This window comes from Amycolatopsis sp. NPDC006125 (assembly GCF_040614195.1).
Lineage (GTDB): Bacteria > Actinomycetota > Actinomycetes > Mycobacteriales > Pseudonocardiaceae > Amycolatopsis_E > Amycolatopsis_E tucumanensis.
In genome coordinates this window covers 54,634-109,145 of sequence record NZ_JBEXTZ010000002.1, presented here as the reverse complement: position 1 = coordinate 109,145, position 54,512 = coordinate 54,634, and the positions used below count along the sequence as shown (strand labels likewise).

At 71.1% G+C, this 54,512-nt stretch carries 59 protein-coding genes and 1 pseudogene (2 of these 60 only partly in view); 34 read left to right on the top strand and 26 right to left on the bottom strand.

The genetic code is table 11. The features are described 5' to 3' along the window. On the bottom strand, nt 1–842 hold the 5' portion of the coding sequence (locus ABZ193_RS01840) for a M81 family metallopeptidase (protein WP_354708475.1). It extends 625 nt beyond the left edge of the window; 842 of the gene's 1,467 nt are visible here — the first part of the coding sequence; it begins with the start codon at nt 840–842; its stop codon lies beyond the left edge, outside the window. Further along, nucleotides 839–2,122: an MFS transporter gene (locus tag ABZ193_RS01835; RefSeq protein WP_020415782.1), complete on the bottom strand. Its 1,284-nt coding sequence runs from the start codon at nt 2,120–2,122 to the stop codon at nt 839–841. Before ABZ193_RS01835 ends, ABZ193_RS01840 begins: the two co-directional genes overlap by 4 nt. Before the next feature lie 97 nt (nt 2,123–2,219). Here ABZ193_RS01835 and ABZ193_RS01830 point away from each other — a divergent pair, with 97 nt between their 5' ends. Next, nucleotides 2,220–3,233 (top strand): Lrp/AsnC family transcriptional regulator, encoded by a 1,014-nt coding sequence (locus ABZ193_RS01830; protein WP_354708474.1) that lies wholly within the window; start codon nt 2,220–2,222, stop codon nt 3,231–3,233. Here the strand turns inward: ABZ193_RS01830 and ABZ193_RS01825 are convergent. Genes ABZ193_RS01825 through ABZ193_RS01815 form a run of 3 tightly spaced genes read right to left on the bottom strand, consistent with a single transcriptional unit; the run spans nt 3,220 to nt 7,617 of the window. Further along, a complete protein-coding gene (locus tag ABZ193_RS01825) occupies nt 3,220–4,527 on the bottom strand; it encodes an MFS transporter (protein WP_354708473.1) in 1,308 nt (435 codons plus the stop codon). The genes ABZ193_RS01830 and ABZ193_RS01825 overlap by 14 nt on opposite strands. Before the next feature lie 32 nt (nt 4,528–4,559). Beyond that, nucleotides 4,560–6,224 carry a dihydroxy-acid dehydratase gene (ilvD, locus tag ABZ193_RS01820; protein ID WP_020415785.1) on the bottom strand — a complete coding sequence of 555 codons (1,665 nt, stop codon included), beginning with the start codon at nt 6,222–6,224 and terminating at the stop codon, nt 4,560–4,562. A 13-nt stretch (nt 6,225–6,237) separates the two neighbouring features. Next, on the bottom strand, nt 6,238–7,617 hold the full coding sequence (locus ABZ193_RS01815) for an FAD-dependent oxidoreductase (RefSeq protein ID WP_084505976.1): 1,380 nt from the start codon (nt 7,615–7,617) through the stop codon (nt 6,238–6,240). 53 nt (nt 7,618–7,670) lie between these two features. On the opposite strand from ABZ193_RS01815, the gene ABZ193_RS01810 reads away from it, so the two are divergent. After that, on the top strand, nt 7,671–8,309 hold the full coding sequence (locus ABZ193_RS01810; protein ID WP_020415787.1) for a GntR family transcriptional regulator: 639 nt from the start codon (nt 7,671–7,673) through the stop codon (nt 8,307–8,309). A 189-nt stretch (nt 8,310–8,498) separates the two neighbouring features. On the opposite strand, the gene ABZ193_RS01805 is transcribed toward ABZ193_RS01810, so the two are convergent. Genes ABZ193_RS01805 through ABZ193_RS01785 form a run of 5 tightly spaced genes read right to left on the bottom strand, consistent with a single transcriptional unit; the run spans nt 8,499 to nt 12,410 of the window. Beyond that, complete coding sequence (locus tag ABZ193_RS01805; protein ID WP_354708472.1) at nt 8,499–8,741, bottom strand: transposase; 243 nt, start codon at nt 8,739–8,741, stop codon at nt 8,499–8,501. Between the two features lie 35 nt (nt 8,742–8,776). Next, nucleotides 8,777–9,763 carry an NAD(P)-dependent alcohol dehydrogenase gene (locus tag ABZ193_RS01800; RefSeq protein ID WP_020415789.1) on the bottom strand — a complete coding sequence of 329 codons (987 nt, stop codon included), beginning with the start codon at nt 9,761–9,763 and terminating at the stop codon, nt 8,777–8,779. Nucleotides 9,764–9,788: 25 nt separating this feature from the next. Then, the gene (locus ABZ193_RS01795) at nt 9,789–11,333 is read right to left on the bottom strand and encodes an amidase family protein (RefSeq protein WP_020415790.1); all 1,545 of its coding nucleotides are present in this window, start codon (nt 11,331–11,333) and stop codon (nt 9,789–9,791) included. A 37-nt stretch (nt 11,334–11,370) separates the two neighbouring features. Further along, nucleotides 11,371–11,856, bottom strand: a complete 486-nt coding sequence (locus ABZ193_RS01790; RefSeq protein ID WP_020415791.1) for a nuclear transport factor 2 family protein — start codon at nt 11,854–11,856, stop codon at nt 11,371–11,373. Continuing rightward, entirely contained in the window at nt 11,853–12,410 is a 558-nt protein-coding gene (locus ABZ193_RS01785) for a hypothetical protein (RefSeq protein ID WP_020415792.1), read from the bottom strand. The genes ABZ193_RS01790 and ABZ193_RS01785 overlap by 4 nt, the downstream gene beginning before the upstream one ends. A gap of 127 nt (nt 12,411–12,537) precedes the next feature. Between ABZ193_RS01785 and ABZ193_RS01780 the strand changes: the two genes are divergently transcribed. Beyond that, nucleotides 12,538–13,185: a TetR/AcrR family transcriptional regulator gene (locus ABZ193_RS01780; RefSeq protein WP_354708471.1), complete on the top strand. Its 648-nt coding sequence runs from the start codon at nt 12,538–12,540 to the stop codon at nt 13,183–13,185. A 50-nt stretch (nt 13,186–13,235) separates the two neighbouring features. Here ABZ193_RS01780 and ABZ193_RS01775 read toward each other — a convergent pair whose 3' ends face one another. The 4 genes from ABZ193_RS01775 to ABZ193_RS01760 are packed head-to-tail and all read right to left on the bottom strand — an operon-like array spanning nt 13,236 to nt 16,491. Next, nucleotides 13,236–14,375: an FAD-dependent oxidoreductase gene (locus ABZ193_RS01775; protein ID WP_354708470.1), complete on the bottom strand. Its 1,140-nt coding sequence runs from the start codon at nt 14,373–14,375 to the stop codon at nt 13,236–13,238. A gap of 17 nt (nt 14,376–14,392) precedes the next feature. Next, nucleotides 14,393–14,950 (bottom strand): pyridoxamine 5'-phosphate oxidase family protein, encoded by a 558-nt coding sequence (locus ABZ193_RS01770; RefSeq protein ID WP_354708469.1) that lies wholly within the window; start codon nt 14,948–14,950, stop codon nt 14,393–14,395. A gap of 18 nt (nt 14,951–14,968) precedes the next feature. Continuing rightward, entirely contained in the window at nt 14,969–15,163 is a 195-nt protein-coding gene (locus ABZ193_RS01765) for a ferredoxin (RefSeq protein WP_354708468.1), read from the bottom strand. After that, entirely contained in the window at nt 15,160–16,491 is a 1,332-nt protein-coding gene (locus ABZ193_RS01760; RefSeq protein ID WP_354708467.1) for a cytochrome P450, read from the bottom strand. Before ABZ193_RS01760 ends, ABZ193_RS01765 begins: the two co-directional genes overlap by 4 nt. Nucleotides 16,492–16,497: 6 nt before the next feature. On the opposite strand from ABZ193_RS01760, the gene ABZ193_RS01755 reads away from it, so the two are divergent. The 5 genes from ABZ193_RS01755 to ABZ193_RS01735 all read left to right on the top strand — a co-directional run bounded on the left by ABZ193_RS01755 (nt 16,498) and on the right by ABZ193_RS01735 (nt 21,958). Then, on the top strand, nt 16,498–17,451 hold the full coding sequence (locus ABZ193_RS01755; protein ID WP_354708466.1) for a MarR family winged helix-turn-helix transcriptional regulator: 954 nt from the start codon (nt 16,498–16,500) through the stop codon (nt 17,449–17,451). A gap of 94 nt (nt 17,452–17,545) precedes the next feature. Continuing rightward, entirely contained in the window at nt 17,546–18,850 is a 1,305-nt protein-coding gene (locus ABZ193_RS01750) for an MFS transporter (RefSeq protein WP_354708465.1), read from the top strand. After that, nucleotides 18,847–19,890 (top strand): cupin domain-containing protein, encoded by a 1,044-nt coding sequence (locus ABZ193_RS01745; protein WP_354708464.1) that lies wholly within the window; start codon nt 18,847–18,849, stop codon nt 19,888–19,890. Before ABZ193_RS01750 ends, ABZ193_RS01745 begins: the two co-directional genes overlap by 4 nt. Further along, entirely contained in the window at nt 19,887–21,065 is a 1,179-nt protein-coding gene (locus tag ABZ193_RS01740; protein ID WP_354708463.1) for an FAD-dependent monooxygenase, read from the top strand. The genes ABZ193_RS01745 and ABZ193_RS01740 overlap by 4 nt, the downstream gene beginning before the upstream one ends. A 110-nt stretch (nt 21,066–21,175) precedes the next feature. Next, the gene (locus ABZ193_RS01735; RefSeq protein ID WP_354708462.1) at nt 21,176–21,958 is read left to right on the top strand and encodes a fumarylacetoacetate hydrolase family protein; all 783 of its coding nucleotides are present in this window, start codon (nt 21,176–21,178) and stop codon (nt 21,956–21,958) included. Nucleotides 21,959–22,012: 54 nt separating this feature from the next. On the opposite strand, the gene ABZ193_RS01730 is transcribed toward ABZ193_RS01735, so the two are convergent. Continuing rightward, nucleotides 22,013–22,843 carry an IclR family transcriptional regulator gene (locus ABZ193_RS01730; RefSeq protein ID WP_354708461.1) on the bottom strand — a complete coding sequence of 277 codons (831 nt, stop codon included), beginning with the start codon at nt 22,841–22,843 and terminating at the stop codon, nt 22,013–22,015. 95 nt (nt 22,844–22,938) lie between these two features. On the opposite strand from ABZ193_RS01730, the gene ABZ193_RS01725 reads away from it, so the two are divergent. Beyond that, nucleotides 22,939–23,685: a class II aldolase/adducin family protein gene (locus ABZ193_RS01725; RefSeq protein WP_354708460.1), complete on the top strand. Its 747-nt coding sequence runs from the start codon at nt 22,939–22,941 to the stop codon at nt 23,683–23,685. Beyond that, entirely contained in the window at nt 23,682–24,047 is a 366-nt protein-coding gene (locus tag ABZ193_RS01720) for an antibiotic biosynthesis monooxygenase family protein (protein ID WP_020415805.1), read from the top strand. The genes ABZ193_RS01725 and ABZ193_RS01720 overlap by 4 nt, the downstream gene beginning before the upstream one ends. Before the next feature lie 153 nt (nt 24,048–24,200). On the opposite strand, the gene ABZ193_RS01715 is transcribed toward ABZ193_RS01720, so the two are convergent. Together ABZ193_RS01715 and ABZ193_RS01710 are read right to left on the bottom strand one after the other, a co-directional pair. After that, entirely contained in the window at nt 24,201–25,442 is a 1,242-nt protein-coding gene (locus tag ABZ193_RS01715) for an MFS transporter (protein ID WP_354708459.1), read from the bottom strand. Nucleotides 25,443–25,586: 144 nt separating this feature from the next. Then, on the bottom strand, nt 25,587–26,441 hold the full coding sequence (locus tag ABZ193_RS01710; RefSeq protein WP_354708458.1) for an FCD domain-containing protein: 855 nt from the start codon (nt 26,439–26,441) through the stop codon (nt 25,587–25,589). Nucleotides 26,442–26,479: 38 nt separating this feature from the next. Here ABZ193_RS01710 and ABZ193_RS01705 point away from each other — a divergent pair, with 38 nt between their 5' ends. Genes ABZ193_RS01705 through ABZ193_RS01680 form a run of 6 tightly spaced genes read left to right on the top strand, consistent with a single transcriptional unit; the run spans nt 26,480 to nt 30,509 of the window. After that, complete coding sequence (locus tag ABZ193_RS01705) at nt 26,480–26,998, top strand: flavin reductase family protein (protein ID WP_354708457.1); 519 nt, start codon at nt 26,480–26,482, stop codon at nt 26,996–26,998. 33 nt (nt 26,999–27,031) lie between these two features. Next, nucleotides 27,032–28,240: an acyl-CoA dehydrogenase family protein gene (locus ABZ193_RS01700; protein WP_354708456.1), complete on the top strand. Its 1,209-nt coding sequence runs from the start codon at nt 27,032–27,034 to the stop codon at nt 28,238–28,240. A gap of 7 nt (nt 28,241–28,247) precedes the next feature. Then, a complete protein-coding gene (locus ABZ193_RS01695) occupies nt 28,248–28,577 on the top strand; it encodes a Dabb family protein (protein WP_354708455.1) in 330 nt (109 codons plus the stop codon). Continuing rightward, nucleotides 28,574–29,431 (top strand): fumarylacetoacetate hydrolase family protein, encoded by an 858-nt coding sequence (locus ABZ193_RS01690; protein WP_354708454.1) that lies wholly within the window; start codon nt 28,574–28,576, stop codon nt 29,429–29,431. The genes ABZ193_RS01695 and ABZ193_RS01690 overlap by 4 nt, the downstream gene beginning before the upstream one ends. A 3-nt stretch (nt 29,432–29,434) precedes the next feature. Next, nucleotides 29,435–30,358 carry a VOC family protein gene (locus ABZ193_RS01685; RefSeq protein ID WP_020415812.1) on the top strand — a complete coding sequence of 308 codons (924 nt, stop codon included), beginning with the start codon at nt 29,435–29,437 and terminating at the stop codon, nt 30,356–30,358. After that, nucleotides 30,345–30,509 (top strand): hypothetical protein, encoded by a 165-nt coding sequence (locus ABZ193_RS01680; protein WP_020415813.1) that lies wholly within the window; start codon nt 30,345–30,347, stop codon nt 30,507–30,509. Before ABZ193_RS01685 ends, ABZ193_RS01680 begins: the two co-directional genes overlap by 14 nt. 26 nt (nt 30,510–30,535) lie before the next feature. Here the strand turns inward: ABZ193_RS01680 and ABZ193_RS01675 are convergent, their stop codons facing one another. Next, nucleotides 30,536–31,033 (bottom strand): helix-turn-helix domain-containing protein, encoded by a 498-nt coding sequence (locus ABZ193_RS01675; protein ID WP_020415814.1) that lies wholly within the window; start codon nt 31,031–31,033, stop codon nt 30,536–30,538. Between the two features lie 115 nt (nt 31,034–31,148). Here ABZ193_RS01675 and ABZ193_RS01670 point away from each other — a divergent pair, with 115 nt between their 5' ends. The 7 genes from ABZ193_RS01670 to ABZ193_RS01640 are packed head-to-tail and all read left to right on the top strand — an operon-like array spanning nt 31,149 to nt 35,945. Next, complete coding sequence (locus ABZ193_RS01670; protein WP_020415815.1) at nt 31,149–31,901, top strand: hypothetical protein; 753 nt, start codon at nt 31,149–31,151, stop codon at nt 31,899–31,901. Beyond that, entirely contained in the window at nt 31,901–32,464 is a 564-nt protein-coding gene (locus ABZ193_RS01665) for a hypothetical protein (protein ID WP_027935526.1), read from the top strand. Before ABZ193_RS01670 ends, ABZ193_RS01665 begins: the two co-directional genes overlap by 1 nt. Before the next feature lie 52 nt (nt 32,465–32,516). Further along, nucleotides 32,517–32,795 carry a hypothetical protein gene (locus ABZ193_RS01660; RefSeq protein WP_020415817.1) on the top strand — a complete coding sequence of 93 codons (279 nt, stop codon included), beginning with the start codon at nt 32,517–32,519 and terminating at the stop codon, nt 32,793–32,795. Next, nucleotides 32,792–33,802 carry a TAXI family TRAP transporter solute-binding subunit gene (locus tag ABZ193_RS01655; RefSeq protein ID WP_020415818.1) on the top strand — a complete coding sequence of 337 codons (1,011 nt, stop codon included), beginning with the start codon at nt 32,792–32,794 and terminating at the stop codon, nt 33,800–33,802. Before ABZ193_RS01660 ends, ABZ193_RS01655 begins: the two co-directional genes overlap by 4 nt. 25 nt (nt 33,803–33,827) lie before the next feature. Further along, nucleotides 33,828–34,571 (top strand): dienelactone hydrolase family protein, encoded by a 744-nt coding sequence (locus tag ABZ193_RS01650; protein WP_020415819.1) that lies wholly within the window; start codon nt 33,828–33,830, stop codon nt 34,569–34,571. Beyond that, on the top strand, nt 34,568–35,578 hold the full coding sequence (locus ABZ193_RS01645; RefSeq protein WP_020415820.1) for an NAD(P)/FAD-dependent oxidoreductase: 1,011 nt from the start codon (nt 34,568–34,570) through the stop codon (nt 35,576–35,578). The genes ABZ193_RS01650 and ABZ193_RS01645 overlap by 4 nt, the downstream gene beginning before the upstream one ends. Nucleotides 35,579–35,603: 25 nt before the next feature. Then, nucleotides 35,604–35,945 (top strand): 4Fe-4S binding protein, encoded by a 342-nt coding sequence (locus tag ABZ193_RS01640; protein WP_020415821.1) that lies wholly within the window; start codon nt 35,604–35,606, stop codon nt 35,943–35,945. A 27-nt stretch (nt 35,946–35,972) separates the two neighbouring features. Here ABZ193_RS01640 and ABZ193_RS01635 read toward each other — a convergent pair whose 3' ends face one another. Together ABZ193_RS01635 and ABZ193_RS01630 are read right to left on the bottom strand one after the other, a co-directional pair. Further along, entirely contained in the window at nt 35,973–36,518 is a 546-nt protein-coding gene (locus ABZ193_RS01635; RefSeq protein ID WP_157358341.1) for an SDR family oxidoreductase, read from the bottom strand. A gap of 124 nt (nt 36,519–36,642) precedes the next feature. Continuing rightward, the gene (locus tag ABZ193_RS01630; RefSeq protein ID WP_020415822.1) at nt 36,643–36,948 is read right to left on the bottom strand and encodes a cupin domain-containing protein; all 306 of its coding nucleotides are present in this window, start codon (nt 36,946–36,948) and stop codon (nt 36,643–36,645) included. A gap of 95 nt (nt 36,949–37,043) precedes the next feature. On the opposite strand from ABZ193_RS01630, the pseudogene ABZ193_RS01625 reads away from it, so the two are divergent. Beyond that, nucleotides 37,044–37,250: pseudogene (locus tag ABZ193_RS01625) on the top strand (NAD(P)H-binding protein); the annotation flags it as partial. Between the two features lie 49 nt (nt 37,251–37,299). Beyond that, on the top strand, nt 37,300–37,764 hold the full coding sequence (locus ABZ193_RS01620; protein ID WP_027935527.1) for a hypothetical protein: 465 nt from the start codon (nt 37,300–37,302) through the stop codon (nt 37,762–37,764). Here the strand turns inward: ABZ193_RS01620 and ABZ193_RS01615 are convergent. The 3 genes from ABZ193_RS01615 to ABZ193_RS01605 all read right to left on the bottom strand — a co-directional run bounded on the left by ABZ193_RS01615 (nt 37,740) and on the right by ABZ193_RS01605 (nt 41,761). Next, nucleotides 37,740–39,383 (bottom strand): AMP-dependent synthetase/ligase, encoded by a 1,644-nt coding sequence (locus tag ABZ193_RS01615; protein WP_020415825.1) that lies wholly within the window; start codon nt 39,381–39,383, stop codon nt 37,740–37,742. The genes ABZ193_RS01620 and ABZ193_RS01615 overlap by 25 nt on opposite strands. 40 nt (nt 39,384–39,423) lie before the next feature. After that, nucleotides 39,424–40,644, bottom strand: coding sequence for an alpha/beta hydrolase fold domain-containing protein (locus ABZ193_RS01610; protein WP_162146019.1), 1,221 nt, complete (start codon nt 40,642–40,644; stop codon nt 39,424–39,426). Nucleotides 40,645–41,101: 457 nt separating this feature from the next. Continuing rightward, nucleotides 41,102–41,761, bottom strand: coding sequence for a helix-turn-helix domain-containing protein (locus ABZ193_RS01605; RefSeq protein WP_354708453.1), 660 nt, complete (start codon nt 41,759–41,761; stop codon nt 41,102–41,104). 141 nt (nt 41,762–41,902) lie between these two features. Between ABZ193_RS01605 and ABZ193_RS01600 the strand changes: the two genes are divergently transcribed. From ABZ193_RS01600 to ABZ193_RS01580, 5 genes are read left to right on the top strand one after another with little or no spacing between them, the layout of a single operon-like run. After that, nucleotides 41,903–43,462 (top strand): ABC transporter substrate-binding protein, encoded by a 1,560-nt coding sequence (locus ABZ193_RS01600; RefSeq protein WP_354708452.1) that lies wholly within the window; start codon nt 41,903–41,905, stop codon nt 43,460–43,462. Next, entirely contained in the window at nt 43,459–44,637 is a 1,179-nt protein-coding gene (locus ABZ193_RS01595) for a hypothetical protein (protein ID WP_354708451.1), read from the top strand. The genes ABZ193_RS01600 and ABZ193_RS01595 overlap by 4 nt, the downstream gene beginning before the upstream one ends. 2 nt (nt 44,638–44,639) lie before the next feature. Then, nucleotides 44,640–45,560 (top strand): ABC transporter permease, encoded by a 921-nt coding sequence (locus tag ABZ193_RS01590; RefSeq protein WP_354708450.1) that lies wholly within the window; start codon nt 44,640–44,642, stop codon nt 45,558–45,560. Continuing rightward, complete coding sequence (locus ABZ193_RS01585; protein ID WP_354708449.1) at nt 45,560–46,357, top strand: ABC transporter permease; 798 nt, start codon at nt 45,560–45,562, stop codon at nt 46,355–46,357. Before ABZ193_RS01590 ends, ABZ193_RS01585 begins: the two co-directional genes overlap by 1 nt. Next, a complete protein-coding gene (locus ABZ193_RS01580) occupies nt 46,351–47,850 on the top strand; it encodes an ABC transporter ATP-binding protein (protein WP_354708448.1) in 1,500 nt (499 codons plus the stop codon). Before ABZ193_RS01585 ends, ABZ193_RS01580 begins: the two co-directional genes overlap by 7 nt. Nucleotides 47,851–48,004: 154 nt before the next feature. On the opposite strand, the gene ABZ193_RS01575 is transcribed toward ABZ193_RS01580, so the two are convergent. Together ABZ193_RS01575 and ABZ193_RS01570 are read right to left on the bottom strand one after the other, a co-directional pair. Beyond that, nucleotides 48,005–48,805 (bottom strand): alpha/beta fold hydrolase, encoded by an 801-nt coding sequence (locus tag ABZ193_RS01575; protein ID WP_354708447.1) that lies wholly within the window; start codon nt 48,803–48,805, stop codon nt 48,005–48,007. After that, complete coding sequence (locus tag ABZ193_RS01570) at nt 48,802–49,644, bottom strand: alpha/beta hydrolase (RefSeq protein ID WP_354708446.1); 843 nt, start codon at nt 49,642–49,644, stop codon at nt 48,802–48,804. Before ABZ193_RS01570 ends, ABZ193_RS01575 begins: the two co-directional genes overlap by 4 nt. Nucleotides 49,645–49,768: 124 nt before the next feature. Here ABZ193_RS01570 and ABZ193_RS01565 point away from each other — a divergent pair, with 124 nt between their 5' ends. From ABZ193_RS01565 to ABZ193_RS01550, 4 genes are read left to right on the top strand one after another with little or no spacing between them, the layout of a single operon-like run. Beyond that, nucleotides 49,769–50,938, top strand: coding sequence for a CoA transferase (locus ABZ193_RS01565; RefSeq protein WP_354708445.1), 1,170 nt, complete (start codon nt 49,769–49,771; stop codon nt 50,936–50,938). Continuing rightward, the gene (locus ABZ193_RS01560; RefSeq protein WP_354708444.1) at nt 50,938–51,906 is read left to right on the top strand and encodes an NADPH:quinone oxidoreductase family protein; all 969 of its coding nucleotides are present in this window, start codon (nt 50,938–50,940) and stop codon (nt 51,904–51,906) included. The genes ABZ193_RS01565 and ABZ193_RS01560 overlap by 1 nt, the downstream gene beginning before the upstream one ends. Continuing rightward, nucleotides 51,903–53,234, top strand: coding sequence for an MFS transporter (locus ABZ193_RS01555; protein ID WP_354708443.1), 1,332 nt, complete (start codon nt 51,903–51,905; stop codon nt 53,232–53,234). Before ABZ193_RS01560 ends, ABZ193_RS01555 begins: the two co-directional genes overlap by 4 nt. A 17-nt stretch (nt 53,235–53,251) precedes the next feature. Further along, nucleotides 53,252–54,070, top strand: a complete 819-nt coding sequence (locus tag ABZ193_RS01550; RefSeq protein ID WP_039791106.1) for an IclR family transcriptional regulator — start codon at nt 53,252–53,254, stop codon at nt 54,068–54,070. Here the strand turns inward: ABZ193_RS01550 and ABZ193_RS01545 are convergent. Then, nucleotides 54,042–54,512 carry the 3' portion of an amidohydrolase family protein gene (locus ABZ193_RS01545; RefSeq protein ID WP_020415840.1) on the bottom strand. The gene runs 522 nt beyond the window's last position, so only the last 471 of its 993 coding nucleotides appear in the window; the start codon falls outside the window, past its right edge — the gene reads right to left on this strand; its stop codon occupies nt 54,042–54,044. The genes ABZ193_RS01550 and ABZ193_RS01545 overlap by 29 nt on opposite strands.

The window sequence follows — 54,512 nt, the reverse complement described above, 5'->3', positions numbered from 1 at the left end:
AGCCGGATCGCCTCGGCGACCGCCTGCCGGGCGTCGGGCAGCGCGATCGCCCAGTCCGCTTCGCGGCTGGTGACGTGCTCGTGGACCCGGTCGACCTCCTCGGCCACCCCGTCGCCGCCGTAGCCGAACACCACCGGACCGCAATCGGGGATGTCCGCGGCGGGAAACCCCGCGGCGAAGGACATTCCCTCCGCCAGTCCACGGTAGACGGTGGAGGCCGGCTCCAGATCGGTGCAGCCGGCGTTGATCGGGATGAGGAACGGCACCCGCCGCCACACCGGCCGGAGTTCCTCACCGGCGATCCGCCGCGCGAGCAGCCCCGCCGCGCGAGCACCGGTCTCCGCCATGTCGACGTGCGGGTAGGTGCGGTAGGCGACCAGCGCGTCTGCCGAGGCGAACATCTCCCCGGACAGGTTCGCGTGCAGGTCCAGGCTCGCCACGACGGGCACGTCGTCGCCGACGACCGCGCGCAGCCGGCGCAACAGCTCACCCTCACCGTCGTCGTGGTGCTCGGTGACCATCGCGCCGTGCAGATCCAGGTACACCGCGTCCGGCCGGGCGGCGCGGGCCGCGCCGAGGATCTCCCCGGTGATGCGCTCGTAGGCGTCGGCGGTCACCGGCCCGGACGGCGACGCGGCCGCCCAGATCACCGGCAGCACGGTCACGTCCCGCATCGCGCGCAGGAAACCGCCGATCGGCAGGTTCACGTTCGCCAGCCGCAGCACGTCCTCGCCACGGCACAGAGCCGGGAACCCCTCCCCGTTTTGAAAGTTGGCGTAACCGGCGGGAGTGTCGGCGAACGTGTTGGTCTCGTGCTGGAAACCAGCGGCCAGAATCTTCATCGTGCCTCGTTCCGCAGTGTGGTGAACAGGATGAGCAGCCCCCCGGCCAGCAACAGGGCGACCATTGACAGCAGACCCGCCTCAGTGCTCCCGGTGGCCTGTTTGACGTAACCGATCAACGTGGGGCTGAAGAAGCCGCCGAGAAGCCCGATGCTGTTGATCAGGGCGATGCCGCCCGCCGCGGCGGTGCCGGTCAGGTACGCCGACGGGATCGCCCAGAAAACCGTGTACGAGCCCCACATCGCGGCCGTGGCGATGATCATCGCGAGCATCGAGACCGCGAACGACTGGGCGGTGAGCGCGGCCACCGCCAGCCCGGCGGCGGAGACCAGCGCCGGGACCGCGCTGTGCAGGCGGCGTTCCCCGCGGCGGTCCGAGCGGCGGGACAGCCAGAACATCGCGACCAGCGAGCACGCATACGGCACCGCAGTCCAGAGTCCGATCTCGACGGTACTGGCGAGGCCGTTCTCCCGCAGGATGGTCGGCAGCCAGAAGCTCACCGCGTACAGGCCGCTGATCAGGCAGAAGTAGCCGACGGCCAGAGCGTAGACCTTCGGATCGGTGAGCACCCGCCGGAAACTGTGGTGGCGCGTGGTTTCGGGCCCTGTCACGTCCGCGGCGATCCGGGCCTTCTCGGCCGGGGTGAGCCAGCGGGCTTCGGCGGGCCCGTCGGGCAGCACCTTCCACACCACGAACGCCAGGACCACGCACGGCAGGCCCTCGACGAGGAACATCCACTGCCACCCGGCGAGCCCGAACCCGCCGTCGAACGCGGTGATCACGAGCGACGACAGCGGCCCGCCGATCATCGAACCGAGCGGCCCCGGGATCATCAGCACCGACATCGCCGCCGCCATCCGCGCCGGCGGGTACCAGTAGGTCAGGTAGAAGATGATCCCGGGCGCGAACCCGGCCTCGAACACGCCGAGCAGGAACCGCAGCACGTAGAAGCTGGTGCTGTCGTGCACGAACAGCATCGAGGCCGAGGTCAGGCCCCACAGCAGCATGATGCGGAACACCGTCTTGCGGGTGCCGATCCGCTGCAGCAGCAGGTTGCTCGGCACCTCGAAGAGCACGTAGCCGAGGAAGAAGATTCCGGCCGCCAGTCCGTAGACCGACTCGCTGATCCCGACGTCGGTGGTCATCTGCAGCTTGGCGAAGCCGATGTTCACGCGGTCGAGGTAGGCGAAGACGTAGCACACCACGAGCAACGGCAGGATCCGGCGGCCGACCTTGCGGTACAGCGCGTCCGGGACGACTTTGCCGGAGATGTCGACCATGGTCACTCCCTGGTCCGGTGATTTCCGATTACACTCCAGAAGAACCCGGAGTTCCTCGGAAAATCGACGGATAATGACGGTGGAGGCGCGCCGGACGATGGATAGTGACACCCAGCTGCTGAACGAGACGGATCTGGCGCTGGTGGACGCGCTCCAGGTCAACCCGCGGGCCAGCTGGACGAGCCTCGCCGAAGCGCTGGACCTCGCGCCGGTCACGCTGGCGCGGCGCTGGCAGCACCTGGTGGAGTCCGGCTCGGCCTGGGTCACGGTGGCGCTGAGCAACAGCGCGATGCGCGGCGCGCTGCTGGAACTGACGTGCCGTCCGGGGACGGCGGAGCGCGTCGCACTGGCTCTCGCCGAGCTGCCGAACGTGTCGACGGTCGGAGTCACCACCGGCGAGTTCGGGGTGTTCGCGCTGGTGCTGGCACCGACCCTGCCCGCCATCGCCGAGGTTCTGGTGCGCACGTTGCCCATGCCGCCGGACGTCGTGAACGCCCGCTCGTACGTCTACAGCGGACTTTTTGGCGGGGTGGTGTGGCGGCTCGGCGTGATGAACCGCGCCCAGACCGAGCTGGTCCGCGAGCCCGCCGGGCCGGCACCGGAGCAGATCCGTCCGTTCGGCCCGGCCGACCGCGCGCTCTTCCTCGCGCTGGGGCACGACGGGCGGCGCCCGTACACGGAGCTGGCCGCGGAGCTGGGCACGTCGCCGCAGGCGGTCAAGCGCCGGCTCGACCGCCTGCGGCGGCACGGCGACATCACGTTCCGGTGCGACGTCGCCCGCCCGCTCGCGGGGTGGGAGTCCATGGCACTGCTGTGGCTGGCGGTGCCGGACCTTCACGTGCGCGAGACGGGCCGCAGGCTGGGCGCCTGGCCCGAGACCCGGCACTGCGCCGCGGTCCCCGGTCCGGCGAATCTCTCCCTGATCGTGAGCCTGCGGTCTCTGGACCACCTCGGAAAGCTGCTCATCCGGATCGCGGTGGACTGCCCCGAGGCGGCCGTGGTGGACCGCAGGATCGTGCTGCGGCAGGTCAAGGTGCACGGCCGGATCGTCGACGAGCTGGGCCGCAGCACCCGCGTCGTCCCCGTCGATCCCTGGGCTACCCCGTCGTGACCGTCGGGCGCGTGCCGGCGGACTCGATGTCGCGGCGCCGGGTTTCGGGGCCCACGGCGAGCGCGACGAGGGTGAGCACCGTCAGCACCCCCAGGTACACCGCGACCGGCCACCAGTGGCCGGACCAGGCGAGCAGCGCGGTCGCGATCAGCGGCAGGAACCCGCCCGCCAGCACCGAACCGATCTCGCGGGCGAACGCGAATCCGGCGAGCCTGGTCCTGGTCTCGAACAGCTCCGCGAACCACGCCGCCTGCGGCGCCAGCATCGCCGGGTAGCAGATGCCGAGTCCCACCACGAACCCGACGACGACGGCCACCGGCTCGCGGGTTTCCAGCAGGAGGAAGAACGGCACGGTCCACAGCGCCGACGCGACCGCGCCGGCCGCGTAGACGGGCCGCCGTCCCCATCGGTCGGACAGCCAGGCGAACAGCGGCACCCCACCCACCTGGACGGCCGAGGCGATGATCACCGCGGTCAGCCCGAGCGAGTCGGACAGGCCCAGCTGCTTGGTCAGGAACGCGACCGCGAACACGGGGAACAGGTAGGCGAAGCCGTTCTCGGCGAACCGGGCACCGATGACGACCAGGAAGCTCTTCGGCTGGTACCGCAGCGCGGCGAACAGTCCCGTCTTGGTCTCCTCGGCCTGCTTCGCGGTCCTGAACGCGGGAGTCTCGTCCACGCCGCTGCGGATGAAGTAGCCGATCGCGAGCATGACGATCCCCAGCAGGAACGGCACTCGCCAGCCCCACTGGCGGAACTGTTCGTCGGGCAGCAGCAGGAACAGCTGGTAGATCCCGGTCGCGAGCAGGGTGGCGAGCGCGAACCCGGCCGGGGCCCACGCACCGGCCAGCCCGCGTCGCCGCTGGTCGCCGTGCTCGACCGACAGCACGACGGCGCCGGCGTACTCGCCTCCGGCGCCGAAGCCCTGCACGAGCCGCAACAGGATCAGCAGGACCGGCGCCCACGCGCCGATCTGGTCGTAGGTGGGCAGCACACCGATCAGCGCGGTCGCGACGCCCATCAGCACGATCGTCAGCACCAGCATCGTCTTGCGGCCGAGCCGGTCGCCGAGATTGCCCAGCACGATGCCGCCCAGCGGCCGGGCCAGGAATCCGACGGCGTAGGTGGCGAACGTGGCCAGTGTGCCCGCGACCGGGCTGATCGCGGGAAAGAACAGCTTGTTCAGGATCAGCGCGGCGGCCGTGCCGTAGATCAGGAAGTCGTACCACTCGAGTGTGGTACCGACGAGGGCGGCGATCCCGGCTCTACGGGCGTGCCGTCGGGATTCGGTCATGAAAGGCAGCTCCTTCGGTGGCCGGGGAAAGGTCAGTGGCGGGCGGGACGGCGCAGGACCGCGCCCCGCTGGATCGGGCCGACGAGTGCCGCGTACTGGCCGAGCCAGCCGCGTTCGCTGCCGGGATCACCGGCGGTGACGGGCTTCCCGTCGCGTATCGGCTCCGCGTCGATCAGCCGTGCGTCGAGGTCGATCGAGATGGCGTCCCCGTCCTGCACTCCGGCGAGCGGCCCGCCGTCGGCGGCTTCGGGCATCACCTGTCCCACGACGAGCCCGTGGTTGAGCCCGGACAGTTCGCCGTCGGTCACCACGGCCACCTGGCCGCCGAGGCCGGCGCCGTTGAGCGCGGCCACGAAGCTCGCGGCGAACACCGTGCCCGGGCCGCCCCTCGGGCCCATCCCGCGCAGCACGATCACGTGTCCCGGCTCGATCTCTCCCTGGCCGAGCGCGGCGATGGCCTCGTCCTCACCCGCGAAGACCCTGGCCGGCCCGCGGAACTGCCGCCGTGCCGCGCCCACCCCGGCGACCTTGACGATCGCACCGTCCGGCGCCAGCGATCCACGCAGGATCAGCAGGCCCGGCTCGTCGGCCACGGGTTCGTCCAACGGGTGCACCACGTCGCCGTCCGGTCCGGCCACGTCGGCGATCAGCTCGGCCACGGTGCTGCCGGACACCGTCAGCGCGCCGGTGTGCAGCCTCGGTGCCAGCGCACGCAGTACGGTGCGGACCCCGCCGACCCGGTCGAGGTCCCACACCTGATGTGTCCCGTTGGGACGGATGGCGGCGAGTTGTTTCGCGCCGCGGCCCTTCTCCTCGAACAACGCGACGACGTCGAGGTCGAGGTCGGCCTCCGCGGCCACGGCGGTGAGGTGCCGGATGCAGTTGACTGAGCCGCCCAGCGCCAGCGCCACCTCCACCGCGTTCTCGATGGCGTCGCGTGTGAGCACCTGGCGGGCGGTGAGTCCTTCCCGGACCAGCTCGACGGCGCGCCGCCCCGCGGCCGCGGCGCGTTCGAGCATCGCCGGGGAGTTCGCACGGGTGGGCGCGGAACCCGGCATCGTCATGCCCAGGGCCTCGGCGAGCACGTGCATCGTGTTCGCCGTCGCCAGTCCCGCGCACACGCCGGGCCCTTCGATCGCCTGGTCGGCCATCTCGCCGAGGTCGTCCACGCTCAGCTTCCCGGAGGCGACCGCACCCACCGATTCGTACACCGAGTCGATGTCCACCGAACAGCCGGAGAACGTCCCTCCGCGCTGGTAGCCACCGATGACGACCACCGAGGGCAGGTCGAGCCGCGCGGCGGCCATCAGGTGGGCCGGGGTCGTCTTGTCGCAGCTCGACAACAACACCATGCCGTCGAGCTGCGCACCCTCGACGGCGGCTTCGACGTCGTTGACGATCAGGTCGCGGGTCGGCATCAGGTAGCGCGCTTTGCGGCCCGCGCTGGTGACGAAATCGGACGGCGCGGTCGTCCGGATCTCCAGCGGCAGCCCACCCGCCTCGCGGATAGCGCCGGCGACCACTTCCGCCACGTCGTCGAGGTGCGCGAAGCACACCGACAACTTCGACGAGGTGTTGACGACCGCGATCTTGGGCTTGCGCTGGTCCTCGGCGCTGATGCCCATCGCGCTCCACTGCGCGCGGCGCACGGCCCACCGGGTGGTGCCGGGCTCGAAGTTGCTCCGCAGCTGTTCCATGGTGTTTCTCCAGTCAGGAAAGGGAAAGGGCGCTTCCGCCGGCGGCCATCACCGACCGGATCTCGCGGCCGTCGAGCCCGCGGTAGGGCAGGTCCTTGTCCAGCGACATCACGGTCGCCACCGCGGCCGCGTGGCCGTATTCGAAGCACTGCGCGGTGACCCGCGCCGAGGCGAGTGCCTCGTGCTCGGCGCTGAGGCAGCGGCCGGCGACGATGACGCCCTCGCCGCGCTCGGGCACGAGCGCGCCGTAGGGCACCTCGTAGTAGTCGTCCAGCAACCAGGTCAGTTTTGGCCGGTCACCGGCGTGCAGCTCGATCGGCCACGGCACCCGGCAGATCCCGTCCTCGCGCTTGCGTGCCGCGAGGACGTCCTCGTTGGACAACCGCTCGATCCCGGCGATCGTGCGGGTCTGCCGGATCCCCGCCTCGACCCCCGTGTCCACGACGAACGCGTTCTCGCAACCGGGGATCCGATCGATCAGGAACCGCGCGTACGACCGGACCTGCCGCCGGCCCAGTATTTCGGCTTCGGTGAAGTCCGCGGGGTCGATCACGTTGAGCATCCGGCCGTCGCGGCCGGCCAGCCGGGTCGCGTTGACCAGCAGCTCGCCGGGCCTGGGAGTGGTGAAGATCCAGATCTTCTGCCGCGGCAGGTCCAGCCCGGCGCCTCGCGCCCGGAGGATCTCCTCGGTCACGTATGGCGGGCAGATGGTGTCCTCGCCGTAGAACTCCAGGAACCGCTCGACATCGACGTTGCCGAGGCGGAAGAACATGGTCGGGTTCTGGATCGCGCCGTTGTCGCCGAAGGTGTAGCGGTGCCCGGCGCGGGCGACCACAGCCGCGTCGCCCGATGCGTCGATCGTCCTGGCAGCGAGCACCACGGCCCGGCCGGCGTTCGACTCGACCACCACCCCGCGGTGGGTGTCGCCGTCAAGGACGACGGCGGCGACGGCCGTGTGGTAGAGCACCGTGACGCCCGCGCCTTCGAGGAGGTCGTCCGCGACCTCGCGCCACACGAGCGGATCGTGCGCGACGGTCCAGGTCTTGCCGTAGACCTGCGGCGCCGTGAGGCCGCCCCGGGCGGCCAGTTCCCCGCGGAACCGCTCGGTGAACCCCGCGACGACCTGCCTCGGCTCCCGGTCGGCATCCGAGGCCAGGTACATGCCGCAGATCGTGCCGGACATCCCGGCGACCGCCGCGCCGCCGGCGAAGCCGTACTTCTCCACGACGAGCACCGACTTACCCGCCTCGGCCGCGACCACCGCCGCCGCGACCCCGGCCGCACCGGCCCCGACGACGAGCACGTCGACCTCGGCCAGCACTTCGAGTCCCCGGTCGGCCGGACCACCGGTCAGCGACCAGCGCGATATATTGGTCATGTACCGGTTGTACATCGCCGGTCGCGGTATTGTCCAGGCCCAGCGCGTGGAACGAGGAGGAGGCACCCGTGGCGAACAAGGCCGACCAGGCCTACGACGTGCTGGAACGCATGATCACGTTCCAGGAACTCCCGCCTGGTTCGCTGCTGTCGGAGGCCCGGCTGATGGAACGCACCGGGCTCGGCCGCACGCCGGTGCGTGAGGCGCTGCAACGGCTCGCACGCGAGCGCATGGTGGAGATCCACCCTAGCCAGGGCGTGTTCGTCGCCCCGACGTCGATCGAGGCGCAACTCAAGGTGCTCGAACTACGCCGTTCCATGGAGGAGCTCGCGGTGCGCCTCGCCGCCCACCGGGCCACGACGGAGCAGCGTGAGCGCATCCTGGCGCTCGCCGAGGTGCTCAGCGAGTTCGACGGCGACGACCCCAGGCGGTTCGGGGAGCTGCTCAAGTCGACCCACACCCTGATCGTCGAGGCCGCGCACAACGAGTACCTGTCGGTGGCGATGGCCCCGCTGCAAGGGCTCTCCCGCCGGTTCTGGTTCGCCCACCTGCGAAACCCGAAGGCGGAACTGGCCGAAGCGGCCGACCTCCACGGGGACATCCTCCGCGCCATCTGCCACGGCGATCAGGCCAAGGCCTCCGAAGCCTCCCTCAGGCTGAACGACTACCTGACCGACTTCACCTACCGGACCCTGCGGGACCAGTGAATCAAGAGCATCGGGTAGTGACGTACGTCGGCGGCCGCGGGGCGGCCCGCACAGGCCCGCGGCGGACGGGCGCCGGGGCCGGGGACGTGCAGGTGGGCCATGAGCGGTTCGAACATCGGCGAGTCCGCGGCCTGCCCGGCGGTGAGCAGTTGGCGGCCGCTGCCGCCCCGGGAGCGGCCGATGGCATGGTCAGGCGGCTCGGTTCCAGTCGATCTCACCGGCTGCGCCCGCGGTGGCCGGCAGTGTGCCGAACACCGCCGGCACATCCCGCCCCGCGATCCCGGACCGGTAGCGGCAGATGATCCCCTCCATCATCGCCCGGGCGTCCGGGAACGGCCTACCCGGCCGCACCGGCAGCAAGTTCTCGATCAATGCCCACTGCTCATCCGAGAGCAACTCACACCGCGACACGACCAGCTCGATCCCAGCCACCAGCCGGAACCTCTGCCAGGCACGCCGAGGGCCCGTCAGCTGGCCGCCGAGCCGTCGATGTCGATGATGTGCTTGCCACGCACGCCGCCCGCTTCGACCGCGCGGTGGGCTTCGGCGATGGCGGACAGCGGGTGCACGCCGTCGACGACCGGTCGCAGCTCTCCGCTCTCGGCGAGCCGGGCGGCCTCGGCGAACAGTTCCCGCTTCGGGTTGCCGCTGAAGAACCGCACCCGGCGGGAGCCGTGCACCACCGACGCGGCGATGTAGGCGAGCGAGCGCGCGATGTGCTTGCGGTCGAAGGAGATCGCCACCATCCTGCCCGTGGGCGTCAGCAGCCGGCGGAACGCGGCGAGCTCGGTGCCCACGGTGTCGAACACGACGTCGAACGAACCGAGGTCGGCCGGCCCCGCGGTCGTGTAACTGACCACCTCGTCAGCGCCGAGGCCGCGCACGAAATCCAGGTTGGACGGTCCGGCCAGCCCGGTGACGTGCGCGCCCATCGCCTTGCCGACCTGCACGGCGAGGCTGCCGGTGCCCCCGCTGGCCCCGCGCACCAGGAGGCGCTCGCCACGGGCGAGGTGCGCCTTGTCGCGCAGGCCGATGATCGGCACGACCGCCACCACCAGCGACGCCGCTTCGACCGGGGTGAGGCCGGCCGGAGCGCGCGACACGCGATCCGGATCGACCGTCAGATACTCGGCCGCCGCCCCGCTCCGCGAATCGACCTCGGCGGTGCGCGGGAGCACACCCCACACGCGATCACCCGCCCGGAGACCGGAGTCACCGGAGCCGGGGTCGGCGACCTCGCCCACGAAGTCGAGCCCGATCCCCTTGGGAAAGCGCTTACCGGTCAGCAGGCGCAGCTGCCCGGCTCGGGCGCTGAGCTCGCCACCATTCACGCTGGTCGCCTGCACCCGCACCAGGATCTGACCGGGCCGCGGCTGCGGGACCGCGACCTTGCCCTCGTACAGCACGTCCGGCGGCCCGTAGCGGTCGTACTGCGCCGCGCGCATCATCGACATGTCTTCTGTCCTTTCACGACGTTCTTCATCGGTTTTCGGGTGGGCGCCGCGGCCAGCCGACTGCCCTTTCGACCGTCTCGGCCACGGTGAGCAGCCGGGTGTCGGCGAACTTCCGGCCGACGAGCATGACGCCGGCGGGCAGTCCCTCGGCGAGACCGAGCGGAAGGGTGATCGCGGGATGGCCGGTGATGTTCGTGGGCGCCGTGTTGCCGACCAGGCTCCAGGCCCGGAGCGCCCGGTCGGCGGGGTCGAGGCCGGGTGCCACCGGGTGGGCCACCACGGGCACGGTCGGCATGGCGAGCACATCGACCCCGGCGAGCGCCTTCTCGTACCCGGTGGTGATCAGGCGGCGCAGGTTCGCCGCCCGCGCGTAGCGGCTGCCGCCGCCCGCGCGTTCCGCTCCGCTGCCCATGATCAGCATGAGTTTGAGCGTCGGCGCCATGCTGTCGCCCGCCTTCTCGAATCCTCGCCGAAGGGCCTCTGCCAGCTCCGGCCAGTAGCGGCCGCCCGCGCCGAACAACGCCCCGCCGCCGCGCATCTGCCCGGCGAAACTCTCCGGGAACATGTTGAACGCGATCGGCGCGCACAACCGGTGCTCGGGCACCGAGACCGGCTCCACCGACGCACCCAGCTCGCGCAGCCGGGCGAGCGAGGCATCGAAGGCCCGGCCGACCTCCGGCGACACCCCGCCCGCCGGATCCAGTCCCTCGGCCAGCACCCCGACGCGCAGACCGGCCAGGGACGCCGGCGCCGACTCGACCGCCGCCACGGCGTCGAGCCGGGGCAGCTGCGCGGGCTGGCGCGGGTCGGGGTCTGCGTCGTCGGTCCCGGCAAGCACCTGCAGCACGGCCGCGACGTCCGCGGTGGTGCGCGCGAGCGGGCCGACGTGGTCGAGCAGCGGCTCCCCGCCGAGCACCCCGGAGTGCGGCACCAGACCGTGCGTGGGCTTGAGACCGACGAGCCCGCACCAGGCCGCCGGGATGCGCACCGACCCGCCGGAGTCCGCGCCGAGCGCGACGTCGACACCGTCGTAGTACAGGGCCGCCGCCGACCCGCCGGACGACCCGCCCGCGGTCCGCGTGGTGTCCCACGGGTTCAGGGTCGGGCCGTAGTAGCTCGAGTCGCCACCGGGGGCGACCCCCATCTCGTCCATGTTCGTGATGGCGCAGATGTGCCCGCCCGCGTCGAGCAGGCGGCGGACCACGGTGCTGTCCCGGTCGGGCACGAACCCCTGCAACAGCGCCGACCCCGCCGTCATCGGGACACCGGCCACCGCCACGCAGTCCTTGACCGCGACGCCGACGCCGGACAGCAGCCCGCGCGCGCCCGGCTTGCGCACCGAGACCCAGCGCACGACCGCGTTGTACGGGTCCCGGCCGGCGTCGGTGTCGTCGTGCACGACGCGATCGGCCTCCGCCACCGGCGGCGGGTCCGCCCGCAGGTCGTCCATCGCGGCGATGACCGGTGCCAGGTGAGCGATCGCGGGCAGGACGCCGGCCGCACCGGAGCGCGAGATCCCCCACGAGGAGGCCAGGTCGTAGAACTCGTCCTCGCTGATGGCGTGCGACATGCGCACCCCTTTCGGTCTTCGGTGGACCTCGGCCTGGTCAGCCGAGGGGCATGAATCGTTGAGCCACCCATCCCCGGTCGAAGGGCGTGAACGAGTCGACGGTCAGGACGAGCTCGCTGATCCGCCACCCCGCCGGGGTCAGTTCGTGCTGCTCGCGGTACCGGCCCATGTGCCACGCGGCCGTCCCGTTGATCGTCAGGGGCTGCCAGAGGTACCAGGTGGACCTCGCACTGGCCAGGTCGTCGGCCACTTCGATGTCGCCGCTGACGATGTAGTGCAGTGACCACTCCAGCCTGGTCGCGACGTCGGCGAAGTGCGTGCGCAGCTCCGCGTGACCCGCGTGCCGGCCGAGCAGGTCACCCCCGTCCCACACGCACTCCGGGGTGAACAGCTCGTCGATGCGGTCGGGCGGGAAACCGCCGTCGCAGAAGCGGACGTAAGCCATCTGCAGGGCCCGGATGTCGTCCAGGGCCTCCAGGCGCGCCACCCGGGCCTCGAGTGGCGCGCTCAGCGGTTCGGTCATCCCGCCTCATCGACCTTCACGACGTTCGTCAGCTCGCCGCCCTCGGTTTCGGCGTCGATCACCGTCGCGCGGTACTCGCCGGTTTCCGGGTCGAGGGCGTAGAAGGTGGTCGGGTAGGACGCGGGCAGCTCGACCGCGATGACCTCGAAATCGGACGAGGCGTCCAGTTCGCGGTGCCGGTTGCGCGGCGGCTGGTAGAAGGCGGTCCCTGCCTCCAGGCGGACAGTGCCGACTCCCTCGAACTCGAAGAGGGCCCATCCCTTGACGATGTAGTTGAAGTGCACGTTGAGGTGGTGCATGTGCCAGGGTGCGCCCTGCCACTTGTACTCCGGGTTCGCCTTGATGACGAACGCGTTGGCCAGACCCCCGCTGTACTTGGCGACGGCAGGCAGCGGACGCAGATCCGCGGCCGGGAAGCCGGCGATCGGCTTGAAGCTGTCCGCTTCCAGGGGCATGAACATGTCCGGCTTGGCGAGCGTCGCCTCCGGCGGTGCGGGCGGCAGCGGCACCTCGGGCGCGGTTTCGGCGGTGGGGTTCTCTGCGGTCGTCGACATCGATTGACTCCCTGCTGTGATCAGTGGTGACTATGTGCAATTTAGAGTACGATTTCGTTCTCTTGTTGCTACAGTAGCCTGGTCGCGGCCGCTCGGCAAGGCGGCGACGAACCACACGAGGAGCGAGATGCCACCGCACCCGGAGCACGCCGTGGAGCCGGCCACCACGGACCCGCGTCGCGGGCCGCGCCGCCGCGGCGAGGCCCTCGAGCACGCGATTCTCACCGCGACCGTGGAGGAGCTGAGCGAGGTCGGCTACCCGGCGCTGACCGTCGACCGGGTGGCGGCCAGAGCCAGGACCAGCAAGGCCGCGATCTACCGCCGGTGGCCTGGGCTGCCGCAACTGGTGGTCGACGCCTGCGCACGGCACCGGATGACCGACTTCGCGGTGCCGGACACCGGCACCTACCGCGACGACGTCCTCGCGGTCCTGCGGGAGATGGCGACGCGGATCGCCGGGCCCTTCGGCAGTGCCATCCGCACCGTGGTCAGCGAGATCGCGCGCAACCCCGAGTTCGCGGCACTGGCCAGGGCCCAGCTCGACGTCGCCGAACAGATCATGACGACTTTGCTGGAACGCGGCATCGAGCGCGGCGAGATCGACCCGGGTGTGCGCGGCACCCGCCGGGTGACCGTCGCGACCGACCTGATCATCAAACATCTGCTGCTGGCGCCGAGTGAGGACATCGACGCCGTCATCGTCGACATCGTCGACGACATCCACCTGCCGCTCGTGCTCAAGAACACCGGCGCCGCTGACGAGCGCGGAGCGTGACCGGGGCAATGTCCACAATGGCCGGCCGAGACGGTCGCGCCGGGCACCGGTCAGCGTTGTTGGGCGAGCCTGGCGAGTTTCGGTGCCGAGATCGGGAAGTTCACTGCCGCGGCGGTGCCGAATCCGGCGTTTCGACCGCTCGCGGGCCACGTGAGCAGCGCACTCCGGTCCTCGAGGGATCCGTCCACCACGGTGGGTTCGCCGCTGGGCGGCAGCGTTCCGGCGATTCGGATGCGCAGCCCGAACATCTCCGTCCAGAAAATCGGCGCGGTGCCACCGAGCCGGGCATCCGGCTCGCGGCCGAGCAGGGTCGCAGCCGCGATCGTGGCCTGGGTCAGCGCGTTCCACCAGTGCGGGCTGCGCGTGAATCGGCCGTCCGCGCCGGGAAGACTGATGACATCGCCGGCGGCGACGATGTCCGGCGCTGCCCGGCAGCAGGGGTCGACCACGACTCCCCCGGCCAGGACGAGGCCGCTGTCCCGCAGCCACTCCGTGTTGGGCAGATCGCCGACCGCGGTGACGACGAGGCCGGCCTCGGCGAGAACGGTTCCGTCCGCCGACACCAAGCGGCCGTCCTCGATCCGCACCCCCGCCGGGGAGGTGCGGATCTTCACGCCCTTTTCGGCCGCGGCCGTCCGGCACAGGTCCGACAGCAGCGCGCCGAGGCGACCGGCCAGAGGGGTGACCTGGTCGACGACCGTCACCGATTTGCCGAGAGTCGCGGCGGTCGACGCGATCTCCATCCCGAGGAAGCCGCCACCCGCGACGGCCAGGTCGTCAGCATTTCGGAGACGGTCCCGGAGCCGGAGCGCGTCGTCGAGCGTCCGCAGCGTGATCTCATCGGCGTGCGGCGACAGCCGGCGCGCCCGAGCACCGGTCGCGATGACCAGTCCGTCATAGCCGATGGTGTCGCCGTCGCTCAGCAAGACCCGCTTGCGGCCGATGTCGAGACCGGCTGCCGTCAGGCCGGTGAGCAGGTCGAGATCATCCGCGCCGGCGAGAAAAACGCTGCTGTCGGGCTCGGCGCCACCGAGCACCCCCTTCGACAACGGCGGCCGGCTGTAGGGCGCGTGCGGTTCGTCACCGATCACGGTGATGACACCGTCGAAGGAGAACCGGCGCAGCGCCGCTGCCGTCGCCCACCCGGCCTGCGATGCCCCGACCACCACGATCCGGCGAAGCCCTGTCATCAGACCTCCCGCCCTCGTCAGGCTCGCCCACGGACGACGGCGTTGTAGTCCGCGACTTTGGTGATGGTCCTGCCGCCGTCGCCGAAATCGAGGAGGACCCGGTAGAGCATTCGGACCCGGTTGTCCGCCCACAGCCCCTGGACCGGCTCGATGCGGAAGAAGAGCTGCTGTCCCTGGTCCGGCAATTCAATGTGGTCGTAGAGGGCCGTTTCTCTCGCCCACGGGAACTGCTCCATGCTGATCTCCGCGATCCGCTGGATCTCGGCCGGATCTGTGACCAGGGTGGCGATCCCCTGGATCTGCAACGACCGGGTCTCCTGCCGCGCCGCATAGCCTTCAGGGGGAAGATGGCACACGGCATAGCTGACGTTCGGGTTCTGCCGCAGTTGCGTGCTTTTCCGGGTGTGGCGGAAGGTGTGCATGTAGACGAGGAGTCCGTCGCCGGCGATGTGCATGGCCGAGGCCGAGGGGCGGCCTTCGGAATCGATCGTGGCGAGAGTCGCGACCTCTTCGGTGCGCAACAGTTCGGTGATCGCCTCACGGATCTCTGCCACGCTCGGATCGGACTTGGGCATCGTTGCCTCCTGATGGCCTTATCGCGACAAGAGTTTCAGGGCGTTGACCGGGCAGCTGAGCACGGCGGCATGGACCGCGGCCTTGTCGGGCTCCGGCACCTCCTCGGCCTTGACCGTCAGCTCACCCTCGTCATCGACCGAGAAGAACTCAGGGGCGACAGCCTCGCACATGGCATGTCCTTCACAGCGGTTCCGATCGAGCTCGATCCTCATCGGGCTTCCCCTCCGTCGAGCCGGACCGGTACCGATTCGACCCTCCGGGTCAGGACTCCTTCGCATTTGACCCACGTGGCGTCCGGCGCGAGCCGCATGCCGGGAAACACGTCCATGAGTGCTTCGATCGCCACCCGGGCTTCGATCCGAGCCAGCGGCGCACCGATGCACGCGTGGATTCCCTTGCCGAACGCGAGGTGCGCCGCGGCGTCGGGCCGGTCGGCGCGATACGCACGCGAATCGTCACCCCATCGCTCCTCGTCATGGTTGGCGGACTGGAGGTTCAGGTAGACCTTCTTGCCCGCAGGAATGGGACACCCGGCGAGAGTCACGTCTTCCACCGCCGTGCGAACCATGAACTGGGCCGGTGAGTCCACACGCAATGACTCCTCGATGGCGTTCGGCAACAGCGATCGATCAGCGACGACCGCCTCCCACTGACTGCGATCGTCGAGCAGCCGGTACACGCAATTGGTGATCAACGCGCGAGTGGTGTCGGTCGCGGCGACGACGAGCTGGAAGACGTGGCACACGGCCTCGGGCGTCGACATCTCCGCTTCACCAGGTTCGGCGAAGCACAGGTTGTCCAGCACATCCTCGTGCCGGTCCTCGGGGCGGGCTCGCCGCTCCTCCACCAGTTGCGCCAGGAATCCCATCAGCGAAGCGAACTCCGGGAGCTCGTGCGAGGGCCCGGGAATGACACGAACGATGGCGTCGGACCACGTCTGGACCTCACGCCACGCGGGCTCGGGAATTCCGATCAGCGCGTACACGACGGCTGACGGGATGAAGTGCACGTAATCCGCGTACAGATCGACCCGGCCCGACGCAGGCAGCGCGTCGACAGCTGTGCGGACGATGTTCTCGACCTTGGGTGTGAGCCTCCGAAGGCGCACCGGGGCCAAGCTCTTCAGCAACCTGCTTCGCAGGAGCGTGTGGCCCGGCGGGTCCGCCATGGTCACGACGGTGAACGGTAGCCGCACATCCTCGGGCCCGACCGAGAAGTTGCCGCGATTGGAGAAGTTCTCGGTGTCGTCGAACACCGCCCGGACCACGTCGTCGGTGTTCGCCGCGTAGAGGTGATCGCTCACCTTGCCGACCGGGCATCCCGTCCGGGACGCCCGCATGAATTCGTCGGGCGCAGCGATGTGCCGCGGATTCAGCGGGTCGAAGAATTCAGCCGAGTCGACAGGAGTGGTCATGGCGAAGATCTGCCTTTCACGCTGGGCCACCTCGATGTAGCGCCATGCGGAACAGTAGACCGCATCACGCGACATCAATGCAAGCAACAGAAGACCCGGGAGCCGCTCAGCCGGATCTGGGATCATGCCGGTATGGCAATCGACCCCACCGCGGAACCCGACGCGCTGGACCTGTCGACGACGCCCGGGCACCTCATCCGCCGTGCTCAGCAAGTGCACACCGCCTACTGGGCCGAAGAGCTGGACGGCCTGCTCACCGGACCGCAGTACGCCGTGGTCGTGTCGCTGGCCGGCTGGCCCGGCATCAGCCAAACCCGCCTCGGCGAACTGGCCTCGCTGGACAAGAACACGGCGGCCGGGATCCTGACCCGGCTGGAGCGCCGTGGCTGGGTGGAGCGGGTCCGTGACCCCGGCGACGCCAGGCGTCGCGTGCTGCGTCTCACCGGCAGTGTGCGAACACGGTTGCGGACGATCACCCCGGCCGCGACGCGGGTGCAGGAGCGCCTGCTCGGCCCGTTGCCACCCGGAGAGCGACAAGCGTTCGTGTCCCGGCTCGCCCGAGTGGCGTTTCAGCAGCGGAGGGTGACGGGCTACGAACCGGAATCGGCGACAGGTCCCGTCCTGTCGTTGCCGACCGCGCCCGGCTACCTGATCCGGCGCGGCGAACGCGTTCACGGTGAGCTCTGGACCGCCGAGGTGGGCGGTGAGCTGACGGCGCCGCAGTACGCGTTGCTGGTCGCCGTGCTGCGCGGCGGCGAGGTGGACCAGCGTCAGGCCGGCGAGCTCGCCTCGCTGGACAAGTCGAGCACCGCGGACGTCGTCTCCCGGCTCGAGCGGCGGGGCTTGGTGCGCCGGTACCGCGACAGCGCCGACGGCCGCCGCTGGCTGCTGGAGCTGACCAGTGCAGCACGGGACACGCTCGGCCACATCACGCCCGCGGTCGCGCGGGTGCAGGAGCGCCTCCTCGAGCCGTTGCCGGCCGCGGAATGGCGCACGTTCACGCGACAGCTCGCCCGCGTGGCCTACCAGGGCACGCCACCGACGCTCTCCCCCAGCGCACCACCGTTGCGCACGCTCGCCCGCTGACGCCGGCGGAACCGGCCCGTTGACGGGACCTCCGATGCTCCGTACTCTCCCTATTTAGTACGTACACGGAGCACATGTGCCGGAAGGGGTACTCATGACAAGGACGTCGGGGTCGAGCAGGCGTGCCGCTGTCTCCAGCCTCATCGGCACGACCATCGAGTGGTACGACTTCTTCATCTACGGCAACGCGGCGGCACTCGTGTTCGGCCCGCAGTTCTTCCCCAGGACCTCCACCCTGGCGGCGACCTTGGCGGCGTACGGCACGTTCGCGGTCGGGTTCCTGGCCCGCCCGCTCGGCGGGATCGTCATGGGCCACTTCGGCGACCGGGTCGGCCGCAAGCGGCTGCTCGTGCTGTCGCTGCTGCTGATGGGGTTCGCCACGTGCGCGATCGGCCTGCTGCCCACCTACGCCGCGATCGGCGTGTGGGCGCCCGCGCTCCTGGTCCTCCTGCGCCTGGCGCAAGGTTTCGGCGTGGGCGGCGAATGGGGCGCGGCGGTGCTGATGTCGGTCGAGCACGCCCCCGCCGGCAGACGTGGTCTGTTCGGCGCATTTCCGCAGATGGGTCTGCCCGCGGGGGTGATCCTGTCCAACGGGGTGTTCCTGGCGGTCAGCGCGTCGATGTCGCGGGAGTCGTTCCTCGCCTGGGGATGGCGGGTGCCGTTCCTGCTGTCCGCGGTGTTGATCGTGGCAGGTCTGACCATCCGCCTGAAGCTCGCCGAGTCGCCGGAGTTCACGAGTGTCCGTGCGCGGAACGCGGTGGTGCGCAGTCCACTCCGGACGGTGCTGCGCACGCACCCGAAGGCTCTGTTCCTGTGCAGCGGCGCGTCGATCGCCGCGCCCGCGCTCGGGTACCTGGTGCTGATCTACCTGCTCTCCTACGGGACGGCGACGTTGCACCTGAGCTCGGGGACGATGTTGTCCATCGTGCTGGCGGGCAGTGTGGTGTGGCTGGTGGCGATCGGGGTGTCGGCGGCCGTGTCGGACCGCTACGGCCGCAAGCGCGTGTTCCTGGCCGGCGCCGGGCTGACCGTGGTGTGGGCCGTCCCGCTCTTCCTGCTCGTCGACACGGCTTCGGTACCGCTCATGGTGCTCGCCGTCGTGATCGGCTGTACCGGCATCGCCGTGATGGCCGGGCCGCAGGCTGCGCTGGTGGCGGACTCGTTCACGGCGGAGGTGCGCTACAGCGGCTCGTCCATCGCCTATCAGGTGGGCTCGGTGCTCGGCGGGGCGCTCGCACCCATCGTCGCGACCGCCCTGGTGGCCGGTACCGGCACCTCACTGTCGGTCTCCCTGTTCATGGCCGCACTGGGACTGGTGAGCCTGGTCTCGATGGCGGCCCTCGCCGAACCGAAACCAACGACCGTCAAGGCCGCCACGGCGGTCAGGGAGGCACCATGACGACAACGAGGTTCCGCTCCACGGAAGCGGATGTCGACGATCTTTACCACGAACTGGCCGAGCACGAACTGCAGCCGCTCTGGGAGCTCAAGGGCCTGCTGACCCGGGAACCCGCGGTGGCGGGGACACCGTTCCGCTGGCAGGGTGACGACCTGCGCAAGCTCGCCGAACGCGCCGGCGAGCTCGTACCGGTCGACCGGGGCGGCGACCGGCGGGTGCTGGCCTGCTGCAATCCGGGGCTGGCCGGCGCGCCGTACGCGGTGTCCACGCTGTGGGCCGCGGTGCAGTACCTGCGCGGACACGAGACGGCGCCGGCACACCGTCACAGCCCGGCCGCGCTGCGGTTCATCACCGAAGGCGAAGGCGTGTTCACCCTCGTCGACGGCGACCCGTTGCCGATGGGCAAGGGCGATCTGGTGCTCACTCCGAGCTGGACGTTCCACGAGCACCACAACCCGGGTGACGCGCCGATGATGTGGATGGACGTGCTCGATCTGCCCGTCGTCGCCGCGCTCGACGCGGTGTTCTTCGAGGAGGGCCCGAGCGAGGAGGCCGACACGGCGACCGCCCCGGCGTCGGCGTCCGAACGCTGGTTCGGCGGCGGCCCCGGCCTCGTCCCGGCAGGCCGTGAGACGCCGCCGTCGCACTCGCCGTTGCTGGCCTACCGGTGGGCCGACACCGACCGGGCGCTCACCGCCCAGCTCGACGTGTCCGGCGCGACCTCGGCCACGCTCCGGTACTCCGACCCCGTCCGCGGCGGCGATGTGATGCCCACGATGCGCTGCGAGATCCAGCGGATCGAGGCGGGCGCGAGCACTACGGCGTTCCGGCAGACCGGGGGGCGCGTCGCGTGCGTGCTGCATGGCACCGGCCGGGCCTGTGTCGGCGAGCGCGTGTTCGACATCGCGCCAGGCGACATCATCGCGGTCCCGTCGTGGTCACGCTGGCAACTCCTCGCCACCAGCCGGCTGGACGTGTTCAGCGTGAGCGATGCACCGGTGCTCGAGGCACTGGGCCTGTTCCGGACGAGTGAGGCATGACCGTGACCGGAAGAATTCCGCTCCTCGTCGTCGGCGGCGGTATCGGCGGGCTGGCCACGGCGCTGGCGATCGCTCGCACCGGGCGTCCGGTGCACGTGCTCGAGCAGGCGCCCGAGTTCGCCGAGATCGGCGCCGGGCTCCAGGTGGGGGCCAACGCGACCCGGGCGATGAGCAGGCTGGGGATATTCGACGACGTCCGCGAGGTGTCCGTGTTCCCGCGAGCCGGGGTGCTGATGGACGCGGTCACCGGGGAACGTCTCACCGCCCTCGACACCGGCCCGTCGTACGTGGAGCGCTACGGCCACCCTTACCTCGTGATGCACCGCAGCGACCTGCTCGACATCCTGCTCAAGCACTGCACCGGGACCGGCCTGGTGACGCTGGAGAACGACAAAACCGTGGTGCACGCCGAGGTCCACGCCGGCGGCGCTACCGTCGGATGCGCCGACGGCACAACCTACACCTGCGACGCGCTCATCGCCGCCGACGGCCTGCACTCCCGGCTGCGCCGGATGATCCGGGACGACAAACCCGTGTGCAGCGGGTACGCCGCCTGCCGGGGCACTGTCCCGATCGGGCAGGTCGCCGACGTCGACGCCGACGACGTGGTGATCTGGATCGGACCGGGCATGCACCTCGTGCAGTACCCCGTCCGGCGCGGCGAGCTGTACAACCAGGTCGCCGTGTTCCACAGCCCGCGACTGTCCGCCGGCGGCTCGGAATGGGGCGGCCCCGGCGAGCTCGACGCCGCCTTCGCGCAGGCATGTGCCCCGGTGCGGAGGTCCGTCTCCCTGGTCAACCGTGACCGGCATTGGCCGATGTTCGACCGTGAGCCCCTCGATCGGTTCGTCCACGAGCGGCTGGCGCTCATGGGCGACGCCGCGCACCCGATGCTCCAGTACCTCGGCCAGGGAGCTTGCCAGGCGCTCGAGGACGCGGTCGAGCTGGCCCGGCAGCTCGACCGGCACGACGTCGACACCGCGTTCGCCGGCTACGAGCGGCGCAGGCTGCCCCGCGCGACCCGCTGCCAGCGCACGGCCCGGCCGTGGGGCGAGATCTGGCACACCGCGGACCCCCTGACCCGGGCCGTGCGCAACCGCATGTTCCAGCTCCGAGCACCCAATGACTACACCGACGTCGACTGGCTCTACGCCGACCCGGAAGGACGAGCATGAAGCTACTCAGCTTTGTCACCAGCGAAGGTACGCCCGGAGTGGGTGCGCTCACCCAGGCCGGGATCGCCGACTTGAGCACACTCGTGCCCGGCCGGAACGGGCTCAGTCCGATGAGGACGCTCCTGGCCACGACCGATCACGCCGGGATCCTCGGTGCCGCCACGGACGCTCCGGTGCTCGAGCCGGAGTCGGTGACCCTGCTGCCGCCGGTACCCGACCCGAGCAAGATCGTCGCCGCGCCCGTGAACTACCTCGACCACAAGGAGGAGATGAGCCAGGCGGTCCACGTCAGCTCGCTCGGCGTGTTCCTCAAGGCGCCCTCGTCGCTCACCCCGCCGAGCGGGACGGTACGGCTGCCCTACCACGACCGGCGCTTCGATCAGGAAGGCGAGCTCGCGGTCGTCATCGGCCGCACCGCCTCACACGTGCCGGAGGACCGCGCCGCCGACCACATATCCGGGTACACCTGTCTGCTGGACATGACCATGCGCGGTGGTGAGGACCGCTCCACGCGCAAGTCGTTCGACACCTTCACCCCGATGGGGCCGTACCTCGTCACCCCGGATGAGGTGGGCCCTGTCGAGGATCTGGAGCTGCGCTGCTGGGTCAACGGCCGGCTCCGGCAGCGCGCGGCCCTGACGGATCTGATCTGGAACGTGCCGCGGCTGATCGCCTACATCTCCTCGGTCATGGAACTCCACCCCGGCGACGTCATCGCGACCGGAACCCCGGCCGGCGTCGGCGAGGTCCACGACGGCGACCACGTCACGGTCGAGATCACGCGCGTCGGGCGGCTCGAGGTCGGCGTGTCCAGTGCCGGCGCGATCAGCTCGCCCACGCTCGGGGCCGATCGCGGCCCGAAACCGCCCGCCGAGGTGACTCCGGTCCGCTGATGCCCGCCCTCGGCGCGCCCGGCGGCGATGCGGCCGAGACACGACGGCGACGACCTACACGATGGCGTCCGTCAGGTCGGCGGCCACGCGCAACGTGGAGCGCGACACCCGGTCGATCCACCCCTGGTCGGCCCTGGACCGAGGCCCGGTCACCACCACCGCCGCACGGGTGCGCCCCTGCCGGTCCTTGACCGCCACCGCGACGCCGCAGACGTCCTTTTCGTTCTCGCCGTCGTTGACGGCGTAACCGCGACGCCGCACCTGGTCCAGCTCTGCCCGGAGCGCACCCAGCGAGGTGATCGACCGCTCGGTGGGGGCACTCAGCGTCGCACCGGCGTAGCGCGCGGTCAGCTCGTCCTCCGTGAGCTGGGCGAGCATCGCCTTGCCCGCCGCGGTGGCGTGCGCGGGAAAAGTCCAGCCCACCCTGGCGCCGGTTTTCACGACCTGCGCGCTCTCGACACCCTCGACGTACAGCACCTCACTGCCCCGCAGGGTCGCCAGGTGGACGGTCTCACCCGTTTCGTCGCGAAGCCGCACGAGCGCCTGGTAAGCACGTGCGCGCACGTCCATGTTCTGGACCACGGCCAGCCCGATGTCCACCAACGCCGGCCCGGCCCGGTACCCGCGCGAGTGCTCGTCCTGCACCACGAAACGGTGATGACCGAGGGTGGTCAGCATCCGGTGCACGGTGGAGCGGGACAGCCCCATCTCCCTGCTCACCTGATTGACCCGGAGCAGCTCACGGTCCTCGAAGAGCCGGAGAAGCCGAAGCACGTTGTCGACAGCCCCGATGAGACCGGGAGGACGTGCAGCGGGTTCAGGATCCACGCAGAGCAGGCTATCGCGAGGATGACAACCCTTGAATACACCGTGGGATCGTCGCATAATACGGGCGACTGTTCCGCATCGTGACACCTCCGTTCACTCAGAACCGGGTCATCCGGAACTTCACCAGGTGACCGAACACGAAGACCGAGGACATGACCCACACTGCAGATCATCAGGGACCGGCTGATCCGGCGAGGCTGCGCGACGAAGTGGCAGCCGCCAGCCGGGCCCTCGCCGTCGCCGGGCTGACAGACATGGTTTGGGGACACGCCTCCGTGCGTGATCCCGCCGGCCGCGGGGTATGGATGAAGGCCTCCGGCTGGGGTTTCGAAGAGGTTGACGCCGAGCGGGTAGTCCTGGTCGCCCCGACCGGCGAGGTCCTCGACGGAGCGGGGAAACGGCACATCGAGTACCCGATCCACACCGAGATCATGGCGCTGCGCCCCGACGTCGGCTGCGTCGTCCACACGCACGCCCCGGCACTCGCGGCGTTCGCCTCTCTCGACGAACCGCTGCGGGCGGTCTCCCACGACGGGGTTCCGTTCGCGAAGCTGCCGCGGTTCACCCGGACCGGCGCTCTCATCGCCAGCGGGGATCTCGGCCGCGCGCTGGCCGACACGCTGGGCGATGCCAACGGCGCACTGATGCCGCACCACGGCGCCGTCACGGCGGGCCCGGACGCGCCCACCGCGGTGATGTACGCCGTCCTGCTCGAACGAGCGTGCCGCACCCAGCTCATGGCCATGGCGGCCGGCGGTCCACGGACCTGGTCGGACGAGGCCGAGGTCGCGTTCAAGAACGAGCAGATCTGGAACCCCGGCCAGCTCAGTGCCGGCTACGACTACCTCGTCCGGACAGCACCGGGCGACAGGATCGCACCGAGAGGAACAACCCTGTGAAGATCGTCGAAATGGACCCGTCCACCACGTTCCGCCAACAGCTCGCGAGCGCCGATTCCCACCCGGTCGTCCTGATCAACCGGTTCTCCGTCCCACCCGAGTTCGAACCCGATTTTCTGGAGCTGTGGCAGAAAGACGCCGCGTTCATGCTCGACCACGGTTGCCTCGGGGCGCAGATGCACAAGGGAACCGAAGGCAGCACCAGCTTCGTGAACATCGCCCTCTGGGAGAACGCCCAGGCCATCGCGAAAGCGTTCGCCTCGGAGGAGTTCCAGAGCCTCATCGCGCGCTACCCCGACACGTGCACGATCTCGCCGCACCTGTTCACCCGCATCGCCGTGCCCGGCGTCTGCGTCGCCTGACCGGGTTCGAGCACCACGTCACGTCAGCTTCCGAGCGGTCCGCGCCCGAGTCGCCCCCGGGCGCGGACCGCTCGTGCCCGGCAGGGGATCACCGGCGCGCAGGCTCCGGCCGGTGATCCCCTGCATCGTCTCGCCGGACCGGGCACCCGCCTGTCACGACCTGATGTCCGCGTTCTTGCTCTCCCGGGCGAACAGCACGATCACCAGGCCGCTCACCACGCACAGGCCGGCCAGGAAGAACATGATCCCCACGACCGACCCGCCTCCGGCGACGGCCAGCGACGACACGATCAGCGGCGTGGTCCCGGCGCCGAGCACGCTGGCGGTCTGGTACCCGAGCGACACCCCGGTGTACCGGACGCGCGCCGGGAACTGTTCGCTGATGAACGCGGCCACCGGCCCGAACGCCACGCTCTGGCACAGCGCCAGCGCCAGCACGAGACCGGCCAGGACGAGGAAGAAGCGGCCGGAGGCGAGCAGCGCGAACACCGGGTGGACCAGGACGATCATCGCCACCAGCCCGGCGAGCATGACCGGCCGCCGGCCGTGACGGTCCGACAGCCAAGCCGCACCCAGGATCCCGGCGATGGCCAGCGCCTGGGAGATCGCGAACGCGAGCAGCGCTTCCGACCTCGACAATCCGTGTGCCACGGAATAGGTGATGCCATAGGTGGCGAACACGGCCTGGATCGCGAACCCGGCGAGGCACGTCAGGCAGACCACGATGACGGCACGGGGCCGGCGCAGGACTTCAACCAAGGGAAAACGGCGGCCTGGGGCCTGGCTCCGCGACGCCGCCTCGAATGCCGGGCTTTCGGCGACCTTCGCCCGCACGAACAGCCCGACCGCGAGCAGCAAGGCCGAGCACAGGAACGGAATCCGCCACCCCCACGCGAGGAAGTCGTCCTTGGGCAGCAGCCCGGCGAGCGCGAGCGCGACAGCTCCCAGCACCGTTCCCGTGGGGGCACCGGCCATGGTGAACGAGGCAGCCATACCGCGGCGATCTCCGCGGGCGTGCTCGGCCGACAGCAGCGCCGCGCCGCCCCACTCCCCGCCGATGGCGACCCCCTGAACCACCCGCAGCAGCACGAGCAGGAGCGGCCCCCACACGGGGATCGCGGGCACCACACCGATGAGGGTGGAGGCCACTCCCATCGCGGTCATCGAGACGACGAGCATCCTCTTGCGGCCGAGAAGATCCCCGAAGTGCCCGAACACCAAGCCGCCGAGCGGGCGGGCGACGAACCCGGCCGCCAGGGTGCCGTACGAAGCGACCGTCGCGACGAGCGGGTCCAGCCCGGCGAAGAACACCGGTCCGAACACCACGGAGGAGGCTGTCGCGTAGAGGGCGAAGTCGTAGTACTCGATCGTGCTGCCGAGATAACTCGACAACACGGCTCGTCGTTCACGAGCGATGTCTTCGTGAACCCGCTGGTTCGTGGTCTCGTCCGCAAGCGCCATTGCCGCAGACTCCTTTCCGGTGGGCAGGGTGGGGCACGGGGACGGCACGGTGACGCCGTCCCCGGAAATCCGTGGAGGTCAGTGCGATGCCGGCCCGGCGCGGTGCGACAGGCGGGTGGTCGTGTTGTGTTCGGCGATGACGTCGAGTGCTTTCACGTCGCCGGCGGCGATGGCGTCGACCAGCGCCACGTGCAGTTCGTAGCGTTCCTGGATGAACTCCGGCAGCGGTTGCTCACCGGTGGGCAGCACCGAGAGCAGGTGCGACTCGACCATCTCGAGCAGGCTGAGGTAGAGCGGGCGCAGGATCGGGCTGGGACTGACCTCGGCGATGCGAGCGTGGAGTGCCCAGTTGGCGCGGATGAAGGCGGTCCCGTCGCAATCGTCGGCCGCGGTCTTCATCTTCCGGAGCTCGGCGCGCATCGCGGCGATGTCTTGCGCCGAGGCGTACTTGAGGGCGTCCTCGACGAGCAGCGGGTCGAGCGCGTCGCGCAGACGGATGGCGTCGGCCACCGACGCGGCGTCGTGATCGACAGCCAGCATCGAGTTGCCGAGCCGGACCAGAGGCGACTGCTGGTCGGCGAACAGTCCCCCGCCTGGCCCGGACTTCACCCGCACGAGCCCGCGCTGCTGGACGAGCCGCAGTGCCTCGTTGAAGGTGCCGACGGACACGCCGCAATGCGCCCGGATCTCCTCCTTGGTGCCCAGGCGGTCCCCCGGCTCCAGACCGGCCACCAGGGCGGCGATCTCCTCCGCGGCGCGTTCCGGACGGGTCAGGTTGCGCCAACGGCGGGGTTCCCAGTCCTCCCTGCGCAGGGCAGGGATATCCGAGGTCATCGCAGGCAAACCCCTTCGACCACGTTGCAGCCAAATCCAACATGGCGAATTCTGCCAGACCGGTTGACAGATGAACAGCCCTCCTCCCAGACTGGCCATCAGAATTCAGCATGGTGGATTTGCCAACGGAGGCAATCGTGCTCGATCAGCACTTCCGCGATCTCATGGCGGGGGTCTGCGCCCCGGTCACCGTGGTCACGACTTCCGACGACGACGGCCCGCACGGTGCGACGGTGAGCTCGCTGGCCTCGGTCTCACTGCGACCGGCGCTGCTGTCGATCGCCCTCGACCGGCGATCGGCCCTGCTGTCCCGGATCCTGGAGACGCGGCGGTTCGGCGTCAACGTGCTCAGCTCCGCACAGGAGGACACGGCCGCGGCGTTCGCGCGCCGCGGCCTGGACAGGTTCGCCGGCGTCGGGTGGTCCAGCTCCGGCGGCCTGCCCCGCCTCGACGGTGCCGCGGGCTGGGCGGCGTGTGACCTTTCGCAGACCGTCGAAGCCGGGGATCACCTCCTCCTGATCGGCCTCGTCACCCACGCCTCGTCCGTCCAGGTCGCTCCGCTCGTGTACGGCCACCGCACCTTCGGCACCCATTCCCGGTTCAGCAGCCGGCCCCGGCGGCCCATCGCCGATCACATCGCCGCACTGTCCAGCTGAACAGCATCCACCGGTAACACCCAGGAGAACCGCATGACAGCCCAGACCACTTCGCCGGTTGTGACCGTTCCCAGCGCCTCGGAACTCGTGGCCCGCGCACGCGACCTCAAACCGTTGCTGAGCAAGAACGCTGCCGCCGGGGAAGCCGACCGCAGGGTCGTCGAGGAGAGCATCCAGGCCATGACCGACGCCGGTCTCTTCAAGCTCGCCACCCCCAAGCGCTACGGCGGGTACGAGACCTCGATGCGCACCATGCTGGACGTTTCGGCCGCCGTCGCCGAGGCCGATGGCGGCACCTCGTGGGTGCTGACGCTGACCAACGTCTGCGCCTGGCTGACGAGCCTGTTCCCGGTTCAGGCCCAGGACGACGTGTTCGGCGACGACCCGGACGCGAAGGTGTCGGGTGTGCTCACCCCCACCGCCGAGACGGTCAAGGTCGACGGCGGCTGGCGGGTGACCGGGAAGTGGTACTACAACTCCGGCTCATGGCACGCGACCTGGGCGGTTCTGGGCGTTCCGCTGGCCGACGAGTCGGGCGAGGTCGTGGACCAGGCCCTGGTCCTGATCCCGCGGGCGGACATGGACCTGGAGGACACGTGGTTCGTCGCCGGCATGCGGTCCAGCGGCAGCAACTGCCTGGTCGCCGAAGACGTGTTCGTGCCCGAACACCGGGTGATGCGCGTGCCTCAGGCGATCGCCGGCGACTACCCGACCGAACGCCAGGACAGCGAACCGCTCTACCGGTCCCCGTTCGTACCGGTCCTGGCGCTCGTGCTGGTCGGGCCGCAGCTGGGCATGGGCCGCGCCGCGCTCGACCTCGTGACCAGCAAGGCGGCGAAGAAGCCGATCTCCTACACGTTCTTCACCGCACAGCGGGACTCGACCGCGTTCCAGCTGCAGATCGCCGAAGCGGCGCGGCTCATCGACACCGCTCACCTGCACGCCTACCGGGCCGCCGACGACATCGACGAGGCCGCCACCCGCGGTGTCTACCCGGACTTCCTCACCCGCGCCCGGGTGCGCTCGGACACCGGGCACGTGGCCGAGTGCATCACGCGCGCCATCGACATCCTGCTGTCCGCCCACGGCGCCGGATCCTTCGCCGAGGTGAACCCGTTGCAGCGCATCTGGCGCGACTCGGCGACGGCCGCGCGGCACGCCGTCGTGAGCCCGGCCGTGAGCTACGAGGTGTACGGCAAGGCGCTGCTCGGCGTCGACGAGTCCATCACCCCACTGGTGTGAGGGCGAGATGTTCCACCACGTGGTCACCTTCACCTTCAGACCCGGCGTCACCCGCGCGGACGCCTTCGCCCTCGCCGAGGAGCTCCGTGAAGTCGCGGAGACCCTCCCCGGCCTCCGCTCGTACGCCTGTGGTTCCGACCTCGGCTGGCGCGAGGGAAACGCGGACTTCGCGGTCGCCGCGATCTTCGACTCCGAGAACGCGTTGCTGAACTACCTGAACCACCCGGAACACAAGGACATCATCGCCCGTCACGTCCCCGTCATGGTCGCCGACAGGCACGGCGTCCAGTTCGCAGACGGCGGGCGCACCATCGAATCGACAGAGGAGCGTACATGAGGCTGGCCAATGTGGACGGACGCGCTGTCCTGCTCACCGCCGACGACCGCGGTGTGGACATCGAATCCGCCAGCGGCGGCAAGTTCGGCCCCGGCCTGCCCGCGGTCTACGAGGACTGGAAGGGGTTCCGCTCCTGGGCCGAGTCGGCCGACACGACCGGCGCGACCGCCTTCAGCCGCGCTCAGCTCGGATCCCCGTCACCGGCGCCCCGGCAGATCGTCGCGGTGGGGCTCAACTACCGCGAGCACGCCGCCGAGTCCGGGTTCGCGGTTCCGGACCGGCTGCCGCCGGTGTTCACCAAGTTCGACAGCAGCCTCAGCGGACCGGACACCCGGGTGGTGCTGCCGCCGGGTGGTAACACGGACTGGGAGGTCGAGCTCGTGGTGGTGATAGGCGCACGAGCGGCGGGCATCGACGCGAGCGAGGCCTGGGACTACGTCGCGGGCCTCACCGTCGGGCAGGATCTGTCCGAGCGGATCACCCAGCTGGCCGGCCCGGCGCCGCAGTTCAGCCTCGGCAAGTCCTTTCCCGGCTTCGCTCCGGTCGGCCCGTGGCTGGTCACCCCGGACTCGATGCCCGACAAGGACGACCTCGAACTGGGCTGCGCGCTCGACGGCGAGGTCGTGCAGCAGGGCCGGACCAGGGACCTGATCTTCCCGGTCGCGGAACTGCTGTCGAAGCTGTCGGAGACGATCGTCTTGTACCCGGGGGACCTGATCTTCACCGGCACCCCCGCCGGCGTCGGCCAGGGCCGGCAGCCGCAGCGGTTCATCAAGCCCGGCGAGACGTTGCGGAGCTGGATCGAGGGCATCGGCGAGCTCAACCAAACCTTCACCGACTCCCCGGAGGCATGAGCCATGGGCCTGCACAGACTGACCAGCGTCACCATCGGTGTGCCCGACGTCGACGCCACCGCGGCCTACTACACCGAGTTCGGGCTCGACCACCGCGGCGACGGGGTGTTCGCCACCCGGGACGGCGGCGAGCAGCTGCGCCTCGTGCGCACCCCGTACCGGCGCCTGGTCGAGCTCGGCGTCGGAGTCGACGACACCGACGACATCACCCGGATCGCCCTGCGACTCGAGCGCCTGGGGGTGCCACGGGACTTCGACAGCAACGTCCTGCGCGCCACGGAACCGGTGACCGGGGCTGTGGTCCGTGTCGAGGTCGCGCCCCGCATCGTTCAGGAGCCGGTGCCGGCAACCCGCTACAACGGCCCTGGCCGCCTGGAGCGCACCGGAGCCCGCGCCCCCGGCGTGCTGCGCACGACGCCGGTTCAGCCCAAGAAGCTCGGCCACGCGGTGCTCGGCACGACGAACCTGCAAGCGACCATGGGTTTCTTCACCGAGGGCATCGGGTTCAAGGTCAGCGACTACATCAGCGACAAGGGCGCGTTCATGCGCTGCTCCGTCGATCACCACAACGTCCTGGCGATGGCCGCGCCGGTGAACTTCCTGCACCACACGAGCTGGCAGGTCGACGACATCGACGACGTCGGCCGGGGAGCCTGCGCCATGCTCGAAGGGCATCCCGAGCGGCACGTGTGGGGGCTCGGCCGCCACCACGCGGGGTCGAACTTCTTCTGGTACCTCAAGGACCCGGCAGGCAACTTCTCCGAGTACTACTCCGACATGGACTGCATTCCCGAGGACGAGATCTGGAAGCCGGAGGTCTGGGAAGGCGCGCAGGGTCTGTTCAACTGGGGTCCCCCGCCGCCGCCGTCGTTCCTCCAGCCGGAGGACCTGGCCGAGCTGATGACCGGCCAGCATGCTCCCGGCTGACGCCACGACGCCCGGCACCGGCGACGACCTGTGCGGTGTTCCCAGCGAGCTGCTGGAAGCGTTGCAGGAGGTCGTCGCCGGACGCCCGGGCACCGAGCCCGCGGATCCCACCGCGGACCGGCCGACGACACACCGCGGTGCTCCGGCGTGAGGTGACGACGATGCCCATCGAGCCGTTCAGGCCGCCGAGTCAGGCGACTCGGCGGCCTGAACGTGCTCAGGACCGTCCTCCAGGCGCCGGCACAACTCGTCCAGAACCCGCGCGGCCGTCTCGAGGTCCGCCAGGGGGATGCTCTCGCCGAGCCGGTTCGCCCAGGCCACCCGCTTGCGGTCGACTGTCTCGTAAGCGGTCGCCCCCGCATCGGTGCGCCGGACGAGCGGTGAACGGCGATGATCCTCGTTGGGCGCGAACTCGACCAGGCCCCGCCGGGCCAGGCGCCGGACCGAGGCGTGCACGCTCTGCCGGGACAGTCCCATGCGCCGGGCGATCTGCGCGACGGTGAGCGGGCGGTCGGCCAGCGAGATCGCGCCCAGCACCTGCCACAACGCGGCGGTCAGCTCCTGCTCCGCCGTGAGCCGGTCACCGGTGGCCAGGAAGTCGCCGTTGGCCCGGAACGTGGTCAGCACCAGCCGGGTGACCGCGTCCCCGGCTGCCGTCAAGTCTTCATCACCCACCACGACATCCTCACACAGCCGTCCACCGCGGACCAGTTGTCAGCTAGTTGACATGTGAGTCTCAAGACAATAATCGGGTCACTGCGATCCGCAGACACCAATCCTGGAGACGACGATGTCCACCACCAGTTCAGCCGCGGCCGGCTCCGCGGCACCCCCGCGGATTCCGCCGCCCACCGGCCGTCGCGAGCCGCTCAAAGCGAACGTCTTCGAACGCATGGCAGGCGCCTCCTGCCAGCTGCAGGCCCTGTTCCCGTACCACGACGCGGGCGCGATCGTGCCGTGCGGCGCGATCTTCACCGGGGACCCGGACGACGGCGAGTTCGGCCACTTCTTCCACTGGAACACCGTCGAGGAGCTCACCGTCGTCTTCGGCGCCAGCGGAGCGATGCTGCAGACCGGGCAGATCTTCGCCAACCAGGCGCTGCACGGCGTGAACTCGTTCCTGCGCGACCCGAAGGACCCGGACTCCTACGCGGTCATGTCGATCACCCAGCGCCAGTCCGATGAGGACAAGCAGCGCGAGGCGATCATCTTCCGCTGCCAGGAATGCCACGAGCAGCTCCTGCGCTTCGAGTACGACTCGACGCCGCAGGGCGTCGAGGGGCACAAGCCCGAACAGTGGGGCGGGAGCCACGACGACGAGTACCCGGTGTTCAGCACGATCTGGGGCAGCGTCGAGGCGGCGGCCCAGATGGACGACGACGCCGTGCGGACCTGCTCGAAGTGCGGTCACGTCAACGACACGTTCCCCGAACACAAGTGGGGCTGGTCGCGGTGGGTCGAGCAGACCCGCACCGCCAACCGCTCCAAGGAAGCGCTGCGCACGGCGATCCGCGCGCTCGGCGAGAAGAAGGCGGTGCGGTGATGGCCAGGCGCCGGATGCTGAACGGGCTCAAGGCCGCGCAGGACCTCGGCGACTACGCCGACACCCCGGTACTGCCGGCCACTTTGGACCCGCAGGCCCACCTCTCGCGCAACACGGTCGCACAACCGTTCTGGCTGCTCTGCGGCAAGGACACGGTGATCGCGCAGCTGTCCGGATCCGCCGTCGTGCACCTCAAGGACTCGTCGGTCAAGTGGTTCACCCTGGAACTCGGCGATCACGTCTACATCCCCGCGGGCACTCCGCACCGGATCCTCCCCACCGAGGAGGGCGTGCAGATCCGCTACAAAGCGCGCAACCCCGGTCTGGAGGGGGTGGCGTGGTACTGCCCTGGCTGCGACGGCGAGGTGCACCGGGTCGAGTGGGACACCGCCGACACCATCTCCCAGCAGGCGTACTACGACGCTTGTGCCGAGTTCAACGACAACGAAGCACTGCGCACCTGCTCGGCCTGCGGCACCCGGCACCCGCTGATCGACATGGCTCCCTTCGCGGGCTGGCCGGAGGTCGCCCGGCAACTCCGCGACGAACTCGCCTCGGCCTGAACCGCCGCGGCCAACCTCATCCGCAGACCACTCGACGAAGAGAGCTGACACCATGGCCACCTTCCTCACCCTCCACCAGGCGCCCGGGCTCTCGGCCGACGAGATCGCCGGCTACGGGCCCGAGGTCGCCCAGGGCGTGCATGCCCGCTTCCGCAACCTGTTCGTCAACCTGCGCTCGGGATTCATCGTCACCATCTACGAGGCCGACAGCCGGGACGCGGTGGAGCAGGAGTTCGAGCGGATCGGTTTCCCGTTCGACGACATCCACGAGATCGACTACACCCTGGACGAGGCCCAGCTCGCCGCGATGACCTCCGGGGCCACCTCGTGACCGAGCACGCCACCCCGCCCGAGCCGTTCATCGACCGGGAGATCTCCCTGATCTTCCAGGGCGACTGGGGCCAGGCGAACCTGCACCGCATCTGCGGCTGGTTGTGCCAGGAGATCGGTGACCGATCGGCGCCGGGATCCCGGTTCGGGATCTGGTCGGGGCGCGGCGGCACCGACGCCGTCCGGGCCGTGCTCGCGCAGGACGTCGACGCGGCGCTCCTGACCCCCACCGCGGCGGCCGCAGGTATCACGGCCGGAGCCGGTCCCCTCGCCGTGCCCGGCGCCGACCGGCTCCGCGCCCTGGGCACGCTCCCCCAGCGCGATCGCCTGGTGACGTGCGTCGACGCCGCGCTCGGCGTCTCGCACACGGGTGAGCTGGCGGAGTTGCTGCCGTCGCTGCGCATCGCGACCAGCCCCGACGACGGGGTCAACCTGATCGGGGCCGCCGCGCACCGGTTGCTCGGCGCGCACGGCATCACACCGGAACGCCTCGAGCAGGCGGGTGGGTCGATGCTCTACGCGGAACGGCCGTTCCCGGCGATCGCCGCGTTCCGCGACGGCGGAGCCAACGTCCTCATCCACGAGGCGATCATGACCCCCGCCTGGCAACGGGTGGCCGAGCACAGGCCGGTCACCTACCTCGACGTCGATCCCGCGGTGGTCGCGGCGTTCGCCGACTGGCACTGGCCCACCGCCACCGTGCCCGCCGGCTATCTGCCCGGTCTGGATCACGACCTGGAGGCGCTGGAGTTCTCCGACTTCCTGCTCGTGTGCCGGGCGGACCTTCCCGACGACATCGCCTCGATGATCGCCTGGTGCCTGGTGGCGACCCGGGAGGCGCTGGAAGTCCAGTACCGCCACTTGCCCCCGGACCGCAGCCCGGTCAGCTACCCGCTCGACCCGAAGGCGATCGCGAGCACGCCCGTTCCGCTGCACCCCGCCGCCGAAGCCACCTACGCGGCGCTCGGCGACGGCGCATCAGCCGCCGGCGCCCTGATGTGGGCCTGAGCGCCCGAAGAAGGAGAACACCGACATGACCACCTCCGAACCCCTGGGCGACTGGCTGGAGCTGTCCACCAGCGACGGTCCGATGCGCGTCTACCGCGTGCGCCCGGAGCACCCCGTCACCCCGCCCGCCGCGGTCCTGGTCCTGCAGGAGGCGTTCGGCGTCAACGACCACATCCAGGACGTCACGCGCCGCGTCGCCGCGGAAGGCTACCTCGCACTGGCACCGGAACTGTTCCACCGCACCGGTGGCGGCACGGTCGACTACGCCGACCGCGAGAAGGCGATGGCGCTGATCGACGCGATCACGCCGGACCAGATCGACACCGACGTCGTCGCCGTGCTGGAACACCTCGACGAAAAGGAGAACATCCCGGTCCAGCGCACCGCCGTCCTCGGCTTCTGCTTCGGCGGCCGGGCGGCGTTCACCGCGGCGACCACCACGCTGGGACTCGGCGCCACCGTCGCCTTCTACGGCCCCGGCGTGGTCACCGGGCCGCACGCGGTGCTCGATCGCATCGACAACATCACCGGACCCGTGCTCATGATCGTCGGGGACCAGGACCCCACCATCCCGGTCGACCACCGCGAGGCGATCTCCAGCGCTGCCCGGCGCACCGGGGTGGACCTGCGGATGGCGGTGTTCCCCGGCGCGGGGCACGCCTTCCACTGCGACGCTCGCCCCGCGATGTACCACGAGGCCGCGGCGCGGCAGGCGTGGCAGCAGGCCACGTCGCTCCTCGCCGACGTTTTCGGGACCCCGGGGCGATGAGCACCGCCGATCTCGACGCCGATGTCCTGATCGTCGGTGCGGGCCCGAGTGGCCTGTTCGCCTCGTACTACGCGGGCCTGCGGGAGCTGTCCGTGGTGCTGCTCGACTCGCTGCCCGAACCGGGTGGCCAGTTGATGGCCCTGTACCCGCAGAAGCCGGTGTACGACGTCGCCGGCCTGCCGGAGGTGACCGGCGCCGCACTGACGGAGGCGCTGGTCACCCAGGCCGAGGTCGCGGCTCCCACCTGGGTGCTCGGCGAACAGGCCACCACCTTGGATCGGAACCCGGCCGGCGGGGAACGCCGGTTCACCGTCACAACCAGCAGTGGGCGGAGAGTCCACGCCGACGGGGTTGTCGTCGCCGCCGGGATCGGCAGCTTCCGGCCCCGTCGCCTCGACGCGGCAGAGCCGCATCTCGGTCGCGGGGTCAGCTACTCCCTCGGCGACCTGACCGACTACCACGCCCGGGACGTCGTGATCGTCGGCGGCGGCGACAGCGCCGTGGACTGGTCGTTGATGGTGGCGCCGGTCGCCCGCTCGCTGACCGTGGTGCACCGGCGCCGCACCCTCCGCGCTCACGCGCGGTCGGTCAGCCGGCTGCAGCAGACCGACGCCCGCATCATCCTCGATGCCGACGTGGTCGCCACACACGGCGACGGCCGGCTCGAGGCGGTCACCGTGCGCGGACGGGACGGCGACGAGCAGCAGCTCCCCACCGACGCCCTGATCGCCGCCCTGGGCCACACCGCCGATCTCGGTCCCCTCGCCTCGTGGGGCTTCGAGCTGACAGGCCGCCAGATCGTGGTCGACGAGCGGATGTCCACCACCGTTCCCGGCGTCTACGCGATCGGCGACGTGACCGCGCACCCCGGCAAGGTGCGCATCATGGCCGTCGGCTTCGGTGAAGCCGCGACCGCGATCAACAACCTGGCAGCGGCACTGCGCCCTGGTGAGGCAGTGTTCCCCGGCCACTCCACCGAACTGATGGACGCGGCGCGAATCGCGTGACGCGCTGTGGAAAGGAAGACCACCCATGCCATACGTGATCGGCGCGCCATGCGTCGACGAACTGGACGGGTCGTGCGTCGACGCCTGCCCCGTGGACTGCATCTACGAGGGCGCCCGCAAGCGCTACATCAACCCCCTGGAATGCATCGAGTGCGGGAACTGCCTGCCGGCCTGCCCGGTCGACGCCATCACGAAGGGACCGCCGCCCGACGCTCCCGAATGGGCCGAGGACAATGCCCGGTTCTTCGCCGAGCCACTGCCCGGCAGGACCGAGCCCCTCGACTCACCAGGCGGCGCCTCGCTGCTCGGCCCGCTCGGGGTCGACACCGAGCTGGCCGCGAGCACGGGCAAGGACCAGACCGGGTGAGCTTCTCCCCCACCGCCCCGGTCGACGTTACTGTCCTGCCTCAGCGCGGCCCAGCAGCGTGAAACCACAGCTCGACTGCGCGCGTGTTCGAGCACGTGCATGACCAGCCAACGCAGAATCCTCGTATACCCGCCTGCGGGCAACGCAGCTCGCCCGTGCCCCACGTCGCAAGGCGCGCAGCCCACCCACCTGCGTCTCCAGGCGACGAGCCGGAACCCGCTCGGCCGACGTGGACTGGCGCTCAGTGCGGCGACGGGGCGGACGGGGCGGTCCCGCCTGGCGGGCCACCAGACCGTCGCACCCACGCTCCTTTTTGTACAGTCCGGCACCCGGACCGAGCGGCACGACCCGCCGGCGCACCAGTGGTCGGCGAACGGCCAGCGGGAGGCCGCCGTCGCCCGGGAAGTCGGCGCCGGTGATGTAGGACGAGGCGTCGGAGGCGAGGAAGAGCATCATCTCCGCGATCTCCCTGGGCTCGGCCGAACCGCTTGAGCGGGATGCGGTCGGCCAGCCGAACCTGCCGCTCACTCCCGGGTGAATAGTGTCGCGCAGCCGGACCGCGGCGAAGTCCATCCGCCACTGCGTCAGGTAAGCCCCGGGACTCTGCCCGATCGCAGCCGGAAACCTGCGAGCGAGCGTCGCGCGGGACACCGAGATCGCCGACGCCAGGGTGGTCGCGGTCCACGGCCGGGACGGCTCACGATGGATAACGTTCCAGCGCCTCCCCGACGACCGGATCGGCCAGCATGCCGAGCCACGTCCCGCGCTGCTCGGCGGGCCAGGTCGCCAGCCAGGCCCGCAGCACCTGGATCAGCATGACGTCGGCGAGGCTGTTCAGCACGGCGGCCGTCGCCGGCTGTGGGTGGGCGAGTTCGCGGCCGAGCAGGCGCACCGCATCGTCGAAACACGCCGCGCCGGCATCGGCGCGCACGTGGACCAGCGGAGGAAGCGCCCGGAGCACCTGGGTGCGCACCGCCGGGTCGTGGTCGTAGTGAATGGTCACGATCGGGTCCGCGCCGGCGCCGACCCGATCGTGACCGTCTCGCCGGACTCGCGGGCACGCGCTGCGCCCGCCGCGTCGCAGGCGCACTCGTCACCGGAGCCAACCGGGACCTCGGCACGCATTTCGCCCGGGAACTGCTGGAGCGGGGAGCGGTCAAGGTCCACGCCACGGCACGACGGCCGGAGATGGTCGATCTTCCGGGCGTCGAGGTGCTGCCGCTGGACGTCACCGACCCCGCGTCGGTCGCGGCGGCCGCCGCCGTGGCCGGGGACGTCACCCTGCTGGTCAACAACGCCGGAATCTCCTGCGGAGTCAACCTCGTCGACGGGGATCTTCTACGGCACCCTGGCGATGATCCGGGCCTTCGCGCCTGTGCTGGGCAGCAACGGCGGCGGCGCGATCCTCAACGTGCTGTCGAACCTGTCGTGGCTGAGCTACGACGGAAACAACGCCTACGCCGTCGCCGAGTCCGCGGAGTGGAGCCTGACGAACGGCGTCCGGCTCGAGCCGGCCGGTCAGGGCACGCTCGTCAGAGGCGTGGTCTTCGGCCCCACCGCGACCGAGACCATGCGCACGTACGCGAGCGACGCGGTGATGCACGATCCGGTGGACATCGTCCGGACGCGCTCGACGGGATCGAGGCCGGCACGACCGAGATCATCGCCGATCGGTTCGGCGCGGAGGCGAAGGCCGCGCCGTCCGGGCCGCCCCGGGGATTCGTCCTGGAGACGGTTCCCCGCGGATAGCAGGCGCGCAGGCCGACGTGTTCCGGTCGGCCTGCCCGGCCACCATCACGCAAGCCCACCGTCGCGGTAGAGGCCCTCGATCACGCCCGAATACCTGTCATCGATCACTCGGCGGCGCAGCTTCATCGTGGGTGTGAGCTCGTGGCCGGGCAGCCACTCGGCGTCCAGGACGGCGAACTTCTTGATCTGCTCGACGCGAGCGAGACCCGCGTTCGCGGCGTCGATCTGTGCCTGGACGGCAGCTGACACCGCCGCGTCGGTGTCGCCGGGGCCGAACGCCGCACGATTCGGCACGACCAGGCACACGTTGTAGGGGCGCCGATCTCCGATGACGCACACCTGGCTGATCGCACGACCAGCGGCGAGCACTGCCATCTCGATGTTGGCCGGAGACATGTTCTTGCCGGCCGCGTTGATGATGAGCTCCTTCTTGCGGTCGACGATCCACACGAATCCGTCGCCGTCGATCCGGGCGACGTCACCTGTGTGGAACCAGCCGTTCGCGTCGATCGCTTCCGCCGTCTTCTCGGGCAGGCCACGGTAGCGGCGCATGACTTGAGCGCTTCGAACGAGAAGCTCACCGTCGTCGGCGAGCGCGAGTTCGACGCCGCTCAACGGCTTGCCGACGCTTCCCGGCCGCCGGCTGGCCGGCGTGCTGATCGTGACCAGACAGGACAGCTCCGACATCCCCAGCACCTCGCAGAGCGGAAGACCGAGGGCGTCGAAGAACTCCACGACACTCGGCGGTGTGGGCGCAGCGCCGGTGTTGACCCAAGTGGCAGCGTCCAGTCCGAGGCGTTCGCGGACGTGGGCGGCGAGCGCCGGGTTCTCGAGTACGTCGGAGACGAGGTCGCCTTCGTATTCCTCCTCTGCGCGGACCTTGAGCTTCTCCCAGATCCGGGGAACTGCGCCGAAGATCGTCGGACGGACCTCCGCGATCGCATCGAACAGCTGGGACGCATCGGCTACCGATGTCACCGTATTGCCGTAGGTCATGAAGGCCGAGTAGTGCGAAGCCCATCGGTCGGCCACGTGGGCCGCCGGCAGAAAGCTGATCTGGCGGCCACCGCCGCTCAGTGGCAGGGACGAATGCACTCCACGGAGCTCCTCGAGCATGCCCCGGTGCGTCAGTTCGACGCCCTTGGGCGGCCCCGTGGTTCCCGACGTGTAGATCAACGTCAGGAGATCGTCCGGTCCCACGCCTGCGGACGAGAAGTCGAAATCGGTCGTGTCCGCGGCAAGTTCCGGCGCGAGCCCGTCGATCACCAGCACCTGCTCCAGCGGAGTGCCCAGTCGCCGGGTTGCCTCCACCACGCCCGAGAAGGTTCGTTCCGTCACGAGGAGGCGTGCTCCGGAATCGACGAGGACGTGTCTCAGCTGCTCGGCCGGCGAAGTGTGGTAGAGGCTGAACGGCACGGCGCCCAGGAACATGACAGCGGCGTCGACGACGTGGAACTCCGGCCGGTTGCGCAACATGAGGGCCACGACATCACCGCGGCCGACACCTAGCTCCCGGAGACGGCTCGCCACTTCACCGATGCGGGCCAGCACCTGGCGGTATGTCCACTCGACCTTCGACTCGTGTGACCGGAGGGCCGGCTGCTCGGGTCGCGCGGAAGCGGTCGCGAGGAGGACCTCGCACAACGAGCTGGACTGCTCCAGCCGGGCGTCGGGTGAACTGTGCGACACGGACCTTCCTTCACGGGTCGACGTGCGTTCGCGCACGAGGTCAGTTCCCGCGCACCCGCTTCGCGAACCCCACGATGTCGGCGACCGCCGCCTTCGTGCTGGCACCGACGTAGTGGCGGAAGATGACCTCGGCACCGTGGACGATGCCCAGGTTCACCCGTGCCGACACCGCGACGCCGGCTCGCGCGAGCTTGCGGGCGAAGGCAATTCCCTCGTCGCGCAGTGGATCCAGCTCGTTGACCGAGATCACGAACGGCGGTAGACCGCGCAGATCCTCTTCGGTGGCGTAGTAGGGCCACGCGATGGGGTCTTCGGTGTGCTCGCCGTGCGGGTCGTAGGCACGGACGAGGAGAGCCATCATGCCTGTCTCGATGAAGTACCCGTCGTTCTCGACCAGCGAAGGCAGCTCGGCGAGTCGCCGTTCGCGGTCCCACCCGTAACCACCGCTGATGTACGGAACGCTGGCGTAGACGCCGTCGATGACGTCGATCCCCCGCCGCTTCGCGAGCAGTGCCGTGGCGATCGCCAGGTTTCCACCGCCCGACTCACCTTGGATGACGACCGACGAGAGGCCGAGCTCGCCCCTGTGCTCGTGGACCCACACCGCACCGGTGAGGCAGTCCTCGACCCCGGCGGGGAAGGGGTCGTGGGTCGCCGCGGTGCAGGCGTTGCGGAAATCGACCATCACGACGATCGCACCGGCGAGGGCGACGTCGGTGCACCAGCGGCGATGCACCGGATTGTCGGTGGTCAGGATCGTCATGCCGCCGCCGTGCGCGTAGACGACACCGGGCAACGGGCCGGCCACGCCACGCGGCCGGAAGATGTGCAGGGTGATCTCGTTGCCGTCCACACCGGTGATGCTTGCGGTGCTCACGTCGACGTCCTCGCTGTCGCCGGGCAGTGACAGGTCGATCGTCTCGTACAGCGCCTGGAACCCGTCGTGTGCGGCGCGGACGGCCGCCAGCACGGTCTCGAGGTCGTCGGACGAGGAGACGGGCGGGGGCGCTCCGGTGACCTCGAGTCCGACGGCAGCGAGGCCGGCGAGCATTGCCGGGGAAAAGCGCTCGTCGCTCACCGGCGAGCGGGCCTCGTCGCCGAGTCGGCCTGGCAATCCGGGGGCGGCAAGGAACGGGGTCGCAGTCATGCCCACCTCATCGTGGTCTCGGTCACATTGCGCATCACTGTAGGTCGAGACGTTACGTTTGGCAATAGGTAACAGGCGTCCCGGTTCAGGAGGTCGCGCGGCGGGCGTGGACACCGGCTCGCGAACTGGGAATACCAGGCGACAAGCCCGGGGTCGTCGACACTCGAAGAACTTCCGCAGTCGGGACAACGACGCACTCATCGCCGCTGCCCGACCGACATCCGCTCGGCCGCCCTCCTGACACTGCACTCGGCCATCAACGCCAGCAGCAGGTTGAGCAGTCATCACCACACCGCAATGGCGGTTCGCCAGGATCGCGACGCGTGCTGCTCTGCAACTACCGTGGGGGGTTGAACCAGGCGCCGGCCGAGGGATACTTCGACACGAAATCGAGTCGATCGAAGAGCCGCGAGAGCTGATCGGCTTCATCGTGCACGCCACCCGGGTCAAGTTCGAGCAGTGGTCAGACCTGATGCGGCAGGTCGTCGCCGCCGCGCCGCGATTGACCCCTCGGCCGGCCGAGACTCTCCTGACCTCGGCCGGCGACACCCGCGTTCACCGCAAAGAATGACTACGCGAGCAGCTCGTCGCGGTAGATGCTGAAACGGACCGTGCGCGCCGCGTCGACGAGGGCGGGCCGCAGCCGCTGCCACGCCTCGCCCCGGCCGCCGGTGAGGGTCAGCGCGGCGACCACGGCGCCGGCCTTGTCGGTGATCGCCGCGGACATCGACGAACGGCCCGTGATGTCGCGGTGCACCGCGATTCGCCCGTCCCGCACGGGATTGCCGTCGGGGCCGTCGAACGCGCTGAACAGCAATCCCGCCGAGGAAGCGTCCGCGCGGAGCCTGCTGCCCTCGTGCACGTCCGGCGTGCCGGGACCGGCGTGCGCGAGGCTGACGACGAGCGCTTCGTCCTGGTCGAGCACGCTGAGGTAGGCGGTCCTGCCGGTCGCCGCCGCCAGCTCGCGGATGTGGCGGGACGTGTCGCGCTGGATCCTGCGCACGCACGGGGCGGAGCTGCCGATCGCCCACACCCGGGTCGCGAGGCGGTAGCGGCCGTCGGCCTGCTGTTCCAGGCCACCCCACTCGGTCAGCTCCCGCACCATCCGCCACGCCGTCGCGACCGGAAGACCGGTGCGCTCGGCGATCTGGGTGACCTGCAGCGGCCCGGACGCCCGCTCCACCGCGTCCAGCACGGACAGCACGCGGGCCGCGACACTTCGAGGCGGCATCGCTTGCGCTCCTTCCCTTGCTCCGCGCGGAAACTAGCACGCGGTTCGACAGCGGCAGCCGTCGTCCCACTCCGTGAACGCTTTCCGGAGAGTGAAAACGCGAGCCCGGCCGCGATGATTCCGGCGCACATACTCGGCGCCGTGCTACGACGAACATCCCTCCTCCTGTGCGGGGCGGCAGTGCTCACCGCCTGCGGCACCGGCGGCGCCGAGAGCGGCCCGGCGGCCACGCTCAGGGCCGGCCTCGCCGCGCCGATCGGCTGCCTCGATCCACATCAGACCCCGCAGACCCCGAACCTCCAGGTGTCCCGCCAGTTCGTGGACTCGCTCACCGACCAGGACCCGCGGACCGGCGAGATCGTGCCGTGGCTGGCGGAGTCGTGGACGGTCGACGAGCGGGCCACCCGCTTCACGTTCACCTTGCGTGACGGCGTGACTTTCAGCGACGGCACCCCGCTGGACGCCGCCGCGGTCGTCGCCAACCTCGACGACGTGGCCGCGCTCGGTGCCCGGTCCCCGCTCGGCGCCACCTACCTCGCCGGGTACGCGGGCGCCACCGCGTCCGGCCCGCGCACCGTCGAGGTGCGCTTCGACACCCCGAGCGCGCAGTTCCTCCAGGCCACGTCCATGGTGACGCTCGGCATGCTCTCGCCGGAGACCTTGGCGGAGACCCCGGAGAAGCGGTGCGCGGGCACGCTCACCGGCTCCGGCCCGTTCGTGCTCGACGCGGTGGCGCTCAACGAGGAGGTGCGGCTCACCGCGCGCGAGGGCTACGCGTGGGCCAGCGACCTGGCCACGCACCAGGGCACACCGCGGGTGCGCACGCTGGTCTTCGCGATCGTCACCGATCCGAGCGCACGGCACGGCAGCCTCGTCTCCGGTCAGCTCGACGCCGACCTGCAGGTCCTCCAGCAGGACGAGCCGTCGTTCGGCGGCGACGACGTCCAGGGTCCCCGGCTGCTGACGGGCACCCGGCCCGGCGTCGTGTACACGTTGCTGCCCAACGAATCGCGGCCGGCGTTGCGTGATCCCGCGGTGCGCCGCGCGGTGGGTCTCGCGCTGGACCGCGCGGAGTTCGCGCCGCTGTTGTCGGCAGGCGAGCGCCCGGCGACCGACGTCCTCGCCTCGACCACGCCAGGCTACGCCGACCGGTCGCGGGACTTGGCGTTCGACCGGCGTGAGGCGGTCCGCCTGCTCGACGCGGCGGGGTTGCGACCTGGTGCGGACGGCGTGCGGGCGTCGTTCACGCTGGTGTACTCGGCGACCGAACGGTACGGCGCGGTCTACCAGCTCATGGCCCAGCAGCTGGCCGAGGTCGGGATCGAGCTGCGGGTGACGCCACTGGACGACGCCACCAACAGCGCACGCCAGAGCGCCGGCGACTACGACTTCGTGTCCTGGGCGGTCACCCGGGGCGACCCGGCGGTGCTGGCGAGCCTGTACCCGGTGGCGAGCGCGAACCCGTTGCGCCGCACGGCACCGGACGAGCTGGACGCCGCGATCGCGGCGATCGCCACCGTCCTCGCCCCCGGGGAGCGGACACGGGCCGTGGACACGGCGGCGAAGGCGATCCTCGCCGGCGGGCACGGCATCCCCTTGTTCGAGCAGGCTTCGTCGATCGGTCTGGCGCCCCGGGTGTCCGGGGTGCGGCTGGACGGTTCGGGACGGCCGATCTTCTCCGACGCGGAGGTGGGCGCATGACGTGGCACGAGTTCGGTGACGGGCGGGCGGTGACCGCCGCCTCGTTCGTCGCGGCGGCGCGGTCGCTGCTGGACGCGGCGGTCGACGCCGCCGGTGGCGGGGAGGAGACCAGGGCCGACTTCGTCGCCGGCCTCGCCGCCTGCCTGGCCACCTCCGGTCCCTACGCGACACTCCGTCTCGACGCGGGCCTCGTCGACCAGGGGGTGCGTGGCGAACTGGCCGCGAACGCGGACGCGGTCTCGGCACTGGTGCTGGACCTCGTCGCGGACGCACCGCCACCGCCACGGACGGGTCCCGCCGACATCCACAGCAGCTGCGTGGGCTACTCGTGGATCCCGCCGGTGGTCCGCAGGCTGATCGGCGGGCCGGAGCTGCATCCGGCCCGCAACCTGTACAACGAGTGGCTGTGGCAGCTCGTGCTGCTGCGGGACGCGTTGATCCCGTTCACGAACCCGGCCGAGGTGCCGCTGCTCGCCGGGCCCGACGGGCTGACCCACCTGCAGGACGCCCGTGACTGGTTCGCGGTCCAGGTCATGACCCGTCGCATAGCGCACGAGGCGATCGTCCGGTTCGCCGCCGAGGTCGTCGCAGGCGCACGGGCCGACGGCGCGTACGGGTTCCAGCACGGCGGTGCGGTGGTGCTGCCGCCGGTCGCGCTGGACGGGCCGGTGCTCGGCCCGGCGTACCTGCTGACGTACCGCGCGGGCACGCTCGTGCCGGAGGACGTCGCGTTCTTCGTGCCTGCCACGGACCAGCAGACCGCCAGCCTGTCCGCGCCCGCGAAGGCGACGGGTGAGGTCGAGGTGGTCAGCCTGTCCGACCGGCTCGTCCCCGGTCCGCCAGGACCGGCGGGGACCCGCCCCCTCACGCTCGTCGTGGGCTTCGACGGGCACGAGTGGACGGCCGACCTCGGGCAGGCGCTGCGCGGGCACCGGTACGCCGCGCGGCCGAGTGGTCCGCAACGGACGTCCACCGCGGACACGGCCACCTGGTCGGGGTGTGCGGTGCTGCGGGAGGACGGCGTGGTCGCCGTGCCCGACGGCGGGGTCATCCCGACCGGCGGCCAGCGCGCGCTGACACTGGCGCTGCTGGGCAGGCTGCGGCCGGGGAACGTCGTGCTCTGGACCGGCCAGGACGTGGAGCCGGGCAGCGTGCTCCTCGACGTCAGGGGCTGACCGTGCGCCGGTTCGTCCTGCGGCGGGTCGGACAGGCCGCCGTCGTGGTGCTGGCTGCCTACACGCTGACGTTCGCCGCGTTCCACCTGCTGCCCGCCGACCCGGTGCGGATCATGATCGGCCCGGAGAACGCGGTCGACGAGGCGAGGGTGGCCGCGCTGCGTGCCGAGTTCGGGTTGGACCGGCCCGCGTTGGTCAGGTACCTCGACGGGCTGTGGCACGCGCTGCGCGGCGACTTCGGCACATCGTTCCAGACCGGCCGCGGGGTCGGCGCGACGATCGCCGACGCGGCACCCAGGACGCTGGCGCTGGCCGGCGCGGCGCTGCTCCTGGCCGTGCCGCTGGGGTTCGCGATCGCCTGGCTCGCCGCGCACACCGGCAGACCGTGGTTGCGCCGCTTGCTCGGTGGCCTGCCGGGGCTGTCGCTGTCGATGCCGACGTTCTGGCTCGGCCTGGTGTTGCTGCAGGTGTTCTCGTTCGGGTTGCGGCTGTTCCCGGCTCGCGGCGACGGCCTGGCGGGGCTCGTGCTGCCCGCGATCACGCTGGCCGTGCCGTCGTCGGCGTTCGTGGCGCAGGTGCTCTCGGTGCGGCTGCTGGCGGAGATGCGGCAGCCCTACGTGAGCACCGCGCGTGCCAAGGGCGCGTCGGTGGCGCGGGTGGTGTCGGTGCACGCGCTGCGCAACGCGACGATGCCCGCGCTGACCATGGTGGCGCTCCTGGTGGGCTGGCTGCTGTCCGGCTCGGTCGTGGTGGAGACCGTGTTCGCGCGCAACGGGCTCGGCCGGCTCGTGGAGACCGCGGTGACGACCCGGGACCTGCCGGTGCTGCAAGGGCTGGTGGTGGTCACGACCGCGCTCGTCACGGTGCTGGCGCTCGCCGTGGACCTGCTGCACCCGCTGGTCGACCCGAGGGAGCGCGGGTGATGTTCCGCAGACCAGGTGTGCTGGCGGCCGTCGCCGTGCTGGTGGTGGTCGTGGCGGCCGCCCTGGCGCCCGGGCTGTTCACCGCGGCGGATCCGGTGCGGGGCGCGATCGCCGACCGGTTGCGGCCGCCCGGTGCCGCTCACCCCTTCGGCACCGACGAACTGGGGCGGGACCTGTTCGCGCGAGTGGTGCACGGATCGGCGGCGTCGTTGTCGGCGGCCGTCCTGGCGGTGGGCATCGCGGTGCTCGCCGGGTCTTTGCTCGGACTGGTGGCGGGCACCGCTCGGGGTGTCGTCGACGACGTGGTGATGCGGGCGGTGGAGGTGCTGCTCGCGGTGCCGTCGTTCCTGCTCGTGCTGATGGTGGTCGCTGTCCTCGGTCCCGGCACGGGCAACGTGGCGATCGCCGTCGGGGTGTCCGCGGCCGCGGTGTTCGCGCGGATCATGCGAGCCGAGGTCGTCCGGGTCCGCGGTGCCGGGTACGTGGAGGCGGCCGTCGTGTGCGGCACCGGCCGGAACACGACGCTGATGACGCACGTGCTGCCGAACGCGGCGAGCCCGGTCGCCGCGCTGGCGGCACTCGAGCTGGGCAACGCGATCCTCACGGTGGCGGCGGTCGGGTTCCTCGGGTTCGGTGCCCCGCCGCCGGAGCCGGAGTGGGGCTCGCTGATCGCGGCGGGCCGCCCCTTCCTCGCCTCGGCGTGGTGGCTCACCACGCTGCCCGGCGTCGTCATCGTGGCCGTGGTGCTCGCGGTCAACCACCTCGGCCACACGTTGCGATCGGAGAACCGATGCTGACCGTACGGGACCTGACCGTCCACTATGGACGTGACGCCGCTGTGACGGGCGCGGACCTCACCGTCCACTCCGGCCAGGTGGTGGCCGTGGTCGGCGAGTCCGGGTCGGGCAAGTCGACGCTCGCGCACGCCGCGGTGGGCCTGCTGCCGCCGACGGCACGGGTCAGCGGCGCGATCACGTTCGACGGGACACGCGTCGAACGGCTCCCGGACCGGCGGTGGCGGCACCTGCGCGGCCGGCGGATCGGGTTCGTGCCGCAGGACCCGGGCACGGCGCTCAACCCGCTGATGACCGTGCACGCTCAGGTCGAGGAGGCGTTGCGGTTGACCGGGAACCCAGCCGACCCGGCCGCGGAGCTGGCGCGCGTGGGGATTCCCGATCCGGACCGGGTGCTCGCCGCGTACCCGCACCAGTTGTCGGGCGGCTACCGGCAGCGGGTGCTGATCGGGATGGCGCTCGCGGGCCGGCCCGCGTTGCTGATCGCCGACGAGCCGACGTCGGCACTCGACACGACCGTGCAGAAGACCGTGCTGGACCTGCTCGCGTCCGTGGCGGCGGACGGCACGAGCGTCCTGCTGGTCACGCACGACCTCGGCGTCGCGGCCGACCGGGCGGACCGGGTGGCCGTCATGTCCGGTGGGCGCATCGTGGAGGAGGGTCCGACGGCGGCCGTGCTCGGCGACCCGAGGGACCCCTACACCCGCCTGCTGCTCGACTCGGCGCCGCGGCCCCGGACAGCGCGGCCGCCGGTGGCCGGACCACTGCTGGAGGTGCGTGACCTGCGCAAGTCGTTCGGCAGGACCGTGGCCGTGGACGGTGTGTCATTCACGCTGGGCAGGGCGGGCGCGCTCGGGCTCGTCGGTGCGTCCGGGTCCGGGAAGTCGACGATCGCGCGGGTCGTCACCGGGTTGACCGAGCCGACGGGCGGCAGCGTGCTCGTGGCGGGCACACCGCCGGTGGCCGGGCGTGGCCGGGTGCAGTTCGTGGCGCAGAACCCGTTCGGTTCGCTGGATCCGCGGTGGCGTGTCGGCCGGATCGTCGCGGAACCGTTGCGGGGCATCGGCAGGGCCGAACGGCGGCGGCGGGTGCTCGGGTTGCTCGCGGACGTCGGCCTGCCCACCTCGTACGTCTCGCGCAGGCCGTCCGCACTGTCGGGTGGGCAACGGCAGCGGGTGGCGATCGCGCGTGCGCTGGCGTCGAGGCCGGACCTGATCGTGCTCGACGAGCCGGTGTCCGCGCTGGACGCCGTGACGCGCGCGCAGATCCTGGACCTGCTGCGGCGGCTGCGCGACCGGCACGGGCTGGCGTACCTGCTGATCTCGCACGACCTCGCGGTGGTCGCGTCCGCCGCCGACCACCTCGTGGTGCTGCGGGACGGCCGCGTCGTGGAATCGGGCCCGACGGCCGACGTGCTGGCCGCGCCGGCGGCCGCGTTCACCCGCGAACTGCTCGCCGCGGTCCCGGGGCGCCGGTCAGTGCACTCGGCGTGGTGACTCGTGAGGTTGTGGACAGCTGTCGGGTTGGTGCGCAGCGAGCAGGTCCGCGGCCGCGGTATCGGCTACGTCCACCCGTCGCCGCGTTCCTGCACCGCCCTCGGGCTGCGCCGCAGCTGCATCTCACCCGGCTGCCTCGACCATCCCCAACCGGTCAGTGCACCAGGCGTGCCAGCCGGTCCGCGTGGGTTGCGAAGACCGCGTGACCGGCGTCCAGCGTGACCTGCTCGAACGCCGGGGCCAGGTCGTCGGCGTCGCGGATCATCACGTCCTGCAGTTCGACCGGCAGGGCGCGATCGGCTGTCGTGCGCACGTACGTCCTCGGGACGCGGCCCCACCGCTCGGCGGTCGCGCCCGCCGGGGTGGTTAGGAACGACAGCGGCTGGTCCGGGCTGAGCAGCGCGGCCAGCGCGTGGAAGCCCGCACTGTCCAGGCCGGAGAAGTACGCGGCGTGGAGTTCCGCCAGGTATGCCGGGTCGGTGCTGCGCGGGTCGATGCGAACCGCGCCGATGGCCGCCGGATCGCCCAGGTACAGGCCGCCACCCAGCGCGGTCTTCGCCTCCGGCAGCGCCAGGTAGGCGCCCGCGGTGCCGAGCCGGGTCGGGACGAACGCCGCCACGTACACCAGTTGTGCCACCAGTTCCGGGGCCAGTTCCGCCACGCGGGTCGCGATCGTGCCGCCCATGCTGTGCGCCACCAGCACAGACCGGCGGCGCAGGGCCGCGATCACGTCCCTCGCGACCTCGTCCAGCGTCAGGTCCGCGAGCGGGGACCGCTCGGTGCGCAGTGCGGCGGTGTCCCTGGTCAGGTAGCTCGCCGGGAAGCGGGCTCGCGTGCCGTGGCCGGGCAGGTCCAGCGCCAGCACCCGGTGCCCGCGCGCGGTCAGTGCCGCGGCCAGGGCCGTGAAGTGCCCCGCGCCGTGCCACGCGCCGTGGATCAGCACCACATCGGTCACGACTCCCACCTCTCCACCAGGATGCCGGCCAGCTCCGCGGGACGTTCCTCCGGAACGTAGTGCCCGCAGTCCTCCACCCAGCACGACGACACGTCCGACGCCGCCGCTTCGACGGTGTCGAGCCACCCGAGCCCGACACCGTACCGCGCGCCGACGACCATTGTGGACACCGTGACCGGTCCAGCGGCGCGGAACGCGCGGTTGTCCTCGATGTCCTGGGGCAGCGCCCGGTAGTACCCCATGGTCGCGCGCACCGCACCGGGTGCGGCCAGGGCACGGGCGTAGGTGTCCAGGTCCACGTCGTCGATGGCGTCCGTGACGTACAGGCCGATCGAGTCGCGGCGGAACATGAACTCCAGGTAGCCGCGTTCCCGCCCGGCCAGCAGGAACTCGGGCAGGTCGGGCACCATGTTGAACCCGAAGTGCCACGACCCTCCGGTCAGCGGGTTCGCCGCGGCGTGGCTGTCCCCCAGTCCGGGAATGCCCGCCTCGACGAACGTCAGGCTCAGCAGCGCGTCCCCGTGCAGCGCCGCGAGCGGGTATGCGACCTGACCGCCGACGTCGTGCCCGACGACGTGGTACCGCCCGAACCCCAGCGACGTCATCAGCCGGTGCACCACCTCCGCGACGGACCGCTTGTCGTACCCGCCGGTCATCCGCGAGCTGGCGCCGAAGCCGGGCAGGTCGGGGACCACGACCGTGTACCGGTCGGCGAGCAGCGGAACCACGTGCCGCCACGCGTACCCCGTCTGGGGCCATCCGTGCAGCAGCAGAACCGCGGGCCCGTCGCCGGCGACCGCGCACTCGACCACACATCCGGGGAGCCTGATCCGTGCCATGTGGACAGCCTGCCGGACCACCGGCCGCGAACAGGGCATCCGTTTCCGTTCACCGGAAACGTGTCGTAGGACCCGGGCATCCGGCGTTCCTATGGTCGGCGGACCACTGCCGCAGGGAGGCCGCATGATCGATCAGATGACGGTGCTGAGCTTCGCGCACTTCGTCCAGGGACCCGCCGCCGCGCAGTACCTCGCCGACCTCGGCGCCGACGTGGTGACCGTCGAGCCACCCGGTGGGTCGTGGGAGCGGCGGGTGGGCAGCGGCGGCATCCGGCTCGCCGGGCGCAGCGTCACGTTCCTGTCGGTGAACCGCAACAAGCGGTCGATCGTCGTCGACCTCAAGCACCCGGACGCGCTGACCGTGCTCCGCCCGCTGATGGAGCGGGCCGACGTGCTGCTGGAGAACTACCGGGACGGCGCGCTGGACCGGCTCGGGCTCGGGTACGAGGCGGTCCGGGCGATCAAACCGGACATCATCTACGCCTCCGCCAGCGGCTGGGGCTCCCGTGGCCCGATGGCGGGTCGTCCCGGTGTGGACCTGCTCGTGCAGGCCCGGACCGGGCTCGTCGACGTGACCGGGAACGGTCCGACCGCGGCGGGCACCCCCGTCGTGGACCACCACGGCGCGGCGCTGCTCGCGATGGGCGTGCTGGCCGCCTACGCCCGCAAGCTCACCACCGGTGCGGGTACGCGGGTCGAGTCGAGCCTGCTCGGCGCGGGGCTCGACCTGCAGGCCGAGTCGCTCGCACTGTACTTCTCCGGCAGGCGGACCGCCGCGGACCTCGAGCGCCCGGCCGAGCTGGCGTGCTGGTCGATCGACGCGCCGTACGGCGTGTACCGGCTGCGGGACGCGTCGGTCGTGATCGCGGTGCACGGCGCGGTGGACGAACTCGGTGACGCGCTCGGCTCCCCCGTGCTGGCGGCCTACGACCAGCAGGCGCGCCGGGCCAAGCGCGACGAGTACACCGCGGCGGTGGCCGAGGTGCTGGGCGCCATGACCTACGCGGAGGTCGCGGAACGCCTGGGGCCCCGGGGTTTCTGGTTCGAGCGGGTGGCCGGTTACGACGACGTGCGCACCGATCCGCAGGTGGCCGCGGAAGGGCTGCTCGCCGAGTTCGACGTGGACGGTGAACCGGCGACGGTCCTGCGGCACCCGGTCCGCTACGACGGCGAACTGCCCGGCATCCGCACCGCACCCGCGGAACTCGGCGAGCACACCCGGGAGGTCCTGCGAGCCGCCGGGTTCTCGGCGGCCGAGGTCGACGGGTTCCTCGCCGCGGGTGTGGTGGCCTGATGCGCGCGCTCGTGTGCACGCGCCTCGGCGAGCTGGACGTGCTCGATGTGCCGTCGCCGAGCCCCGGGCCGGGCGAGGTGGTGGTGGCGGTCAGCCACATCGGGTTGAACTTCCACGACACGCTCGTCGTCGCGGGCACGCACGTGGTGCGGCCGGAACCGCCGTTCTCCCCCGGCAGCGAGTACGCGGGCACGGTCGTCGCGGTGGGCGCCGGGGTGACGTCGGTGCGGGTGGGTGACCGGGTCGCCGGGAACGAGGAGTACGGGTGCGCGCGAGAGGCCGTGGTGGTGCGCGCGGACCGGGTCACCGTCCTGCCCGGGCACGTCACCGACCGGCAGGCGGCGGCGATCCTGGTGACCTACTCGACCGCCTACCACGCGCTGGTCCAGCGAGCGGGGCTGAAACCCGGCGAGACACTCGCCGTGCTCGGCGCGGCGGGCGGGGTCGGCTCGGCCGCGGTGGACGTCGGAAACCTGCTCGGCGCGAGGGTGATCGCCGGTGCGTCCACGGCGGAACGCGCGAACGGGGCGCTGCGGTACGGCGCGCACGAGACGTTCTCCTACGGCGGCACGGACGCCAAGGCCGCCATCAAGGAGCTGACCGGCGGGGGCGCGGACGTGGTGTTCGACCCGGTCGGCGGCGCGGTGGGCGAGGCCGCGGTGCGTGCCGTCGCGTGGGCGGGCCGGTACCTGGTGGTCGGGTTCGCGTCCGGGGACATCCCGCGGGTGGGCCTGAACATCCCGCTCGTGAAGGGTTCGTCGGTGGTGGGCGTGTTCTTCGGCGAGTTCGTGCGGCGGGCACGCGCGGTCCACGAGGCGAACCTGCGGGTGATCTTCGACTGGGCCGGTGCCGGGCGGTTGCGCCACCGCGTGCACGACGTGCTGCCGCTCGAAGACGGGCCACGGGCGCTCCGCGATCTCGCCGCGGGCAAGGTCGAGGGCAAGCTCCTGCTGCACGTGACCGCATGACGCGCACTGGGATCGCGGTCACCGCGCTGCTCGCCGGGACGCTGCTGGCGCCGCTGAACTCGTCGATGGTGGCGGTGGCGCTCGCCCCGATCGGGCGGGAGTTCGCGCTGCCGCCCGGGACGACGACCTGGGTCGTCACCGTGTTCTACCTGACCGCGTGCGTCTGCCAGCCGGTGCTGGGACGGGTCGCCGACCGGATCGGGCCCCGGCGGTTGTTCGCCGCCGGGATGGCCGTCGCCGCCATCGCCTCGGCCGCGGCCACCACCGCGACGTCGCTGCCGGTGCTCGTGCTGTGCCGCGGTGTGCAGGCGGCGGGTGTGTCCGCCGCGTTCCCGTGCGCGGTCCTCGTCATCCGCCGCGGCGGCGAGGTGCGGCGGCTCGCCGCGGTCGCCACCGCCAACACGACCGCGGGTGCGGTCGGGCCGGTGCTGGGCGGGCTGCTCACCGAGTGGGCCGGGTGGCGGGCCGTGTTCTGGGTGAACCTGCCGGTCATGCTGGTCGCGCTGGTGCTGGCGTGGCGGGCGATCGGGCCGGACGAGAAGCGGCAGCGGAACGGCATGAACCTGGACCCCCTCGGCGTGCTGCTGTTCGCGGCGGCCGTCGTCGCGTTGCTCGACCTGATGCTCCGCGGCTCGTGGCCGGCCGCCGTGGTGCTCGTGGTCGCGGCGACCGGGTTCCTGTGGTGGGAGCGTCGGGCGGCGGCGCCGTTCGTGGATGTCCGCGCGCTCGCCGCCGCACCGGGACTGGTGCCGGTGCTCGGCACGTTCGTGCTGTTCAACCTCGCCTACTACGGCGCGTTCTACGGGTTGCCGCCATGGCTGCAGAACACCCTCGGGTACGACGCGGCGGCCGCCGGGCTGCTGGTCATGCCGATCGCGGCGAGCAGCGTGGTGGTGACCGTGGCAGGCGCTCGCGTGGCGGGCCGGTGGACGTTGCCGCTCTCCGGCGGGTTGCTGCTGGTCGGGGTGGCCGCGCTCGCGGCGTTCGGGCCCGGGACACCCGCGTGGCTCATCGTGCTCGACGGGGTCGTGCTCGGCATCCCGTACGGGCTGTGCAACCTAGGACTGCTGCGCCTCATGTACGAACGCGCACCGGAACGCATGTCCGGGGTGGTCGCCGGCCTGTTCCAGTCGGCACGCTACGTCGGCGCCATCCTCGCCGTCGGCGTGGTCGGGGCGACCGGCGCCTTGCGTCCGCTCGCGCTGGCGATGACCGTCGTCGCGGCGGCCGTGATCGGCCTGCTCGCGTTCGACCTCCGACGATCGGGGTCGTCCGGGTTAGGATCAGCCGGTCAGGACCCCGGCCGGACGCTGTGGGCGCGGCCATGACCGAACCGGTGCCGATCATGAGCGTTCCCCGCGAGGCGAGCACCGGCCGCACGGTGGCCGGCCGGGTGTTCGCGCTGCTCAACGCGTTCTCCCAGGAGCGGCCCGCGCTCCGGCTCATCGAACTGGCCGCCGTGACCGGCATGCCCGTGTCGACCGTCCACCGCATCGCGACCGAGCTGGTCGAGCTGGGTGCGCTCAAGAAGGAACGGGACGGCGTCTACCGGATCGGCCTGCGGCTGTGGGAGCTGGGGGCGCTCTGCCCCGCGCCACGCACACTGCGGGAGGTGTCGCTGCCGTTCATGCAGGACCTGTACGAGGCGACCGCGGAGAACGTGCACCTCGCGGTGCTCGACGGCGACGAGGTGCTGTACGTGGAGCGGGTGTGGGGCCGCCGCTCGGTCGACGTGGTCACGCGGGTCGGCGGGCGGGCGCCGCTGCACGCGACCGGGGTGGGCAAGGTGCTGCTGGCGCACGCGTCGCGGGAGCTGCAGGAGTCCGTGCTGGCCGGCGGGTTGAAGCGGTACACCGCGCACACGATCGTGATGCCGGGGATCCTGATGCGGTCGCTGCAGGAGGTCCGCGCGACCGGGATCGCCCGGTGCGCGGAGGAGCTGTCGCTGGGCACGGTGTCGGTGGCGGCGCCGATCTCCGGGCCGGACCGCCGGGTGGTGGCGGCGTTGTCGGTGGTGTCGCACACCGTCACGCACGCGCGGGCGCTGACCGCGGTCGAACCTGCGTTGCGGCTCGCGGCGCTGTCGATCTCCCGGGAGCTGGCCAACGGTTACGACGGCATCGGCACTGCCGACGTCACGCCGATCCGCCCAGCAACGCGGTGATCGTGCCGGACTCGATCCGCGCGGCGTCCGGCCGCGCCAGCCGCAACGCGTCGACCGTCCCGAGTGGATCGGCGTCGGCCAGCTCGAACGGGTAGTCGGTGCCGACGAGCACGTGGCCGGCGCCGAAGTCCTCGACGAGCCTGCCCAGCAGCGGGGCCGAGAACGTGGCGGTGTCGTAGTAGAGGCGGCGCAGGTAGGCACTCGGCGGGTGCGGGGTGGTGCGGGCGACCGCCTTGCGGGACCAGCCGAGGTCGAGCCTGCCCTGCAGGGCGGGCAGGCAGCCGCCGCCGTGTGCGAGACACACGCGCAGGTCGTGCCGTTCGAGGACGCCCCCGAGGACCAGCCGGGACACGGCGAGCGCGGTCTCCATGGGGAACCCGGCGAGCTGCGGCAGCCAGTAGTCGGCGAGGCGGGCGCCGCCGGGCGTGCTGTTGGGGTGGAG

Bases quoted from the DNA above. Each gene is read 5' to 3' on its own strand.
- ABZ193_RS01690 (WP_354708454.1), top strand. From the start codon at position 28,574: ATGAGGCTGGCCAATGTGGACGGACGCGCTGTCCTGCTCACCGCCGAC.
- ABZ193_RS01605 (WP_354708453.1), bottom strand. From the start codon at position 41,761: ATGCCGCCTCGAAGTGTCGCGGCCCGCGTGCTGTCCGTGCTGGACGCG.
- ABZ193_RS01825 (WP_354708473.1), bottom strand. From the start codon at position 4,527: ATGACCGAATCCCGACGGCACGCCCGTAGAGCCGGGATCGCCGCCCTC.
- ABZ193_RS01735 (WP_354708462.1), top strand. From the start codon at position 21,176: ATGAGGACGCTCCTGGCCACGACCGATCACGCCGGGATCCTCGGTGCC.
- ABZ193_RS01635 (WP_157358341.1), bottom strand. From the start codon at position 36,518: ATGGACTTCGCCGCGGTCCGGCTGCGCGACACTATTCACCCGGGAGTG.
- ABZ193_RS01550 (WP_039791106.1), top strand. From the start codon at position 53,252: ATGAGCGTTCCCCGCGAGGCGAGCACCGGCCGCACGGTGGCCGGCCGG.
- ABZ193_RS01800 (WP_020415789.1), bottom strand. From the start codon at position 9,763: ATGTCGATGATGCGCGCGGCGCAGTACGACCGCTACGGGCCGCCGGAC.
- ABZ193_RS01745 (WP_354708464.1), top strand. From the start codon at position 18,847: ATGACGACAACGAGGTTCCGCTCCACGGAAGCGGATGTCGACGATCTT.
- ABZ193_RS01695 (WP_354708455.1), top strand. From the start codon at position 28,248: ATGTTCCACCACGTGGTCACCTTCACCTTCAGACCCGGCGTCACCCGC.
- ABZ193_RS01560 (WP_354708444.1), top strand. From the start codon at position 50,938: ATGCGCGCGCTCGTGTGCACGCGCCTCGGCGAGCTGGACGTGCTCGAT.
- ABZ193_RS01670 (WP_020415815.1), top strand. From the start codon at position 31,149: ATGTCCACCACCAGTTCAGCCGCGGCCGGCTCCGCGGCACCCCCGCGG.
- ilvD (WP_020415785.1), bottom strand. From the start codon at position 6,224: ATGGAACAGCTGCGGAGCAACTTCGAGCCCGGCACCACCCGGTGGGCC.
- ABZ193_RS01685 (WP_020415812.1), top strand. From the start codon at position 29,435: ATGGGCCTGCACAGACTGACCAGCGTCACCATCGGTGTGCCCGACGTC.
- ABZ193_RS01725 (WP_354708460.1), top strand. From the start codon at position 22,939: ATGACCCACACTGCAGATCATCAGGGACCGGCTGATCCGGCGAGGCTG.
- ABZ193_RS01755 (WP_354708466.1), top strand. From the start codon at position 16,498: ATGGCAATCGACCCCACCGCGGAACCCGACGCGCTGGACCTGTCGACG.
- ABZ193_RS01680 (WP_020415813.1), top strand. From the start codon at position 30,345: ATGCTCCCGGCTGACGCCACGACGCCCGGCACCGGCGACGACCTGTGC.
- ABZ193_RS01565 (WP_354708445.1), top strand. From the start codon at position 49,769: ATGATCGATCAGATGACGGTGCTGAGCTTCGCGCACTTCGTCCAGGGA.
- ABZ193_RS01780 (WP_354708471.1), top strand. From the start codon at position 12,538: ATGCCACCGCACCCGGAGCACGCCGTGGAGCCGGCCACCACGGACCCG.
- ABZ193_RS01765 (WP_354708468.1), bottom strand. From the start codon at position 15,163: ATGAGGATCGAGCTCGATCGGAACCGCTGTGAAGGACATGCCATGTGC.
- ABZ193_RS01830 (WP_354708474.1), top strand. From the start codon at position 2,220: ATGGATAGTGACACCCAGCTGCTGAACGAGACGGATCTGGCGCTGGTG.
- ABZ193_RS01555 (WP_354708443.1), top strand. From the start codon at position 51,903: ATGACGCGCACTGGGATCGCGGTCACCGCGCTGCTCGCCGGGACGCTG.
- ABZ193_RS01595 (WP_354708451.1), top strand. From the start codon at position 43,459: ATGACGTGGCACGAGTTCGGTGACGGGCGGGCGGTGACCGCCGCCTCG.
- ABZ193_RS01660 (WP_020415817.1), top strand. From the start codon at position 32,517: ATGGCCACCTTCCTCACCCTCCACCAGGCGCCCGGGCTCTCGGCCGAC.
- ABZ193_RS01795 (WP_020415790.1), bottom strand. From the start codon at position 11,333: ATGTCGCACGCCATCAGCGAGGACGAGTTCTACGACCTGGCCTCCTCG.
- ABZ193_RS01640 (WP_020415821.1), top strand. From the start codon at position 35,604: ATGCCATACGTGATCGGCGCGCCATGCGTCGACGAACTGGACGGGTCG.
- ABZ193_RS01650 (WP_020415819.1), top strand. From the start codon at position 33,828: ATGACCACCTCCGAACCCCTGGGCGACTGGCTGGAGCTGTCCACCAGC.
- ABZ193_RS01580 (WP_354708448.1), top strand. From the start codon at position 46,351: ATGCTGACCGTACGGGACCTGACCGTCCACTATGGACGTGACGCCGCT.
- ABZ193_RS01645 (WP_020415820.1), top strand. From the start codon at position 34,568: ATGAGCACCGCCGATCTCGACGCCGATGTCCTGATCGTCGGTGCGGGC.
- ABZ193_RS01585 (WP_354708449.1), top strand. From the start codon at position 45,560: ATGTTCCGCAGACCAGGTGTGCTGGCGGCCGTCGCCGTGCTGGTGGTG.
- ABZ193_RS01815 (WP_084505976.1), bottom strand. From the start codon at position 7,617: ATGTACAACCGGTACATGACCAATATATCGCGCTGGTCGCTGACCGGT.
- ABZ193_RS01790 (WP_020415791.1), bottom strand. From the start codon at position 11,856: ATGACCGAACCGCTGAGCGCGCCACTCGAGGCCCGGGTGGCGCGCCTG.
- ABZ193_RS01770 (WP_354708469.1), bottom strand. From the start codon at position 14,950: ATGCCCAAGTCCGATCCGAGCGTGGCAGAGATCCGTGAGGCGATCACC.
- ABZ193_RS01700 (WP_354708456.1), top strand. From the start codon at position 27,032: ATGACAGCCCAGACCACTTCGCCGGTTGTGACCGTTCCCAGCGCCTCG.
- ABZ193_RS01785 (WP_020415792.1), bottom strand. From the start codon at position 12,410: ATGTCGACGACCGCAGAGAACCCCACCGCCGAAACCGCGCCCGAGGTG.
- ABZ193_RS01665 (WP_027935526.1), top strand. From the start codon at position 31,901: ATGGCCAGGCGCCGGATGCTGAACGGGCTCAAGGCCGCGCAGGACCTC.
- ABZ193_RS01750 (WP_354708465.1), top strand. From the start codon at position 17,546: ATGACAAGGACGTCGGGGTCGAGCAGGCGTGCCGCTGTCTCCAGCCTC.
- ABZ193_RS01620 (WP_027935527.1), top strand. From the start codon at position 37,300: ATGATCCGGGCCTTCGCGCCTGTGCTGGGCAGCAACGGCGGCGGCGCG.
- ABZ193_RS01730 (WP_354708461.1), bottom strand. From the start codon at position 22,843: ATGCGACGATCCCACGGTGTATTCAAGGGTTGTCATCCTCGCGATAGC.
- ABZ193_RS01740 (WP_354708463.1), top strand. From the start codon at position 19,887: ATGACCGTGACCGGAAGAATTCCGCTCCTCGTCGTCGGCGGCGGTATC.
- ABZ193_RS01835 (WP_020415782.1), bottom strand. From the start codon at position 2,122: ATGGTCGACATCTCCGGCAAAGTCGTCCCGGACGCGCTGTACCGCAAG.
- ABZ193_RS01775 (WP_354708470.1), bottom strand. From the start codon at position 14,375: ATGACAGGGCTTCGCCGGATCGTGGTGGTCGGGGCATCGCAGGCCGGG.
- ABZ193_RS01710 (WP_354708458.1), bottom strand. From the start codon at position 26,441: ATGGCCAGTCTGGGAGGAGGGCTGTTCATCTGTCAACCGGTCTGGCAG.
- ABZ193_RS01570 (WP_354708446.1), bottom strand. From the start codon at position 49,644: ATGGCACGGATCAGGCTCCCCGGATGTGTGGTCGAGTGCGCGGTCGCC.
- ABZ193_RS01760 (WP_354708467.1), bottom strand. From the start codon at position 16,491: ATGATCCCAGATCCGGCTGAGCGGCTCCCGGGTCTTCTGTTGCTTGCA.